At 27.3% G+C, this 57,671-nt stretch carries 42 protein-coding genes (1 of these 42 running past the window's edge); 18 read left to right on the top strand and 24 right to left on the bottom strand.

Going from position 1 to position 57,671, the window contains the following annotated elements:
* The 7 genes from V2E24_RS02345 to V2E24_RS02315 all read left to right on the top strand — a co-directional run.
* Positions 1 to 226 carry the end of a LemA family protein gene (locus tag V2E24_RS02345; RefSeq protein ID WP_330500821.1) on the top strand. It extends 437 nt beyond the left edge of the window, so only the last 226 of its 663 coding nucleotides appear in the window; its start codon lies beyond the left edge, outside the window; its stop codon occupies positions 224 to 226.
* Between the two features lie 50 nt (positions 227 to 276).
* Positions 277 to 1,326 carry a hypothetical protein gene (locus tag V2E24_RS02340; protein WP_330500820.1) on the top strand — a complete coding sequence of 350 codons (1,050 nt, stop codon included), beginning with the start codon at positions 277 to 279 and terminating at the stop codon, positions 1,324 to 1,326.
* Positions 1,327 to 1,490: 164 nt separating this feature from the next.
* Positions 1,491 to 2,450: a phosphate acetyltransferase gene (locus V2E24_RS02335; protein WP_330500819.1), complete on the top strand. Its 960-nt coding sequence runs from the start codon at positions 1,491 to 1,493 to the stop codon at positions 2,448 to 2,450.
* Between the two features lie 3 nt (positions 2,451 to 2,453).
* On the top strand, positions 2,454 to 3,644 hold the full coding sequence (locus V2E24_RS02330) for an acetate/propionate family kinase (protein WP_330500818.1): 1,191 nt from the start codon (positions 2,454 to 2,456) through the stop codon (positions 3,642 to 3,644).
* Positions 3,637 to 4,065 carry a pantetheine-phosphate adenylyltransferase gene (coaD, locus tag V2E24_RS02325; RefSeq protein ID WP_330500817.1) on the top strand — a complete coding sequence of 143 codons (429 nt, stop codon included), beginning with the start codon at positions 3,637 to 3,639 and terminating at the stop codon, positions 4,063 to 4,065. Before V2E24_RS02330 ends, coaD begins: the two co-directional genes overlap by 8 nt.
* A complete protein-coding gene (gene yihA / locus V2E24_RS02320) occupies positions 4,058 to 4,648 on the top strand; it encodes a ribosome biogenesis GTP-binding protein YihA/YsxC (protein WP_330500816.1) in 591 nt (196 codons plus the stop codon). Before coaD ends, yihA begins: the two co-directional genes overlap by 8 nt.
* Entirely contained in the window at positions 4,638 to 6,056 is a 1,419-nt protein-coding gene (locus V2E24_RS02315; protein WP_330500815.1) for an MAG1430 family protein, read from the top strand. The genes yihA and V2E24_RS02315 overlap by 11 nt, the downstream gene beginning before the upstream one ends.
* Positions 6,057 to 6,112: 56 nt before the next feature.
* On the opposite strand, the gene V2E24_RS02310 is transcribed toward V2E24_RS02315, so the two are convergent.
* The 9 genes from V2E24_RS02310 to proS all read right to left on the bottom strand — a co-directional run bounded on the left by V2E24_RS02310 (position 6,113) and on the right by proS (position 15,462).
* Entirely contained in the window at positions 6,113 to 8,356 is a 2,244-nt protein-coding gene (locus V2E24_RS02310) for a hypothetical protein (RefSeq protein WP_330500814.1), read from the bottom strand.
* Positions 8,357 to 8,512: 156 nt separating this feature from the next.
* Entirely contained in the window at positions 8,513 to 8,725 is a 213-nt protein-coding gene (rpmE, locus tag V2E24_RS02305; RefSeq protein WP_330500813.1) for a 50S ribosomal protein L31, read from the bottom strand.
* Between the two features lie 13 nt (positions 8,726 to 8,738).
* Positions 8,739 to 9,338, bottom strand: a complete 600-nt coding sequence (rpsD, locus tag V2E24_RS02300; protein WP_330500812.1) for a 30S ribosomal protein S4 — start codon at positions 9,336 to 9,338, stop codon at positions 8,739 to 8,741.
* Positions 9,339 to 9,584: 246 nt separating this feature from the next.
* Entirely contained in the window at positions 9,585 to 11,699 is a 2,115-nt protein-coding gene (locus tag V2E24_RS02295; RefSeq protein ID WP_330500811.1) for an ATP-dependent Clp protease ATP-binding subunit, read from the bottom strand.
* A gap of 138 nt (positions 11,700 to 11,837) precedes the next feature.
* Complete coding sequence (locus V2E24_RS02290) at positions 11,838 to 12,062, bottom strand: acyl carrier protein (protein WP_330500810.1); 225 nt, start codon at positions 12,060 to 12,062, stop codon at positions 11,838 to 11,840.
* 7 nt (positions 12,063 to 12,069) lie between these two features.
* Entirely contained in the window at positions 12,070 to 12,471 is a 402-nt protein-coding gene (locus tag V2E24_RS02285) for an MHO_1590 family protein (RefSeq protein ID WP_330500809.1), read from the bottom strand.
* Positions 12,446 to 13,567, bottom strand: a complete 1,122-nt coding sequence (locus V2E24_RS02280) for a hypothetical protein (protein WP_330500808.1) — start codon at positions 13,565 to 13,567, stop codon at positions 12,446 to 12,448. The genes V2E24_RS02285 and V2E24_RS02280 overlap by 26 nt, the downstream gene beginning before the upstream one ends.
* On the bottom strand, positions 13,536 to 13,907 hold the full coding sequence (locus V2E24_RS02275; RefSeq protein WP_330500807.1) for an MG284/MPN403 family protein: 372 nt from the start codon (positions 13,905 to 13,907) through the stop codon (positions 13,536 to 13,538). The genes V2E24_RS02280 and V2E24_RS02275 overlap by 32 nt, the downstream gene beginning before the upstream one ends.
* A 118-nt stretch (positions 13,908 to 14,025) precedes the next feature.
* Entirely contained in the window at positions 14,026 to 15,462 is a 1,437-nt protein-coding gene (proS, locus tag V2E24_RS02270) for a proline--tRNA ligase (protein WP_330500806.1), read from the bottom strand.
* A gap of 122 nt (positions 15,463 to 15,584) precedes the next feature.
* On the opposite strand from proS, the gene V2E24_RS02265 reads away from it, so the two are divergent.
* Positions 15,585 to 16,532, top strand: coding sequence for a hypothetical protein (locus tag V2E24_RS02265; RefSeq protein WP_330500805.1), 948 nt, complete (start codon positions 15,585 to 15,587; stop codon positions 16,530 to 16,532).
* Positions 16,533 to 16,835: 303 nt separating this feature from the next.
* On the opposite strand, the gene fusA is transcribed toward V2E24_RS02265, so the two are convergent.
* The 8 genes from fusA to V2E24_RS02225 all read right to left on the bottom strand — a co-directional run bounded on the left by fusA (position 16,836) and on the right by V2E24_RS02225 (position 26,734).
* On the bottom strand, positions 16,836 to 18,926 hold the full coding sequence (fusA, locus tag V2E24_RS02260) for an elongation factor G (RefSeq protein WP_330500804.1): 2,091 nt from the start codon (positions 18,924 to 18,926) through the stop codon (positions 16,836 to 16,838).
* Positions 18,927 to 18,948: 22 nt separating this feature from the next.
* Entirely contained in the window at positions 18,949 to 19,419 is a 471-nt protein-coding gene (rpsG, locus tag V2E24_RS02255; RefSeq protein WP_330500803.1) for a 30S ribosomal protein S7, read from the bottom strand.
* A 62-nt stretch (positions 19,420 to 19,481) separates the two neighbouring features.
* Complete coding sequence (gene rpsL, locus V2E24_RS02250; RefSeq protein ID WP_330500802.1) at positions 19,482 to 19,898, bottom strand: 30S ribosomal protein S12; 417 nt, start codon at positions 19,896 to 19,898, stop codon at positions 19,482 to 19,484.
* Between the two features lie 215 nt (positions 19,899 to 20,113).
* Complete coding sequence (locus tag V2E24_RS02245; protein WP_330500801.1) at positions 20,114 to 23,059, bottom strand: AAA family ATPase; 2,946 nt, start codon at positions 23,057 to 23,059, stop codon at positions 20,114 to 20,116.
* 21 nt (positions 23,060 to 23,080) lie between these two features.
* Positions 23,081 to 23,764, bottom strand: a complete 684-nt coding sequence (gene rnc / locus V2E24_RS02240) for a ribonuclease III (RefSeq protein ID WP_330500800.1) — start codon at positions 23,762 to 23,764, stop codon at positions 23,081 to 23,083.
* A complete protein-coding gene (gene plsX / locus V2E24_RS02235; RefSeq protein WP_330500799.1) occupies positions 23,751 to 24,749 on the bottom strand; it encodes a phosphate acyltransferase PlsX in 999 nt (332 codons plus the stop codon). Before plsX ends, rnc begins: the two co-directional genes overlap by 14 nt.
* A 22-nt stretch (positions 24,750 to 24,771) precedes the next feature.
* Complete coding sequence (locus tag V2E24_RS02230) at positions 24,772 to 26,418, bottom strand: DAK2 domain-containing protein (RefSeq protein WP_330500798.1); 1,647 nt, start codon at positions 26,416 to 26,418, stop codon at positions 24,772 to 24,774.
* The gene (locus tag V2E24_RS02225) at positions 26,411 to 26,734 is read right to left on the bottom strand and encodes a hypothetical protein (protein ID WP_330500797.1); all 324 of its coding nucleotides are present in this window, start codon (positions 26,732 to 26,734) and stop codon (positions 26,411 to 26,413) included. The genes V2E24_RS02230 and V2E24_RS02225 overlap by 8 nt, the downstream gene beginning before the upstream one ends.
* 114 nt (positions 26,735 to 26,848) lie before the next feature.
* Between V2E24_RS02225 and recO the strand changes: the two genes are divergently transcribed.
* The 4 genes from recO to V2E24_RS02205 all read left to right on the top strand — a co-directional run bounded on the left by recO (position 26,849) and on the right by V2E24_RS02205 (position 44,933).
* The gene (gene recO / locus V2E24_RS02220) at positions 26,849 to 27,565 is read left to right on the top strand and encodes a DNA repair protein RecO (RefSeq protein ID WP_330500796.1); all 717 of its coding nucleotides are present in this window, start codon (positions 26,849 to 26,851) and stop codon (positions 27,563 to 27,565) included.
* A 181-nt stretch (positions 27,566 to 27,746) separates the two neighbouring features.
* Entirely contained in the window at positions 27,747 to 36,083 is an 8,337-nt protein-coding gene (locus V2E24_RS02215; RefSeq protein ID WP_330500795.1) for a coiled-coil domain-containing protein, read from the top strand.
* 14 nt (positions 36,084 to 36,097) lie between these two features.
* The gene (locus V2E24_RS02210; protein WP_330500794.1) at positions 36,098 to 44,719 is read left to right on the top strand and encodes a hypothetical protein; all 8,622 of its coding nucleotides are present in this window, start codon (positions 36,098 to 36,100) and stop codon (positions 44,717 to 44,719) included.
* 7 nt (positions 44,720 to 44,726) lie between these two features.
* On the top strand, positions 44,727 to 44,933 hold the full coding sequence (locus V2E24_RS02205) for a hypothetical protein (protein ID WP_330500793.1): 207 nt from the start codon (positions 44,727 to 44,729) through the stop codon (positions 44,931 to 44,933).
* 75 nt (positions 44,934 to 45,008) lie between these two features.
* Here V2E24_RS02205 and rsmD read toward each other — a convergent pair whose 3' ends face one another.
* From rsmD to V2E24_RS02185, 4 genes are read right to left on the bottom strand one after another with little or no spacing between them, the layout of a single operon-like run.
* Positions 45,009 to 45,560: a 16S rRNA (guanine(966)-N(2))-methyltransferase RsmD gene (rsmD, locus tag V2E24_RS02200; RefSeq protein WP_330500792.1), complete on the bottom strand. Its 552-nt coding sequence runs from the start codon at positions 45,558 to 45,560 to the stop codon at positions 45,009 to 45,011.
* A 35-nt stretch (positions 45,561 to 45,595) separates the two neighbouring features.
* Positions 45,596 to 46,288, bottom strand: coding sequence for a ribonuclease HIII (locus V2E24_RS02195; protein ID WP_330500791.1), 693 nt, complete (start codon positions 46,286 to 46,288; stop codon positions 45,596 to 45,598).
* 6 nt (positions 46,289 to 46,294) lie between these two features.
* Entirely contained in the window at positions 46,295 to 47,194 is a 900-nt protein-coding gene (locus V2E24_RS02190) for a Cof-type HAD-IIB family hydrolase (protein ID WP_330500790.1), read from the bottom strand.
* An 8-nt stretch (positions 47,195 to 47,202) separates the two neighbouring features.
* A complete protein-coding gene (locus V2E24_RS02185; RefSeq protein WP_330500789.1) occupies positions 47,203 to 47,712 on the bottom strand; it encodes a YfcE family phosphodiesterase in 510 nt (169 codons plus the stop codon).
* 104 nt (positions 47,713 to 47,816) lie between these two features.
* Here V2E24_RS02185 and V2E24_RS02180 point away from each other — a divergent pair, with 104 nt between their 5' ends.
* The 4 genes from V2E24_RS02180 to ylqF are packed head-to-tail and all read left to right on the top strand — an operon-like array spanning position 47,817 to position 50,209.
* Entirely contained in the window at positions 47,817 to 48,347 is a 531-nt protein-coding gene (locus V2E24_RS02180) for a tRNA (cytidine(34)-2'-O)-methyltransferase (protein WP_330500788.1), read from the top strand.
* Positions 48,334 to 49,059 carry a TrmH family RNA methyltransferase gene (locus V2E24_RS02175; protein WP_330500787.1) on the top strand — a complete coding sequence of 242 codons (726 nt, stop codon included), beginning with the start codon at positions 48,334 to 48,336 and terminating at the stop codon, positions 49,057 to 49,059. Before V2E24_RS02180 ends, V2E24_RS02175 begins: the two co-directional genes overlap by 14 nt.
* A 3-nt stretch (positions 49,060 to 49,062) precedes the next feature.
* Positions 49,063 to 49,341 (top strand): hypothetical protein, encoded by a 279-nt coding sequence (locus V2E24_RS02170; RefSeq protein ID WP_330500786.1) that lies wholly within the window; start codon positions 49,063 to 49,065, stop codon positions 49,339 to 49,341.
* Positions 49,331 to 50,209 (top strand): ribosome biogenesis GTPase YlqF, encoded by an 879-nt coding sequence (ylqF, locus tag V2E24_RS02165; RefSeq protein WP_407940494.1) that lies wholly within the window; start codon positions 49,331 to 49,333, stop codon positions 50,207 to 50,209. The genes V2E24_RS02170 and ylqF overlap by 11 nt, the downstream gene beginning before the upstream one ends.
* 30 nt (positions 50,210 to 50,239) lie before the next feature.
* Here ylqF and V2E24_RS02160 read toward each other — a convergent pair whose 3' ends face one another.
* The 3 genes from V2E24_RS02160 to V2E24_RS02150 all read right to left on the bottom strand — a co-directional run bounded on the left by V2E24_RS02160 (position 50,240) and on the right by V2E24_RS02150 (position 52,612).
* Complete coding sequence (locus tag V2E24_RS02160; RefSeq protein ID WP_330500785.1) at positions 50,240 to 51,715, bottom strand: hypothetical protein; 1,476 nt, start codon at positions 51,713 to 51,715, stop codon at positions 50,240 to 50,242.
* A 64-nt stretch (positions 51,716 to 51,779) separates the two neighbouring features.
* Positions 51,780 to 52,418, bottom strand: a complete 639-nt coding sequence (locus tag V2E24_RS02155) for an HAD hydrolase family protein (protein ID WP_330500784.1) — start codon at positions 52,416 to 52,418, stop codon at positions 51,780 to 51,782.
* A gap of 2 nt (positions 52,419 to 52,420) precedes the next feature.
* On the bottom strand, positions 52,421 to 52,612 hold the full coding sequence (locus tag V2E24_RS02150; protein WP_330500783.1) for an HAD hydrolase family protein: 192 nt from the start codon (positions 52,610 to 52,612) through the stop codon (positions 52,421 to 52,423).
* Between the two features lie 172 nt (positions 52,613 to 52,784).
* Between V2E24_RS02150 and V2E24_RS02145 the strand changes: the two genes are divergently transcribed.
* On the top strand, positions 52,785 to 54,548 hold the full coding sequence (locus tag V2E24_RS02145; protein ID WP_330500782.1) for an ABC transporter ATP-binding protein: 1,764 nt from the start codon (positions 52,785 to 52,787) through the stop codon (positions 54,546 to 54,548).
* A 1-nt stretch (position 54,549) separates the two neighbouring features.
* On the top strand, positions 54,550 to 56,340 hold the full coding sequence (locus tag V2E24_RS02140) for an ABC transporter ATP-binding protein (RefSeq protein ID WP_330500781.1): 1,791 nt from the start codon (positions 54,550 to 54,552) through the stop codon (positions 56,338 to 56,340).
* The last annotated feature ends 1,331 nt before the right edge of the window (positions 56,341 to 57,671 follow it).

Here is a 57,671-nt window from a genome sequence, read left to right as displayed (position 1 = left end):
AAAAGCTGATAAAATGTTTATTGAATTATCAGAAGAATCAGCATACATCGAAAGAGAGATAGCTGCTTCAAGACGTTTATATAATAGAATTGTTAATGAATATAATTCTGATTTATTTGTGTTTCCTAAAAATGTAGTAGCTGCACAAAAAAACCTTGAGACAGCTGCTTTATATATAGCAAGCACAAAACAAAAAGAAGATGTTAAGTTATCAATGGATAACTAGAATAAGTTAGCAAAGTAAAAATAACTTTGCTTTTTTTATTTAGGAGAAAAATGAGAAAAGTTACAGATTATACAAAATTTGAAGTTTTTGAAAATAACGTAAGCAATGAAATATATGAAAGTATTCAAGCTGACGTATCATCGGCCATAAAATCACTAACACCGTTTCAGAAAAAGGCTAATTTGTTTCTTGTTATATCATCATTATTATTTTTTGTGCTTTTTGTAATTTCTTTTGTAGGTTTTTTAAACCAAAATATTTGAATACTTGGAGTTGTAGGGTCACTTTTTGTGGCAAATTTATTTTTTTTAATTACTTGTTTTTTTATTTCGAATAAAAATAAAAAAACTATCAATCAAAAAGTAGCTGATGGACAAAAAATACTTAATTACTATAAAAAAGCTTTTGAAGCTTTAGGTGAATTAGAATACTTAAATCAAGAAGAATTACAAAAAAATTATACTTATACATTTGATATGACAGCTTCATTTTTAATGGCTAACAAACCTTCTTCAGTTCCTTCTGACGCACGCATTCAAAGTATCAAAAAAACTCATTTTATTGGAGTTTACCAAAAATATCCATTGTTTGTTACAAATTGTACATATGTATGATATAGACATGTTAAAAATAATCGCGTAAAGTACGAAAAAAACTATACTGTAATGTATTTGGATACAACAACCTTAAAAGAAAGATCAAAAACAACATTTAGATTTTTTAGCGGTGGTTCGTCACTTTTTAAAAAAGATAATTACTCACTTACTGAAAATCCTGATTTTAATAAAATTTTTAGACCTCTAGCTGAAGATCCAGTTAAATTCAGAATGATAGCTACTCCTTTGTATATGGAGAACGCCTTAAAAAGAATAAAAGATAAAAATGGTTTTTTATACAATATTGACAAATTTCTTGTAACCCCAAATTCATGCTTAATCTTTGTCAATTCTAACGCTGGCGTTTTGGAATTAAATTATGCGACACCTTTTATTTACAATGAACAAAAAATCGTTAAAAAAATATACTCAGACATAATTTATGATTGCTACGCAATCTACTATCCACTTTCATTAATAACAATGAGTTCGTATCTAGATTAAAAAAACTAAGCTTAGGATAAAAAGCTTAGTTTTTTTAATGATAAACAATGAATATGCACATTTATAAATCTATTTTAATATATTAAAATATATTTATTTAGTTTGCAAAAGAATAATAATGTAAAATTTATAAGATTAAATTTTAAGTAAATCATGGAGGAAAAATGAAATTTACAGATAAAATTGTCAATCAAGTAAATGCAATTAATAAAACAAAAAAAATTGTTTTAATTGACGGTGACGATAAGAGAATGATTGAAGCGGCTAAAGAGTTAGCTAAATTTAAAAATATCGAATTAACTTTATTAGTTGAAGAAGACAAAAATTGTGAATGTGGATTAAATTTCGAAAATATATTTTCAGATAAAGAATTAATCGAAAAAATGGTTACAAAATATGTTGAATTACGTAAAGGTAAAGAGACAGAAGAACAAGCAAGAAGTGTTTTAAAAACTAGACCTTTTTATGCAATGATGTTACTAGCAATGGGTAAAGCTGATGGTGTTGTGGGTGGACTAAATTACCCAACAGCAGACATTTTAAGAGCTGCTTTTAAGGTTATAGGTCCTAAGCCAGGAATCAAGACAATTTCAAGTGTAATGATTATGCACAAAGATGAAGATACATTAATTTTTTCAGATATTAGTGTAAATCCAAAACCAAACAAAGAACAATTAAGTGATATTGGGATCAATGCAGCTACTTTCGCAGCACAAATGGGATTTGATCCTAGAGTGGCTTTTTTAAGTTTTTCAACTGACGGATCAGCTAAAACAGATGAATCAGTTATGGTTAGAGAAGCAACTGATTTATTCAATCAAAATTACAAAGCAACAAAAGCTATTGGTGAAATTCAATTAGATGCAGCACTTGATTTTGAAATTAGAAAAGCTAAATACAAAAGAGAATACTTCGAAGAAAAAGCAAATGTTTTAATTTTCCCAGATTTAGGAGCTGGTAATATTGGATACAAACTTGTGCAACGTTTAGGTGGTTATGGAGCTATTGGTCCTATTGTTGTAGGTGCAAAAATGCCTGTAAATGACCTTTCAAGAGGAAGTACAGTTGACGATGTTGTTAATACTGTTTTAATAACTGTTTTACAAAGTGAAGGAGAAAAATAAAAAATGACTCAAAAAGTTTTAGTTATAAATGCAGGTAGCAGTTCAATTAAACTAACATTATTTGAAAAAGAAACTTTAAAAGTTATAGCTAGCGGTTTAGCTGAGAGAATTACTCTACCAATGGGAAACTTGAGTATTAAATTTGATAAAAAATACGAAAAAGAATTACCTCTTCCAAATTTTGAAGTTGCTGTTGAAGAAGTTTTAAAAATGATGAAAGAATTAAAACTTGTTGAAAATGCAGATGAGATTTCAAATATTGGATTTAGAGTTGTTCAAGGTGGTCCATACTTTGATAAAGCAAGTAAAATTACAGAAAAAGAAATAGCATTAATTGATCAAGTTTCAATTTACGCTCCATTACATAATCCAGGAGCAATTGCAGCTATGAAAGCGTTTAAAAAAGCTATGCCTAACGCTAAATTAAGTGCAAACTTTGATACAGCATTTCACACAAGCATCAATCAAGTAAATCACACATATGCAATACCATATGAATTAACTCAAAAATATGGTGTTAAAAAATATGGTGCTCATGGAATTAGTCACCGTTATATAACTTTAAAATTACAAGAAATCCTTAAAAAAGATAAAGTTACATTTGTGAATTGTCACCTTGGTAATGGTGGTAGTTTATGTGCTGTTAAAGATTCTAAATCATTTGATACATCAATGGGATTAACTCCTCTTGCAGGTATTATGATGGGTACTAGAAGCGGTGATATCGATCCTTCTATTCACCAATTTTTAATGAAACAAATGGACATTAACATCGATGAATTCACAAACATCTTAAACAAAAAAAGTGGATTAATGGGTGTTTCAAATAATTTAAGTAGCGACATGCGTGACATTATCGACGCAAAAGAAAATGGAAATTTACAGGCTAAATTAGCCTTTGAATTATTTGCTAATAAAGTTGTTGATTATATCGCTATGTACGCTAATAAAATTGGTCCTAAAGTTGAAGCTATTGTATTTACTGCAGGAATCGGTGAAAATAGTCCAAAAATTAGAGAACAAATAATTAACAATATTAATTTTGCTAATGTTAAATTAGATTCAAATAAAAACTTCGGTCCAATTGGTGAATACGAACTAATTTCAACTGAAGATAGTGAAATTCCCGTTTATGTAATTAGAACTAATGAAGAGTTAGTCATAGCAAAAGATGCTATAAAATTATATGAATAAAAAAGCAATTTACCCTGGTTCTTTTGACCCTATGCACGAAGGCCATGTTCAGGTTTTAAAAAAAGCACTAAAACTTTTTGATCATGTTTATGTTGTTGTTTCTATAAATCCAGATAAAGACACGCAAACTAACTTAGAAAAAAGATTTGAACAAGTTAAAGAAAAAACAAAAGATATTCCTAATATTACAATTTTAAGAAACTCTAATCGCTTCATGGCTGATATCGCCAAAGACTTAAAAGTAAATTTTTTAATTAGAAGCGCTAGAAATATAAAAGATTTTAACTATGAATTAGAATTAGCTGCAGGAAACAAAACATTAAACCCTGACTTAGAAACTGTTTTGATAATACCAGATTATGATTACATTGAATTTTCATCAACACTATTAAGGCATAAGGAGAAATTAGAAAATGTATAAGTTTATCAAAAGTTCTACTTCAAGCGAAGATTGATATCAACACCCTAGTAACGAAATATGTTTCTGAGGAAGAAGTAATGTAGGTAAAAGCAGCTTAATTAACGCTTTAGTTAAAAATGATAAATTAGCCAGAGTAAGTAAAACACCTGGTAGAACTCAATTATTAAATTATTTTGGGAATGAAAAAGGTCATGTTTTTGTTGATCTACCTGGTTATGGATATGCAAAGTTATCTAAAAAACAGTTAGAAAAAATGTTTAAGATGATTGAGTTTTATTTACTTAATAACCCTAGACTTAGTGATATTGTATTATTAATAGATTCTAGAACAGGAATCACAAAAATAGATTGACAAATTTTAGAATTTCTTAAACAAATAAATTTACCTTTAACCATCGTTTACACAAAAATCGATAAGCTAAACCAAAAAGAAAAAGCGAAAATGATTAAACAATTTAAGATTGATTCACAAAATGTCCAAGCTTCTTATTTTATGGTAAGTTCAGAAAAAAATATAAACATTGATAATTTAAGAAATCATATTGATTCATTGTTTGAAAAAGAGGTTGAATATGAAAATTAGATTTAACAAAAAATTATTTTATTATTCTTCAGCATTAGTAGCTTCTGCAGCTTTTGTTACAGCTGCTGGAGTTAATTATTTCTTAAATGCGCCAAAACTGACAAAAAATGAACAATATAATGGTTCTTCAAATTCCTTAAAAGAATCTTCAATTATTGACTATAAAAACAATTTATCTTTAAGTGATTTTAAATTGCACTCAAATCCTGAGCAAATTGATATAAGTAACTATTTTGCAGGGGAATTTGTAAATTCGCTCGAACCTTTAATAAGAAATTTAATACCTTTTGATCAAGTAAGTAGTTATTGAAATTCGCAATTTATAGAAAAAAACATTGGTATCTCTGGTATAAAAAATAAAAAATTCATTCTTAAAACAGATAATTTAACCCCTCTTAACTTCTTTTTACCTAATTATGACATTGTTACAAACTCTTTTGCAAATGATATTGATGGAAAATTGCTAATAGAAGTTAAGTTAATAAGAAAATCTGATAATCCACAAAAAGAAGTAACTTTTTCAAATGTATACGAATTATCAGGTTTTAAAAAAGTTTCTGAAAATAAATATTTAAATTCTTCCACACTTGAAAAAATATCTTTTATTCCTCCTAAAGATATTTCTACTTACCAAAACTTTATTGAAAAATTTAATTCATTAGAAAATGATCAACAGCTTCTGCAAGAATTTGTTTCCTCATCATTTGCTTTTACCTTAACTAAAGATCCTTTAAAAACTCACAATAATAACGTTGACGTTGATTTTAAAAACGTTGAACTTAAATTTAAAGATAATAAATTTTATTTAAATTACCAACTTATGTCGAAAGTTTATTCAGCAACAAAAGACAATTTAAGATCTACAACCAATGTTAATCTCTACAAAGACGCTGATAATAAACCAAAAGTTTTTGAAGCTGAAATTGACATTGAGGCTTATTATACAGCTCTAAACGAATTTAATCAATTAGAATTTTCGACCAAAAAAGATAAAAACGAAATTTTAATTCCTACAGATCCTAAACAAGCTACGGCATGAGCAAACGAATATTTAGAAATTACTTCACCACAAAAAGAAGAATTTTTAAATAACTACCATCTTGTTTATGATGAAATAAATATTAACAAAGAAAAAGATCAAGTCACATTGAGTATAAATATTATTCCACACAATTTAAATCAGTTATTTAAGTGAGTCATTAAAAAAGAAGTCATCTTTAAATATAGCGATTTTCTTAACTATATAAAAGATAAAGAAAAAGAAAATGCTCACAACGAACAAAATCCAGGTATAAACGAAGACAACTCTGATGATTCGAACTTAAATGAACCAACTAACGAATCGACACAAAATGAAAAACAATCTTCAGATAATCCTGAGCAACCTCAAAATTCTAATCAACCTTAATATTAAAAGCCACTTTAGAATAAAAGTGGCTTTTTTGTTTAAATTAATCTAAATAATTAATTAAATTTAGTGTTTTGGTTTAGAAAATCAATTAATTTATGCGAATTGTCTTCTCTTAATATTTTGACTAAATTATTGGCTTGTTCATTAGATAACAAATCTAAGTTCATGATGAAATTAGCGAAATTTTTAAGTGTTTTGTAAGATTGATTTCGACTTAGATTATAAGTTAAATCAATTGATAAATCTTTTGTAAATTTGCGTGTTTTATAATCATATAAGTAAAAATCTATTGTGTTGTTTAAAGCATTAATATGTAACTTAAAGTCACTGATGTCGGAAGATATTTGTTTTAATTGTTTTAAAGTATTATCACTTAAGTTGTATTGATAGATATATTTGTTATCGTTTTTGTTTCCGATAAAGTAAATTTCGTTTAGGTAATTAATTGCTCTATTTTCTACAAAAATATTTTGTGTTGTTGATAAATTATTGAAAAGATCATAATCATTAATTTGTTTGTCTTGAATTGAAAAGCGTTTCATCATGTTTTGTTCAACAAAATAGACATGTCCTTGCCAGTACATCATAGCTGATATATTTACATTATTTGGGTCAACAATGTCATATAAATTATGTTTTTCATATATATCAACAATTTTTTTGATGAATGTTTGATTATATTGATTTTCGCTTATCATTGGATCTGAATTTTTATAAATACTTTGTAAAAACGGTCTATCTTCTTTAATTAAAGGTACTTTGTGAGCAAATAAAACACCTTTAATATTAGAAGAATCTAAACCTGAAGCAGTTGAACCTTTGGTATCAAAAAACACTCTGAACAAGTCTTTGTATCTACTTTCCATGTGAGTTGGATCTACATATGCAAACTCACCATTATTATTTTGGACCATTAATCAAGTGTGTTGTTCTCCTGTTTGAACAACAAATTTAATGTTTAATAGTGAAAACGCCATCGCTGACAAATCAACATATTCTTTACATACTGCTTCAAAGTTTTTTAAAGCCGTATGTAGATTAGTTTCTTGACCTTCGCTTTGATTATTCTCTAGTTCTATCTTATAAACTACATAATCTGTTATATACCTAGTAACAAGAAACACTTTTTCCTCTACAGACATATTTTTATCGATTAAAGAAATTATCTGTTTCATCAAATTAGAATAAGCTTTTTTAATGTCGTCATTAACAAAATTATTAGTTGTTACCCTTAATTCAGAAACAAAAGAATCAGGATTTTGAAACATCGATAACTCACCTTTGTTAGTTAAAGAAATATTAGGAATTAGATAATAATTATTTGTTACAAAATCTTGAAGTTTATCCACAAACTGACTATTTTCGCGCGAATTTAATTCATCTGTAACAAAATAAATAACTTTAGATTGGTTTTGTTGAGAAAGTTGTACAAGTATTTTCTCCATCAGCGAATTTAAATCTTGTTGTTGGGTTTCTCCAAAAGCGTAAATAATTAATGTCCCTTCCTGATTTAATGAAGAAATTATCTGTTTTAATAACTCTTTAAAATCTTGAATTAATAATTCAGAATTATTGATTAAATTCCCCAATTCTTTTCTTTTAGGATTAACGAAAAAAGTTTTTCAATCAATTCTTCTGGCAAAAGCGTTATCGTAACCTTTAAGTAATTCATTGGCTAGTTGTTTTAACTCTTGCAAAGAATTAAGCGAATCAATAAGAACAAATAAATTTTTTGTATTGTCGTATTCTCACTTTTGTTGATCTGTCACTATAATATCATCTGTTTTATTTTCGCTGTTATTTGTTGATTCTTCTGCTTCAGAATTATTAACGCTAGTTAATTCTAAGTTATCAGTATTTTCTTTTTGTGTAGTTATTTTTTGTTCATCTGTTTCTTTATTAGCGCTTACATTGTCTATAGGTTGATTTTGCTTATCATTATTTTCTGATGTGTTTTGATCTATATTTGTTTTATCTTGTGTTTCATTTTTTTCTAAGTTTGAAACTTCAACATTGCTAGGTGTGTTTACTTGTTCATTATTTTCTGGATTATTATCGTTATTTTTGGTTGTATCACTTATTGAGTTTGTTGATGATTGTGATGGCGATTGTTCTGAATCACTTTTGTGTTTTGATTCGCTAGAAGAGTCGTTTATAACAATATCGTTTTGATCTGATTCTGTATTAGGTGTTTTTGTTAATGAATTGTGAATGTTTGAGCAAGAACTCATAACCATTGGTAACATTGAAATAACACCTGAACTTATGATTATTAAGTGTTTTTTTAGTTTTTTCATTTTCCCTCATTTTTAATTAATAAGCATAATTATAGAACTATTATTAATAATTCAATCAAATACCATAAATTTAACATTATGGAACATTTTTTACACAAACCACTTCCAATAAAACAAAAACATCACTTTAAAAGTGATGTTTTTCTATCAATATAATTATTTAGATTGACTTTTTTGTAATCTTCTGTTGAATCTGTCGATTCTTCCTGTAGCTTTAACTTGAGCTCTGTTTCCTGTGTAAACAGGGTGACATCCTGAACAAACGTCTACTGTAAAGTGTTTTTTAGTTGAACCTAATTTGAAAGCTTTTTGACATGTTGAACATGAAACTTCAACTGTGAAATATTGTGGGTGTATATCTTTTTTCATATATTACTCCTTATTATTTAGCGTAGAACTCAACGATTAACGCATCTTTAATTTCTGTATGCACTTCGTTACGTTCTGGTAATCTATCGTATTTAACTGTGAAGTCTTTTCTTGTTAATCATGCAGCAGCTTCTTTGTTTTCAACAGCTTCTAAAACTTGTGGGTTTTTAAGAGATTTTTCTCTTAATGAAACTGTTTGTCCAACTTTAACAATCATTGAAGGAATATCAGCTTTTTTACCATCTAATAAAAAGTGTCCGTGGTTAACTAATTGACGAGCTTGTCTACGTGTAGCAGCAAATCCTGCTCTGTAAACTAAGTTATCTAAACGACTTTCTAATAATTGTAATAAGTTTGTCCCTGCAACACCTTTTAATTTAGAAGCTTTAACGTATGTTCTTCTTAATTGTTTTTCGTTAATTCCAAAAACGTGTTTAATTTTTTGTTTTTCGTATAAGTGTAATCCGTAATCACTTAATTTAACTCTTTTGTTACCGTGTTGCCCTGGAGCGTAAGTTCTTTTTCTACCTTTAGCAAACTCTTTACCTGTTTCTAAGATTGAGTAACCTAAACGACGTGATTTTTTGAACACTGGTCCTGTATATCTTGACATTTTTTCCTCTTTCTGCATAAAGGAAGCAAATTCCTCTTAGAGTGATTTTTTCTTAATGCTTTTGACATGCAGCTAGTCTACTAACAAATTCAAAAATTGAAAAACTCATTTTCTAAAATAATTTACCGCTGTTATTTATGCTTTTTAATTTTAAAGTATTCAAGAAAAAAAACAAGATTTTTTTAGCTAAAAAATTTAGTGTTTTTTAGTGAAAAAAACTCGCGCTAATACGAGTTTTTTAAATTTCTATTTAATAACGTATTCTCCATTTTTATAGGCTATTTTGTTTATTGTTTCTGGATTAAAGTTTTGTTTTAATATGTTAATAGCCAAAAAGTTTTCAACATGTTTTTGAATATATCTTTTTATTGGTCTTGCACCAAATTCAGGATCATAAGCTTCTGAAATAACTTGGTTAATTACACTTTTGTCAAATTCAATATTTAATTTAGATGTTTTTAAAACTCTCTGTCTTAATTTATCTAATTCTAAAGAAATAATTTTTTCTAAATTCTCTTTGTTTAATGGGTTAAAAGTAACAATTTCATCAATTCTATTTATAAATTCAGGCTTCATGAATTTCAATAAAATGTCTCTCAATTTATTTGTTGATATTTTATTTTTAGAGTCTATTATTTCCTTACTTCCTAAATTAGATGTCATAATTACAATTATATTTTTACAATTAATGAATTTACCTACGCTGTCAGTAATACCACCATTGTCTAATAACTGTAAGAAAACGTTTAAAACATCTGGATGAGCTTTTTCGATTTCGTCTAATAATAAAATTGTATATGGATTTTTTCTTATTCTTTCAGCTAATGAATTACCTTCATTGTAACCAACGTAACCCGGAGGAGCTCCAATTATTTTGGCTACAGTGTGTTTTTCCATATATTCAGACATATCTAAACGAATCATTTTTTTCTCGCTATCAAAGAGCTCATAAGCTAATTTTCTAGCTAATTCAGTTTTACCTACACCTGTTGGACCTAAAAATAAAAAGCTTGCTAATGGACGATTTGGATCGTTGATATTTGCTTTTGTTCTTATAATAGCCTTAGACACGACATCAACTGCGTGTTTTTGGCCAATAACTTCGTGATTCAAATTATCTTCCATTTTAAACAATTTATCTTTTTCACCTTCTAAAAGTTTATTAATAGGTATTTTTGTTCATTTAGAAACAATTTGAGCTATATCATCAGGTTTAACTGTATCTTTAACTAAGGAATCACTAGAATTATTAATCAATTCTTTTAGATCATTTAATTTTTTCTCAACTTTAGGCAAATCATTGTATTTTAAACGTGAAGCTTTTTCAAAATCCCCCTCGTTTTGCGCAAAAAGTATTTTATGATTTAAATTAGAAATTTCTTCGTTATAAACAGCTAATTGATGTAATCTTTCTTTTTCGCTTGATCATTGTTTTTCTAAAGCATCAATTAAATCTTTATTATTTTGAATTTTACTTCTTATTTGTTCTATTTGCTCTTTTGGCGCATTAGAAGATTTTAAAGCTGCTTTTTCCATTTCTAATTTAATTTTTTCTTGTTTAGCTTTTTCTAATTTTTCAGGTTGGAAATTTATTTCTGTTTTAATTGTTGCCGCTGCCTCATCAATTAAATCAATTGCCTTATCAGGTAAAAATCTGTCGCTAATATATCTGTTTGATAATTCTGCAGCTGATATTAAAGCGCTATCTTCAATTTTTACTTTGTGATATGTTTCTAATCTTTTTTTGATACCTCTTAAAATTGTAATTGTGTTTTCTACCGAAGGTTCAGAAACATCGATTTTTTGCATCCTTCTTTCTAAAGCTGGGTCTTTTTCGATATATTCTCTATATTCATCATAAGTAGTTGCACCAATTAAGTGTAATCCACCTCTAGCCATAAGAGGCTTAATAATATTGGCTGCATCCATCGCACCACCACCAGCTGCTCCTGTACCTATAAGCATGTGGATTTCGTCAATAAATGTTATTATTTCGCCGTTATTTTCTTCAATTTCTTTTAATACAGCTTTAAGTCTTTCTTCAAATTCTCCTTGATATTTTGCACCCGCTATTAAAGCTGGTAAATCAAGTTCAATTAACCTAACATTTTTTAAATTTTCAGGAACTTGATTTTCAACAATTTTTTGAGCTAAACCTTCAACAATTGCTGTTTTACCCACTCCAGGTTCCCCAACTAAAACAGGGTTATTTTTTGTTTTTCTGCTAAGAATTCTCACCATTCTACGAATTTCTTCATCTCTTCCAATTACTGGCTCTAATTTATTTTCGCGAGCCAATTTAGTAAGATCTCTACCGTATTTTTCAAGTGGTTTTTTGTTTTCTTCTCAACTTGCATTCATATCAACCTCCTTATTCTTGTTATAATTATACCACTTTTTTAGCAGTTAAACACTTTAATTGCTAAATTTTTAAGGATTAGAAAAACAGCTAAAATAGCTGTTTTATAGCGCTAAATATTAACTTTTGTTTTTTGTTAATTAATTTTTTATATATTTTTCAAAAAGTTCTACAACATTTTTAACAGTTTTTATGTCGTTAAATTCTTCATCTGGAATTTCAACATTAAACTTCTCTTCTGCTTCGATAACTAATTCTGCTAAATCAAAAGAATCTAACTTAAGTGAGCTTAAAGTATCATCTAAAGAAACTTTTTTCTTAGACATAGTTTCTAAACTTTTAATTATTACTTCTTGTATATTCATGGTTAAATTATAATGAATTAATAGAAATTTCGAAACTTTTTAACTCAGAGACATTTTCGTTTGTGTATTTCATATCAATAGTTATAAAATCAGGTTGATACTGATATGAAAACTCAATTTGACCTCCGCTTGCATTTATTCTTCTAATGATATCTTGTATTAGTGCCGATATGATATTCTCGTCAATTTCTTGGGTATTAAAATCATTGTTTTTTAAAAAATCTTGAAAATATCTTTCATCAACACTTGGGAATACACTTTTATTTTCTGTTAGTAATTGTGTTTCAGTTTTTGGGGGTGAATCGCTTTTTTGTCGCTTTTGATACATTTGCGTGTAGAGAAAATATAATCCACCTGCAGCAAGAGCACTTAAAAAGACAACACTAAAAATCATCAATATTTTCTTCATCTTTTTTGATGTACTTTTCAAAGGTTAAAATATCTAAATTTTCAGCTAATAAAAGGTCCTTAAAATCAGCAAATTTAATCAAATAATCATACTTATTTAATTTTTTAGGGTTTGTTAGTGTTTTTATTTTTATATTAAATTTTTTAAAATTTTCTCGGTGTTTTTTAACTAATAAGTTAAAAGTTATGGGTATTTTTTTGTTATCCAATATTAAGTTTAGAATCAAGGTTTTTTTGGTGTTAATAATATTTTTAAATTTGATCACATTGTTAATCACATCAAATTCTTTACCATTATAATCATTCGCTTTAATTTTGATTAATCTATGCAGACTCTTTAAATTATTTTTAATTAAACCAACATTGTTTTGATCAATTTCGCTAGCATAAACAAATTTTAAAGGGACATTTTTTTGAGAATCTTGCAAGATTAATTCATTATTGGTTGTTTGAGGAAAACCAAAATCGTAACGATTTTTTGGACTTAAATATTCAAATGTTTTTTTGGTTATCGAATAACCAAAAATTTCAGAAGTTTTTAATTGGTTAATATTTCTTAAATTTATGTTTATTTTGTAATATTGTGTGTTCAATTTAAATGATTCTTTAGTAAATCAAAAATCATAGCTTGCTGGGTATTTTAATTCCACAAAAGTGTTATCTGTTTGAATTTGTGGCGGGTCATTTATTAAATCTGACTTATATATAGTGGTTTTAGAAAACACATCATCGTAGTTAAATAAAGTTAATTCAATAGAATTTAAATGTTCAAAATCCAAATTTAAAACATCTTTATCTAATGCAAAAAATCCTTTGGATATTTTAGTGTGCTCAAAAATTATTTGGTCATTAATTTTGAGTGTCGCCTTAGGCCACAAAAGAGGAACATCTAAATTAAAATCAACATAAAAAGCTAAAATAACTTTATTGTCATCGTGATTTTTGATGAGTTGAATTTTTATGTCTTTAGAGCGTATTCACTCGCTTTTTTTATTAGAGTTATCAAAGTTTTGGTTTTTTATTTTAAACCGATATGGATTAAACTTGTAAACATGGTCTTCAAGATTATATACACGATTGAGGGAATTGACCAACAAAATATAAGTTTATAAATTCGTTTATCGCTTCTTTTTTTAATTTAAAAAAAGTGCTTCTAGAAAAATAATCTTGATACCAATTTTTACGGTTTTGATTTTTTTTAATAAAAATGTTTTGTAAGATTCATGAATGTTTTGAATCTAATTGAGACATGACTTTATCAAGCATCTCTTTATTTGTTGCAAAATGTTCTGTATATTTGCACATTTCAGCAGATAATCCAATGCTCAATGTTTTTTGAAAATCCATAATGTTATTAAGCCTATTTTGATTGTTATAGATCTTAAAAATTTCTTTAATCATTTTACATTTTAGCGCATATGTTTTATCTGTACTCATTATCCTCCCACTTTAATTCTATTTCATTATTTGCTTATAAACAAGAGCTTAATAAAAAATTAAGCGATTGTATCGCTTAATTTTCAAAAAATATTTTAAAAAAAATAATCTTTTTTAATTAGTAAGATTTAGCAAAAATTACGTATCTGTTTGTTTCGTTTCTACATTCGTCCACAATACATTTAGCACGTTTAGGTGGTTTGTTTAGTTTAGAAGGGATACATCTAGTTGTAGCCCCTGTTTCTGCTTTAATTTTTTCTTCAGCATAATCTAAACAACAAAATGGAGTTATAACAAATTTACCATTAGCTATCTCTTTTTTGAATTCTTCGTAATCTTCGACTCAAACAGTATTTTTTTCTAGTCTTTCATTTGCTTGGTTATATAAATTGTCATGAATATCATCAAGAAGTTTTTTAATTAATTTAACAGCTTCAGTATATTTAACACTAATTTTTTCAAGTGTATCTCTTCTTACAAGAGTTACCAAATCATTTTCAAGATCTCTAGGACCAATTTCGATTCTTAATGGAACACCTTGAATTTCACTGTTTGAAGCTTTAAATCCTGGTGTTTTGTCACTATTATCCACTCTAAATCTGAATTTTTTAGAAATATTTTTTTGAATATATTCGCTAACTTCCTTAACTTTTGGAGATTTATCAGCAAACAGCTCTAAAATATCGACCTGAACAGGTGCCACACGAGGTGGAATAATAATTCCTCTATTGTCTCCGTGAGTCATAATGATTGCACCTATTAATCTTGTTGATACACCTCATGATGTTTGGTAAACATATGTTTGTTCATTATTTGAATCTTTAAATGTTATTTCGTAAGGACGAGAAAAGTTTTGCGCTAGATAGTGACTGGTTCCCGCTTGTAAAGCTCTACCATCTTTCATCATCGCTTCGATTGTGTATGTTGAACATGCTCCAGCAAATTTTTCATAAGGTGTTTTTTTACCTACAACAACAGGTATAGCTAAATATTTTTTTAGAAACTTAGCATATGTTCTAATCATTTCTTTTGTTAATTTTCTAGCTTCTGTTGCTTCTGCGTGACAAGTATGCCCTTCTTGTCATAAAAATTCTCTACTTCTTAAAAAAGGATTTGTTGTTTTTTCTCATCTTACAACGTTTGCCCATTGGTTGTAAATGATTGGTAAGTCCTTGTAAGAAACTATTGATTTTTTAAATAAATCAGCAAATAAAACTTCAGAAGTAGGTCTAATAAATAATTTTTCAGAAAGATCTCTATTACCTACTCTTGTTACTGTTGCTAATTCTGGATTAAAACCGTTAACATGTTCCTTTTCGATATTGAATAATGATTCAGGAATTAATAATGGTAAATAAACGTTTTGAATACCTTTAGTTTGGAAAATTTCATTTAAATTTTTTTGAATATTTTCTCAAATTCCATATGAATTTGGTTTAAAAATTAATGTTCCTTTTGCTGGTCCATAACCAATTAAATTACCTTGTTTAACTACGTCTGTATATCACTTTGCAAAATCTTGTTCTAATGGTGTAATTTTATCTAATACTTTCATGTTTGAAATTATACAACATTGTTAAAAAATGTGAAAAATATGGTAAATTCTCATTAAAATTGCAATAAAGTCTAAAAAATAAGGTGTTAAACTATATTACCAAAGTGTGATATAATAAGCACATGAAATGATTAAATAAAAAAACACTTTTATTTAGTGCATGTTTAAGTCCTTTAGTTTTGTCTTCTGTGGCCTTAAGTTGCACTAAAACTACACAAAGCTCACAAGACAACACAAAAGAGAGTGCATTAGTAGTAAATACTAATAAACAGTTAAAAGAAAAATTAAATGAATTAAAAACTAAATTTTTAGACTTTTCGGTTTATCAATCACAAAATAAAAATGCCAACACATATGGTGTAACATATGCTTTAGAATATTTCTGAGGAACCAATATAAATGGTTCAACTACAGCAAAAGAAAGTTTACACGGTTTATATCAACAGCTAAATGCAAATTTAAATGATCAAGAAAAGAGCCAAATTTCACTATTTAATAAAACTATTTTTAATAATCTCTTAAGCGTTTATAAGCACAACATTGAAATTTTAAAAGATTGAAATTATGATTCTTTAAAGGATTTTAGTGATTTAATTTATACTGATAAACCGGTTTTTAACGAACAGTGACAAGAGCAAATTAACAAGCTAAACGCTGATTTAGATAAATTAGTTTTTAATCTACAAGAATATAACAAAGAAAAAAGTGAATTCAATGAAGAAGAACATGATCATGATCACGATCATGAGCACGAAGATAATAATATAATTTCTGACGAAAAAGGTCATCAACACGCACTATTTAATATTTTTGGAGATTTTTACAATGTTAATAATTTATTTGCCAAAAATTTCCAAAATGCCTATGAAACAACTTTAAAAGTTTTTGAAACATTTGAAAACAAAGATCAAAAAATTGAGATACTACAAAATATTTTTAAATATTTTAACACTTATAATTCCGAATATAACGCAAAAATAGAAATGTTAATTGTTGAAGAATTAAATCCATTATTAAAACAGATAAAAGATTTAATTCAAACAATAAAAAAAGATAAAAATATTAACTAATTAAATATTAAAAAGCTTATTTTAGCATTTTATTAGTTTCCAAGTTGTTATGTAATTTTAAAAAATCTTTATAAATTTAAAATCAAAGTACCTTCTATTGTTCAGGGCTTTGATTTTTTAATTAACTTTTTTGTTTATCCAGAGAATTTTGCATAATCTTTAACTATGATGATTAGGCATTACATAACAACTTGGAAACTTTCTAAATTGACAAAATATAAACTAATAACATATTAAAACAGCGACTTTGGCTATTTTCTAATAATTAAAAAATGACTCATTTAATGAGCCATTTTTAAATTATTAATCTTCGTCTTTTGATTGAATGTTTCTACGTTTAATGATTTCGTCAGCAATGTTTTTAGGTGTTTTTTCGTAGTGATCAAATTGCATTTGATATGTTCCACGACCACTTGTCATACTACGTAAATCTGTTGAGTAACCGAACATTTCAGATAAAGGAACAGCAGCTCTAACGATTGTAGCTCCGTCGTTTCTTTGTTCTTGATCATTTACAAGACCTCTACGACGTGATAAGTCACCAATAACATCTCCGATGTAATCACTAGGTACAACAACAGCAACGTCCATAATAGGTTCTAATAAAACAGTTCCAATTGCATCTTTAGCTTTTGTTAAAGCTTTAGAAGCGGCTATTTTGTAAGCCATTTCAGAAGAATCGACGTCGTGGTATGATCCATCAAATAATGTAGCTTTAACGTCAATCATTGGGTAACCTGCTAAAATACCAGCAGCCATTTTTTCTTCAAGACCTTTTTGAATTGGTTTGATGTATTCTTTAGGAATTTTTCCACCAACAATTTTATCAACGAATTCAAATCCACCATCTGGGTTAGGTTCAAATTTAATTCATACGTGTCCGTATTGCCCTTTTCCTCCAGATTGTTTAATGTGTTTTCCTTCCACTTCAGCTTCTTTTGTGATTGTTTCACGGTATGAAACTTGTGGAGCTCCAACTTTAGCTTGAACACCAAATTCACGTTTTAAACGATCAACAATAATGTCTAAGTGTAATTCACCCATTCCGGCAATAATTGTTTGACCTGTTTCTTCATCTGTGTAAGTTCTAAATGTAGGATCCTCAGCAGCTAATTTTTGTAACCCTAATGATAATTTTTCAGTTGCTGCTTTTGATTCTGGTTCTAAAGCTTGAGAAATAACTGGTTCTGGGAAAACCATTTTTTCTAAAACGATTTTTGGTGATTTTTCAGAAATTAATGTATCTCCTGTTGTTGTTGATTTTAATCCAACAGCAGCAGCAATATCACCAGCACGACACTCATCAATTTCCACACGGTTGTTTGCGTGCATTTGTAAAATACGTCCGATACGTTCTTTTTGGTCTTTAGTTGAGTTATATACATAACTACCTTTTTCTAAAATACCACGGTAAACACGGAAGAATGTTAATGTTCCAACATAAGGGTCAGTCATAACTTTAAATGCTAAAGCAGCAAAGTCCCCTTCATCTGTTGCACAAACATCAACAACTTCATCACCTAAGTGAGCTTTAATTGGTGGAATATCTAAAGGTGATGGTAAGTAGTCGATAACAGCATCGATCATCTTTTTAACACCTTTATTTTTAAATGATGTTCCACAAACTACTGGGAAGAATTGTGAAGTTAATGTTGCTTTACGGATAGCTTCTTTAAACATTTCTATTGAAACTTCTTCACCATCTAATAATAACATCATTAATTCTTCATCAAAGTTTGCGACAGCTTCTAATAATTCTTGACGTTTGATTTCAACAACGTCAACTAAATCAGCAGGAATTTCTACTTCGAATTCTTCTTCTGCTGCTTCACCATTATATGTGTAAGCTTTTCTTGTAACTAAATCTACTAATCCTTTGAAATCAGATTCTTGTCCGATAGGTCATTGGATAGCAACTGCATTTCCACCTAAACGTGTTTTAACAGATTCAACTGATTTAGCAAAGTCAGCTCCAGCTTTATCCATTTTGTTAACGTAAACAATACGTGGAACTTTATAGTTTGTTGCTTGTCTTCAAACTGTTTCAGTTTGAGGCTCAACTCCTGATTGAGCATCTAAAACTGCCACAGCACCATCTAAAACACGAAGTGAACGTTCAACTTCAACTGTAAAGTCAACGTGTCCTGGTGTATCGATAATGTTAATTCTGAAACCTTTTCAGAAAGCTGTTGTAGCAGCTGATGTAATTGTGATTCCACGTTCTTGTTCTTGAGCCATTCAGTCCATTTGACTAGCTCCATCGTGTGTTTCACCAATTTTGTGAATTTTTCCTGTGTGGAATAAAATTCTTTCTGTAGTTGTTGTTTTTCCTGCATCAATGTGGGCCATAATACCAATGTTACGGTATTGTTTTAATTCAAATTCTCTAGCCATAATTATTTATAAATAGATAAGATTATCATCTAAAGTGAGCGAAGGCACGGTTAGCTTCAGCCATTTTGTGTGTGTCTTCACGTTTTTTGATAGCTCCACCAGTTTTGTTTGATGCATCGATAATTTCGTTAGCTAAACGAACGTCCATTGTTTTTTCGTTTCTTAAACGTGAGTATTGAACTAATCATCTTAATGATAAAGTTTGTTTTCTACGTGGAGAAACTTCAGTAGGAACTTGGTAGTTTGTTCCCCCGATTCTTCTTGTTCTGATTTCTAATTGAGGTGTGATGTTTTCAACAGCTTGTAAGAAAACTTCCATTGGGTCTTTTTCAGTTTTTTGTTTAACGATTTCAAAAGCTGAATAAAGAATATCTTGGGCAACAGATTTTTTACCATCAAGCATAATTTGGTTGATTAATTTTGTAACTAATACTGAGTTAAAAACTGGATCAGCAAGTACTTCTCTTATAGGCGCACTTTTCTTTCTTGACATAAATGTCTCCTTTCATTTTTTTTAATTTGACTTTATTTAATTATTTTTAAAATAAATTGCTATTAAGCAGCTTTAGGTTTTTTTGCTCCGTATAAGCTACGACCTTGTTTACGGTTGTTAACTCCAGCAGCATCTTGTGTTCCACGAACGATGTGGTATCTAACCCCAGGTAAGTCTTTAACACGACCTCCACGAATTAAAACAACAGAGTGTTCTTGTAAGTTGTGTTTTTCTCCAGGGATGTAAGCTGTAACTTCCATTCCGTTTGATAATTTAACACGAGCGTATTTACGTAACGCTGAGTTAGGTTTTTTAGGCTTCATTGTAGCAACACGAGTACATACTCCACGTTTGAATGGAGAAGCCATTTTTTTAGCTTTTTTAATTAATGAGTTGTAGCTTAAACTTAATGCAGGCGCATTTTGTTTTTTAATTTTTGAGCTACGTCCATTTGTAACTAACTGATTAATTGTTGGCATTTTTTCCTTTCCTTTCGTTTATTTTTGTTGGTGGCTCATTTATTATAAAATTAGCTTAATTATTATATAACAACTTTGCCGAGTGTATCGCATTTTATAATATTTTTTAACGCCTGTTTTATAGATATTTTAGTTATTTTAAGGCAAATAAAATAAATAAAAAAATATCAACTTAAAATATAAAGATGATATTTTTTGTAAAAATAAAATTGATATTATTGAGTGTTTTTAGAGTTTGAAATCATTTTTTTGGCTTCTTCAATATCTAAGCTAAAAAAGCTAGTTACACCTCTTTTTTGCATTGTAGCACCAAGAAGTTTATCCATTCTTGACATAGTTCCGTGTCTGTGAGTTATAACTAAAAATTGTGTTTTTGGCTTTAATTGTTGTAAATATTCTGCGTATCTAACAACATTAGCTTCATCTAAAGCTGCTTCCACTTCGTCTAAAACACATAAAGGAAGCGGTCTTGCTTTCAAAATACCAAACAATAAACTAATGGCAATTAAGCTTTTTTCTCCACCTGAAAATAATTTTAGGTTTTTAACTGTTTTACCTGGTGGTTGAGCTTGAATTCCAATTCCGCTATTTAAAATATCGTTTTTGTTTTCAAAATAAATTAAAGCACTTCCCCCACCAAACATACTTTGAAATACATTATTAAATTCAATATTAACATCGTGAACTATATTGCTTAAACGAGTAATAATTATTTTATCCATTTCGGCAATAGCGGATTCGATTGTATCTTTAGCTTCACTTAATTCATCACGATTTTCTTTTAAGAGATTATATCTTTGTTCTATTTCTTTAAGTTGCTCAATACTATCTAAATTAACATTTCCTAATTTGTCTATTTCGTTTCTTAAAGTTTCGACTTTTTCCTTAGCTAAAGAAACTTCGATATCTAATTTATAATTTTGCACAGCGTTATCAAGTGTTATTTTGTAGTGATTAAATAAACGTTGTTCATAATTAGAAATACTGATATTGTTTTTTTGGAATCTTAAAACATCATCGTTATATTCTTTATTTAAAGTGTTTAAAGAAGATTCTAGATTATTTTTTTGTAACTGTAAACTAGTTATATCCGCCACAGCTTGATCATACATTGATGTCTTGATATTAATTTGAGTTGACAATTCTCTATGTTCTGAATTCAATATTTCTAACTCTTCAAAACCATCATCAGCCTTTGCATCAATTTTTATTTCATCTGCACTAAGACTTTTAAGTTTTAATTCATTTTCAATATATTGGTTTTTTAAATCTTTGTTTCTTTGTGTTATTAAAGAACGCTCATTTTCTTTTGCGCTGATGTCTAAAAATAAACTTTGACGTTGTGTTTTACTTCTTTGAATTTCTGTATTTAACTGATTTAAGACTGCGTTTAATTGTGGTATTAAGGATTCGATTTCTTTGATTTCATTATCTAAATTAAGAATAGATGTGCCAGAATCATCATAATTTTGACCACCCTGTAAAATTCCACCGCTTCTTATTAAATCACCTTCCAAAGTCACAATTGTGTATCTGTTATCTAAAATCTTAGAAATAACATTTGCGTTTTTAATGTTGTCCACAACTAAAATATTACCTAAAAGATAGTCTTTTAAAATGTTAAATTGTGCGCTTGTTTTAACTAAATAATTAGCTGTATTAATAAAACCTTTTTGAGTTTGAACTGCTAAAAGATGATCTTCTCTAATTAATCTAGGACTAATATTTTCTAAAGGAATAAAAGTTGCTCTTCCATTATTATTTAATTTTAATCATTCAATCAATTCAACCGCTTGTGAACTTTTTTCTGTAACAACATTTTGCAGCGTTGCCCCTAAGATAACTTCGATAGATTTAGCATATTGTGAATCAACACTAATTAAATCCGCAACTATTCCTTTAACACCTTTGAAAAACGAAATATTCTTTAAAATGGCTTTTGGGCCTTTATTTAAGTTAGATTTTTCGTTTTTTTGCTTAAGCAAATATGATAATTTAGCCTCAATTTGAATTCTTTTGTTATTGTATTGATTCAAATTATTTTCGCTTTTATTTATTTGTTGATTTAAGGTATTTGTAGCTGAATTGAGTTCTTCTATTTTCTCATTAATTTTACTTATTTGGTTATCATTAAAGTTAATTTGGAATTTTAATTCTTCTAATTTATTTTTAAAAGCAGATAATTGTTCAGAAATATCGACTTTAATTTCTCCAGATAAAATTAAATCTTGTTTATTTTTAATTTTTGCTTGAATTATCTTTAAATCATTAATTCTTTGTTCAACACCTTTTAATTTACCAGCAGATCTAGAAATGAATTTTTCTAATTCGCTTCTGTAGTTTATTTTTTCATTTATTTGGTGTTCTAATGTTTTTATACGTGTAAAATAGTCATTTTTAGTTTCTTCAACTTCAGATATTTTTGTTTCTAATGTAGAAAATTCACTTTTAAGCGCTGTTAATTCGTGCGCTATTAACGCCACTTCAATTTGTTTTAAAACTTCTGACTTTTGTAAATATAATTTTGCTTTTTCAGCTTGTTTTCTTAATGGCAACACTTGCTTTTCAAGTTCAACGACTTTTGTATCTAAAATATTTAAATTTTCTGATACTTTTTCTAATTTACGCTCTGATTCTATTTTTTTGAATTTGTATTTAGAAACTCCTGCCGCTTCCTCAAAAATAGCCTTTCTTTCTAAGTCGCTAGACTCAGCAATTTCGCTAACTGTACCTTGGGAAATGATAGCTAAACTAGATTTACCAATACCTGTTTCCATCGCCAAAGCTTTAATTTCTTTCATTCTTGAAGGTAAGCCATTTATATAATAAGAACTTCCCTTATCTCTAGTTACTTCACGGGTTATCGAAACATAATCCTCATCATAACTAGACAATTTTTCACGATTATCAAAAGTTAATGTTACTGAAGCTTTATTCATTTCGGGTGTTGTTTTACTTCCGGCAAAAATAACGTCATTTACGTTATCACCCCTTAATTCTTTATAACTTTGTTCTCCTAAAACTCACTTGATGGCGTCATTTATGTTACTTTTACCTGAACCATTTGGTCCAATAATTCCAGCAACACCACCATCAAATTTTAAAGTAATAGGATCAGCAAAAGATTTAAAACCGTGAGCTTCCACTTTAATTAATTTCATTATTCTCCTAAAATTAAAAAACTAAATATTTAATTTTTTTAGCGCATCAATAGCTGCGTTAGTTTCGGCTTGTTTTTTAGTTTTACCTTTTCCTTGACCATAAATTTTCTTTTCGTGTATCGCTTTTGCGCTAAAGGTATTTTCATCAACAAAAGTAACTTCATAAGTAATATTTTGACGACTGAAAGTTTGAAAATATTCTTGTAGTTGTGATTTGGGATCTTTGTTGTTTTTGTTGTGAATATGATCAATTAAATCAAAAACAGTGTGACTAAAAAAATCTCTAACTGCATCAATGCCTAAATCCAAATAAATAGCACCACTTATAGCCTCAAACAAATCAGCCTGTACTTTAGGTGATTTTTTAGCATCGCTAGCAATTTGACCACTTTTAGCTTTCATCAAAAGCGGTAGTCCAAGGCTTTGAGATAAATCACTTAAGGTTTCTGTTCTTACTGCGTTGCTTCTTAAATAAGTCATTCTTCCTTGATCTAAGTTTGAATATTTTTTGTATATGTATTCACTTGAAAGAAACTGCAGAATTGAATCTCCTAAAAATTCTACACGCTCGTAAGTGTTAGATGTTTTTTTGTTTGCGCTCATTGATGTGTGAGTTAAAGCCATAATGTAATATTCAATATTTTTGTATTTTATTGAATTGTAATGAAAAAATTCTTGTAAATTTTTAGCTCTAGTTAATTTCATTGCTTGCCTCATTTACTTTAGTCATAATATCTTTTTCTAAAGCTAACTTAATTTGATTTAAAGCACCTAAAAAAGATAGGTAATCACTTGAACCGTGTGCCTTCATAGCTAAACCATTTACACCTATAACATAGGCACTTCCGACATTTCTATAGTCTAAAGTTTCCGAAACATCTCTAAAAGCACCCTTAATAAATAAATAACCTATTTTTCTTATTAATTTGGCAGAAATCTTTTCTTTAATGATATCCTTAAAGCTTAAAATCGCTCCTTCTATAGATTTTAAAAGGATATTACCGCCATAACCATCAATTATTGCTACATCACAAATATATCTTAATAAATCACGAGGTTCAACAAAACCTATATAGTTAATGTTTGGTAATTCTTTGAATTCTAAGTTTGCCTCTTTTGTTACTTCGTTCCCTTTATATTCTTCAGTACCTATATTAACTAAAGCAATTTTAGGTTGATCAATGTTTAAAATGATTTTGGCGTATTCATTTGATATTAAAGCTCATTCTTTTAAAAATTCTTTTTTAACTTCTAAATTTGCCCCAACATCTAATAATAAAAACTTTTTGCCCTTAATCGTAGGGAAAATAGGCATAAAAGCTGGACGCGAAACATTATCCAATCTTTTTAAAACAAAATTACACAAAGCTAAATAACTAGCGCTATCTCCACTACTTAAAACAGCGTCAGCCTCTTTATTTTTGACCATTGTTATTGCACTTTTCATTGAAGAATCCACTTTAATGGCTGCTTTTATATTTTCATCACTTTTAACTGTATTAGGATTATTTAAAATCATAATTTGACTAATTTGTTCTTCGGGTAAATATTTTTTGATTTCTTGTTCATCACCCACAAGTGTTATTTTAAAATTCTTATTCTTTTGTAAAAAATAAATAGCTGCTTTGACAGCAGCTTTTACCCCATTATCATTCCCGTTTACATCAAATGCTAAATGATATTGTTTCATTATCTCTCCGTTCACTATCAAATTATTCAACACCGATTAAAAAGTGATAGTTTGGTTGATTTCCGTTAAAAATTTCTACTTCGATATCGTAATTATTTTGCACTCAGCTTAAAATTTCATTTGCGTCTGTTTCGCTTGCTGAATCACCATAATAAAGTGATAACAATTCTTTTGATGGATTGTCATCTAAAATAATTGAAATAACTTCTTTAGTCGCATCAATAAAGGTTTTTTGTGAAGTAACAATTTTATTGTTTAATATTCCGATGAATTCATCTTTTTTAATATCTACATTATTAATTTTAGTTGTTCTAACAGCTTGAGTAATTTCTGCGCTGATTACGTCTAAAATAGCTTCGTTCATAATTTCTGCATTTTCTTCAGCGCTTGTTTCTTTATTAAAGTTTAAAATTGCATTTAAACCTTGAATCTGTGTTTTGGTTGGAATAATAATTACATTTTTGTCAGTAATAACTTGTGCAGCTTGTTGCGACACTAATAAGATGTTAGAGTTATTAGGTAATATAAAAACTGTTTCTGCATTAACATTATTAATTGCTGTTATTAAGTCTTGCGCACTAGGATTTTGTGTCTGACCACTTTCGACGATGTAATCGCACTCAAATTCTTTCATTCTTTCAATAATACCACTACCTAAATTACATGAAATTATTCCGCAAGGATTTTTCTTTTCATTTTCATTTTTTTGTGATTTTAGCTCTTGGGCCGCCGCTTTTGAATTGTTCGCCTGAAGTGTCATGTTTTCAGACTTAATCTTCATAAATTCACCAAATTTTTGTGCAAAATTTAAAAAGGTCCCTGGTTTAATTGTGTGCCCGTGAACTTTTAAAATATTTTTGTCTTGCACTATAACTAAGCTAGTTGCTAATTTTTCAGCACCTAATTGAAATTTATTCTGATTAAATTTTTCTGGAGTTGATAAATCAACTATAAACTCTGTACAATAACCAAATTCACCTTCAAAAACTTCATCTTGAGCAACGAATTTATCAATTGAAGCTAAATTATCATTTGAGATCGCAATTGGTTTATCTTCAAAATAACTTAAAATACCTTCAAAGATTAAAAATAATCCTTCACCTCCACTATCTGTAACACCTACTTCTCTAAGTGTTTTAAGTTTATTAGGTGTGTTATCACAACTTATACGAGCAAATTCGACTACTTTTTGAAAGAATTGCTTAGCATCTACGGTAGAATTACTTTTTAAAAATTTATTAATTTCTTCACTTGTTTCTCTAATAACAGTTAAAATTGTTCCTTCAATAGGATTTAAAACTGCGCTATAGGCTTTTTTAGACGCTTCATAAAAACACTGTCCCAAATCAGAAACATTTAATTTATCTTTTTGGTTTACTCCATTGGCAAAACCTCTAAAGATTTGACTTAAAATAACTCCTGAATTTCCTCTAGCACCAAAAAGCATATTTCTTGCGACGTTGTCACAAACAAAATCAACGTTTTTTTCTTGATTTGAACTTAAAAAATCAATTGCCGCCTCAATAGTTGAGGCCATATTAGTTCCTGTATCTCCATCAGGAACAGGAAAAACGTTTAAAGCATCGATACGGTTTTTTTGATTTATTAAATTGTTAGCACCCGAAATTAATGCCTTCGATCAAATAATTCCATCAATTTCCCTATTCATAAATTACTCCCTTGATGTAAACGCTTAAACTAAAATGTTTAACATTAATTTTCTTAAGGTTAAACATTAAGTATTTATGAATATCATTAATTAAATTTTTAGCATTTACTCCATGTATGATTGAAATAGTGCACTTTAAAGAGAATCCATTATTATCTCGTTCAACGATTAATGCATCTAACATTTGTTGGTCTGTATTAACTTCAACAGATGATTCTTTTTCTGAATAATCCACAAAACAAGGATGCACCTTGGCAACACCAGGGGCCATTGTTAAAGAAGATAAAAAAATTTTTTTGATATCCATTAAGTCCATACCAAAACCTCTACACTATTTTAAAATGATTTATTATAATTAATAAAATACAATATATTAAAATGAATAATATTTATTATTTTACACGATTTTTGTCATTTTTTAGGAGCAATTGTGTCTCAAAATTCCACAATTTTAACACAAGCGATTTTACTTGATGTTTTCGAATATAAGCAAAATGAATTTATCGTCTCTTTTTTAGATAAAAAGGGAGTTTTTTCACTTTTTGCTCAAGGTTTAAACAAAAACGACTCTAAGAACAAATATAACTGCATTATAGGTTCATTAGTAAATGTAGAGTATTTTAAATATCAAGGAAAATTAACGAATTTAAGTGGAAAAATGAAAAAAGTTAAGGCTTTAAACTTCTTCGAAACTGACACAATTGAACAAAAAAAACATTTAATAAATTTACAAAATATTCTTAAAAAATTTTCTTGAGAAAATGACTTAATTGACATTTATGATAAGCTTATCAAAGTATGAAACGCCGAAAAATTTGACTACATTTACACAATTATTTTGCTGGAATTTTTGAAAAAATCCGGTTTTAATTTAAACATTAATTCGTGTGTTTTTTGTAATTCTCACTTTGTTTGTTCATTTAGTTTTGAAGCTGGAGGATTCGTTTGCAAAGAACATCTAAGTAAAATTTCCGCCTTTAAAAATAACAATATTTACTTTGAATGTTTTTGAAATTATCTTAATGGACATATATATTATGTTAATAATACAGATGATTCTAAAAACATTATTTTTTTAAAAAGATTATTTATTTTTTACAAAAATAATGGATTTTATATTAGTTTTCCTTATAAAATACTTACCTAAAGCGCACATAAAAGTGCGTTTTTTTATCCTATTTTACAGATATATTGCGTTTTTGGAATTTTACGAATTATGAAAAAACAGCTTTTCAATTTCTTTTTAATATTAAAACAAGTTGTATCATTTACACATGTATTTATTTATATAGTAATTAATATTAATTACTTATAAAAAAGGAGGAAAAATGGATAGAAAAACTAAAAAAATAGCAGCAATTGGAATTGTTAGTACATCAATTCTAGCTGCCGGTTTAGGAACTTTTATTACTTTCTTAAACACAAATACTACTAAAAAAGTATCTATTCCTGATAATACAATTTACGAAAAATTAAATTTATCAAATCAAAAATTAAGTGAAATTTCTGAAAAAATAAATGATATAGATCAACAATTTAAGCAAGAAGCATTTAATTTAAATCAATATGCTCAAAGCATTTTACAAACACAAAATGATGTGCAAAATGCTTATGAATTAGACAGAAATATTAATTTTTTAATTTCAAAAATATCACTTTTAGATAAATTAAAAAGTTCGGATTCACAAAAGCAAGAAGAAATTCAACGGTTTTTAGATCAAATTAAAGACCCCGAATATATCTTGCAGGCAAAAGAATTATCTAAAAATTCAAGAGTAAATCTTGCTAATAATCCTACATTTGAGAATCTACAAAAATTTATCGCCGATATTCAACCTGTTTTAGATAAATCTAATGATTTATATTCAAACATTTATACAAAAATTTGAAACATTAAACAATCAATATCTAAAAATTTAAGTATTTATTCTAAAAGTGGATATTCTTTAGATGCTTTGGCCATAGTTAATAATATGTACGAATCACTCGAAAAATCAACAACTATATCTAGGGACAACTTAGATGTTTTTGATTCTGTGCTTAATAAATTATTAAATAATTTATCTTCTGAAATTGAACAAAACATCTATAAACAAAACCAAAAAGTTAAAGATCAAATAATTTTAAGCTTAGAGAAAATAAAAAAAGTTGTTGAAAATATACCTGTAGCTAAGGATAATTCAGATGTATCTTTTGCTATTAAGACCATTAACAATTTAACAAATGAAGTTAATGCAACAAACAATTTAGAAAAATTGAATATTTTAAAAGATTATGTTTTATTAGTAACTAATGACTTTGCTTTAATCAATGAACCTATTAGTAAATTTGAAGAAAAGTTTAATACCAAGATAAGTGAAATTCAAAATTTAAAAGTTGATGATACTTTGAAAAATAAAGTTAATGAATTTTTAAATAACGTTAAATTTGAAGATTTTAAAAACGATCCTTTAAATTCGTTGCTTTTAGTTTCTAATTTACAAACCAATTTAATTTATGCTAATAATTTTGTTCAACAACTAAATAACTCATTAGAACAAAACTTCATTTCCAAAAATGAATTAGATGAATTTAAAAATAAATTAAACGAGATTGATTTATCTTTTGATTTAAGCTATATCCAAAAAGTGGAAAAATTAGAAAACGATTTTCAAACATTATTAAAATTTGCAAAACAAATATTAACTGCTTTAGATATTTTAAAAATGCAGCTAAGCGATCATAAATCTGATTTTTCAAGTGATTTCACAAATCAATACAAAAAAATACTTGAACAAATTAATGCCAATAATTCAAACTCTTATTCTGAATTATTAGTATTGATGAAGCAATCATCAAATGAATTTATCGCGGTATTAAAACAAGAATTAGCAAAAGATATTCAAGTGGCTCAACAATTTATTGATAATCCTAAAACACAAAAAAATACTAAAGGTTTTTTAACTTTATTAAACGAGTCTTCAAAAAAATATTTAGTAGATTTTTATGATCCTACTAGAGTTGAATTACTTGATAAAGTTAAACAATATAATTTTGCTTTAGCTCAAGCTAAATCAGATATTCAAAAAAATCTATTTTTCGAAAAATCAGATTCAATAATAAATAAAATAAATGAATTGTTTTCTGATGTTGATGAAAATACTAAAAACAACATTACTCAAAAAGTTAAAAATCTCGAAGCAGTTTTTAAAGCTGTGGCCGAAGATCCTCAAATAAATTATTCACAAAAAGAAAATAAATTTGATGAATTAAACTCTAAATTAGACACTATTGATTCTAATCTTGAATCTTTAGCTAATTTAGCTAAAACAGTAAAAGATGCTAAAGATTTTTTAAATACTTTTGATAATGATCCTGAGTCTTCTAATGTGTTTTCAGATGCTATAAATACTATAGAAAATTTAATTAATCAAGCTAATAATCAATTAAACAATCCTGATATTAACAATAATATTGATTCTACAAATCAAAATTTAAGTGAGTTGGTTCAAGAAACCAAAAAAGAAAAAGCTAAATATGACGCTTCAAATATTTATAGAATAGCAACAAGAAATAATATTTGAAATTTTGCTAACTTACTAGAAGGTAATAAAACTTCAAACGTTTTACAAGATGTTATCCAAAAACAACTTGATGATTTAAATTATATTGTCGAAAACTATAAATTAGATAATCAAACCAGAGATGAGGCCAAGGCTAAAATGGAAATTATTAATGATCAAATTCCTTTTTTAGCTAATTTAGAAAGTAATCGGCAAATTTTGACCCAAACATTAAATAATGTTTTAGCTCAAAAGTACGGAGATTTTACTCCTGAAAAAGAAATAAACAACGCAAGCGCACTTTTAGAAGAAACTTTAAATTGATATTCTTCTATTAACGCAAATAACTTTCCAACAAACGAAAAAATTAGTGAATTAGAAGCTAAATTAGTTGATGCCAAGGAAAAATTAGAATACGCAAATTATGTAGCTCTTTTAAATCTAGAACAACAAAAGTATAATAATTTTTCACTAGATAATTTCCCTAATTCTTCTCCTTATAAAGATACTAAAGATGCTTACGAAAATTTAAATAATCTAAAAGAAGAACTTTTAAGTGCTAACCCAAAATCAACAATTGAGCAAATAAAGGATTTAATTCAAAAATTTACTAAAGAAATCCCTTTAGCACAACAAATTAAAAACAATTTAGAAAAACTTCAACAAATAGAAGGTACTGCTGATTCTGATAACGCTTATGAGAAACTTAAAGATGTTATTTTAAATAATTTGATAGATCCAAGCGATAGTGTTGGCCAAATCCAAAATAAAATAACAAATTTAGCAAAAGAATTAAGTAATACTGATTTAAGAATAGAAGATCAAAAATTATTAAACATTCTTGAGCAAGTCTTTAGTACACAAGATCAACAAAAAGCTATTTTTGAAGATATATTAGATAAAAATAACGAAAAAATAAATGAATTCAAAGAAACTTTAGCAAAAGATGATAACAGCGTGTCGTCTCTTTTAGTTTTAAAATCTGAAATTTTAGAACAAATAAAGAACGCCAAAAATCAAAAAGATTCTGTTCAACAACTTTTTGATAATACAAAAGAAAAAATTGAAAGTTCATTTGAAAAACTTTATAAACAAGCTACTTTATCTGAAATTGAGCCTACCCCTAATTTAGATAAATTAAGTGAACAATACAACAACATTTCTGATTTAAATTCAACAAATCAAAAAGATCTTGAGGATATTTTATTTAATATTTCGCTAGCATATAAAAAAGATTTATTTGATAATGAAGCACAAAAAGCAAAACAATCATCTCAAAATAACTTACAAATACAGCCGTTAGACTTATCTAGTGAATTAAACGACAATATTCAAAAAGTAATTGAAGATATAACAGCCAAAACTAACCAAACCGACAGTGTTATAGATGTTAACGAATATGTAAACGAAGTGATTCAATTAAATAAATTAGCTCAAAAACAAAGACAGATGCTTGAAAGAATTAATACATATTCAGATGATCTTATTATTGTTGAAAAACTCACAAATGCCCTAAAAGAAAATAAACCTACTAATGAAAGTAACTCTTCTGACATAGAACAACTTTCTAAGAATCTTGATCAAGTTTGAAAAGATGTTAGTGACCTACAAAAATATAAAGATCAAGAAATGAAAGTAATTCAAAGATATTTAGATAGTATCGACGATACCTTTTCTAACTCTCCACAAGCTGCAGAAGAAATTAAGGCAGAAGTAGAAAAATTAAAAGACAAATTAAATAACGCTGATTCCAAAAATAAAGTTGATGAAATAGATTTAGAATTACAATCAATTATTAACAACGAATCACAAATAAAGGCACTTATCAATCAAATTAATGAAGCTAACGCAGGAATTGAAAGAGTCGAAACTTCTACAACCCCTGTAAGTGAAGCACAGCAAAATATTATCGACGAAATAAACAAAAAAATAAATGAGGCTAGTCAATTATTTACAAACACTGACTACAACACAATAGTTTCTAAAAAAGATGAAATTCAAAGTTTACTTGATAAATTAGAAACAGTTACTAGAGTAGACGCTATTTTAGAAAATGTTTTAGATAATTTAAGGCCTATTAACTACATTTTAGGAAATGGTGGTTTAATTCCACAAGAGCATAAGCAAAGATTTATTGATTTTGTTGAAAAACAAAGATTAATTTTACAAGGTAAAAATCCTAGTGATTTACAACAACCTAAAATTATTCCAACTAACGAATCATTAATTCTTGTGCAACTTTTACTCGAAAGATCTAAAACACTAATAGCAAGTCAAATGACAAGCTTACAAAAAATTGAAGAAATTCAAGCTCAAACTATATCTGATTCAGATATTTTAGAAAATGGTGAACCTGTATCATTTAATTTTGAAGCTGACGCTAAAAATTTAGCCGATATTGTAATGCTTTCGGTGCCAAATGTCGATTCAACATCTGAAGAAATTCTAAGTTTAAGTGAGAAATTACACGAAGATTTTCAAAAACAATTGTTAATTTACACAACAAGAAAAGATGATATTAATAAATGAATTCAAATTTATAAAGAAGTAGACACTGACTTATCGCAAGAAAATAACAATTCTGACGAAAATTCAAAATATTATCTTTTATCTCAAAACTACAAAAAATACTTTGCTCTTCAAAAGAATTTAATAACTGACTCTAACTATTCTATAAATCTAGATCCACAAAATATGTACTTTTTTGACGATTCTACAAATGTCTTAGAAAAATTGAATAAGGCTTTAAATAACGTAATTGTTGCTAAAAATTCTATAGATACACAAAAACAATTAGCTGACATTATTAGTGTCGCTAAACAAAAAAATCAAGAATACGCACAAATGATTCAAACAGCTAAATCCGAAGATAATGATCGAAGAAATATATATGTAGAAAATGATCAATTTGAAAGTCAAAATAACACATTAAATAGCATTATTGAAAACGCGCAAAAATACTTGTTAATAAATTCATCTGAAAATGTGGATTCGGACACTTTAAGTTCTTTAGCTCAAATCATTGAACAAACTAACTTAACACAAGTGTCAATAAATAAAACTAATTTGTTTTATCAATGAGCACTAGAACGTCAAAAAATCATAAAAATAAGTTTAGATAATGATTATCAAAATACCAACATTTTCGAAAATTCTGTTATAAGTGGGACTGCTTACTTGAGTGAAAACGAAAAAAATCAATTGCTTGCGATATTGGATCAAGCAATTGAAAATTTAGTCGACTCAAATCAATCTATTGAACAAAATCTTAATAAATTTATAACTTCAAATGGTGTATTTAGCGTCAAAACTACAATTAACAGAAGTTTAGAGTTGCATAACGCGATTACAAAAGCTAAAACATGAATACCTGATCAAAATTATCTTGATACAGAAGATGAAGAAGTTAGAGAATTATTTAACAAGCTAAAAGAATTTACACAAACTGCAATTGATGATAACACCTCAATAGACTTAACTACAAACTTAAAAATCGATAATACTAAATTAACAGATATTTACAACATCAATGTAACAATACAAAACATTATCGATGATAAATTTAAGCAAGTAAGTAAAACATTAGCTGACGCAATTCTTCTAAAACAATATATTGACACTAATTACCCTGAATCAAAATACCCACAAGGCTCTACACCTGTTGTGGAGAATTTCCAAAAACTTGCTATTGATAACATTAGACTAGATTCATTAAATTCTCTTGAAGCTGTTAAAAATATTCAAAATAGCTTATCTGTGGCTAAACAAAAAATCAAAGAACAAAAAACTAGTTTAATTAAATGAGAAACTAGAAAGTTAATTTACGCTTTTAATAAATTAAAACCTTATGCACTTTATTACCAAAACAGCAACAACACAATTGAAAACGCCAAATTTAACGAAATAAAAAGAATAACTGGTGTTAGCGACGAAACCATTGCCAAAAATAATGAATTAATAGCAAATTCAGAAATAAGCGATGCAATAAACAACCTTGATAACATATCTGAAGAAACATTGCAAAGTTACCAAACTTACATTGCTACAACATTAAAAAACAATGCAAATAATTTATTATTAGCTTACAAATCGCTAATAGATCAAACTCAACCAAGGTTGCAAAACTTAAAATTCCAACTTAATGACTTTAAAGATTCCTTAACTTCTAACGACAATAGTTCAAGCTTAATTTATTTAATTAACAAAATGCCTGAGAATTCTGTTATAAAAAGCAATATCGATTCTTTTGTTAATACATTTAGTGATTTTACTCAAGAATTAAGCTTCCAAGAAAATGAAGAAAATATTAATTTTAACGACTCACAAGTTATTAATCAGTTAGAAACTCAAAACCAACAAGAAAAAGATAAATATGTTGAGTTTATAGATAAAGTTTATTTAAATATAAACAATTTGGTCGCTTTGGTTTACGGTAGCGAACAAGATGCTAATAATTCATTAAAACAAGTATCGACTCAATATATTACAAATCGTTCTGAATATCAAAAGCTTACAAAAACAGTTTCAAAAAGTACATCAAGCGATCCACAAGTTAACTTTGTTTTAAGAGATTTTATTGATGATTACCAAGTTTTAAACGAAAATAATAATCAATCAACTTCACAAGAAGGTCAAGCTGTGAAACAGCGCGCAAACCAAATGTTGGATGATGCTAAACAAAATTACAATATATATTCAATGTTGCAAAATTCTATTAGATTGTATAAATCAGCTGTAACAATGAAAGAATGAGTAACTAATCTATCAAACAGATTATTATTATTCAACTATCTTTACACAAAAACAACTGATCAAAATTTAAACGTTTACGAAAATGTAATCGCTTTAGATACAAGTCAAACAGAAAAATTCGTTGAAAAAGTTAATGCTCTTTCAGAAACATCTAAAACTCAATTTGTTAAAAATGATGTTCAATATGATCAAGTTTTATTAAACAATCAAAACGAAATTCTTGATCTATTTAAAACGTTTAGTATTTTAAAACAGCAAGATTCGCAACAATTATTTAATTTAGATAACGTTAAAGTTTACTTATATAAAAAAGCGACTGACTCTAAATATATTGAGACATTTTTCCAAACTGACACATCAATTAAAAAAGCAAAATTGAATTTAAGATTCGAATATATTAGACCAGGTGATATTGATCCAGTTTTTGCTGACGTAGAAAATTTCTCTCTTGAATTTCCTGATATTTTCGTAACATTTAAAACTAAAGATGAAGCAAAAATAACTAAAGAATTTTTTGAGTCTCAAGAAACAATGAAAACAAAAGTTATTTTTAATAACACCGATGCTGGATTTAACGCATTTACAACTATCCCTAATATGCTTGTTGCATACAATAAATACACATTTGGTCACTTAAACGCATTAAATCAAACTTACTTTATTGAAGATGTTTCTAAAAATATTGATGATCCTGATCAAGGATTTTCAACATCTAAAGAATTTAAAATTAAGCTTAAATTTAAAGATGATGCAGTGATAAACTTTGGCGGTCAAGCTTATATTCCAATTAGAGATTCTTCAAATAACCCTATAAATAAAATATATTGAATGCCAATGCAATCTTCTAGTGATGGGTTTTCAACATTAAATTACAAAATAATAATCAATCTTTTTGTGCCAATGCAAAAGCAAAATGTTTCTCCTACAAATGAGCAAGAGTGAAAAAACAGATACGCATTATTTAACTACCAATTAATCTTAAGTAACAGTGTTAATACAACTAAAATAAATGATCCTCAACCAATTGTTGTAAACAGCAATCGCGAAACTTATTCACAAGATGAACAAGGAATTGTTCTTCAAATAAGAGGGGTTAATACAGGAAATGAAACCTACGAAACCATCAAAAAACTTAAAGAGTTGCCACAAAACTCCAATAAAGAAGAGTGACAAATTTTTACAGAATGAGTAGCTACAGCCAGCACAGATCAAGCTGATAGATTTTTATGAACATGAGGAAGTCCATTAATGACTGATAGCCCTATAGCTAAAGATGTAAATTCTAATACATCAAGTGGAACTGTATATTATGACATTTCAAAACTAAAAGAACAAATAGAAGTGTTTGACATTAAATTTAAACTACACTAACAAGAAGGACAATTATGAAAAAAACGACAAAAATCTTAATAGGTGCAACATCGGCCACAGCAGTAATTGGAGCCAGTCTTTTTGGTGCTGTTATTGGTGTTCACGATAAAAATCAAACAAAATTAAACATTGAACAAAACTTTAATCAAACACTTGAAATAGTTAAAAATACAAGCAAAAATTTTGCTTTATCACAAGAAAACAAAAACAAAGCCCTTCTATTGTTCCAAAACACTAAAGATCAATGAGAAAAAAACAAAGATTATAAAATAGCGCAACAATTATCACTTGATTACTTAGAAATAATTAATGACTCAATATTAAAAAACAATCCTTCACTTTCATATAATGATTTGCTGATTTTAAAAAATTTACTTGTAAATTTAAAAACATACATTAACGAATCTTCTCTTAAAAAAGAATTCGAAGATGTTAACAACACTAATATTGATCTGTTTATAAAAAATTACTCTAACTCAAACGCTGAATACACTAATGAATTTTTAACTAATTACTATAATTCCGCTAAAAATCTTATTAATGAATTAAATACATATTTAGATCCTATTTTTGAATTAATTGAATCTACCAATAATGTTGCTAGTGAACTTGAGATACCTTGAATAATCAATTTAGCTCAAAAGCTTTCAAATTCACTAAAAAATTCTGTTTTACAAAACGAATTCTCTTATAATCAAGTGGATTTAGTCAAAAATGAATTGATATTACTTAAGTCAAATTTAACTTCTAATAAAGAAGAATTTATCAAAAAATGAAACGATATTCAAACTAAAGTAAATAAAATCAAAACTTCAACAGACAGCTTTGTGCAAGGTCCTTTAAAAAATTATTTAAGTTCTTTTGCAAAAGAATTTGACTTTAAAATTGACAACATTACATCAATCAACGAATATAAAAATTTAATTAATCAAATTGATGCTGTATATTCAAGTGTATTTAATCAAAACGAGACAATCGAAGAAATTCAAACTAATGCATCATCATTTGTCAAATTAAATCAATATTATTATGATTTATCACATGGACTAAAATCTTTATTTGAAAAATTAATTAACTCTATTAATAACCCTAACACCAAAGCGCAAGCTGCTTTAGATTATTCTCAATTGTTAATTTCGACTTTTTCACTAAAAGATCTTTTATCAACCAAAGAAAGTATATTGTCTAGTTTGGATGATCAAAATTTAAACGAAAGTGAAAAATTACACTACTCTAAAAAATTAAATGATTTTCTAGAAGTTGATCCTAATTTATCTTTAATCGATAATATCAACAAGCAAAATACTGAACTTAATCAACTTTTAGATGAAATTGAGCAAAGAATTAATTCTGCAAAATTACTTAAAAATATTGCTTTTATTCCCTCTCAAATAATAAATTCATCATTTGCTAATGAGCAAGTAAAACTACCTTTAGAAGTGTTAAACACACAAATAAACGAATTTATAAACCAAGCTAATTCGCAAAATTTTATAGACTTTTTTACATTTAATCAACGTGTTTATGATTTTAATGATCAAATTCAAAAAATTTCTAAAAAACACTTGAAAGACTTGTTTAAGTTATTAGACCAATCTATTTATTCGCTTTCAAAAATACCTACATATGAACAAGAAAATGAACAATTAATAGAAGATTATAAGAAATTCAATTTAACTAATAAGGTTTTTGCTAAAGCTCTTAACCCCATTTCTTCTATTGAGTTATATGAGTTAATTACTGCTTATTATTCAAAAATTAAGTTTATTAACTTGATTTTAAGCTACCAAAATGCGCTAAATTCTTATAAAGATGCAACAACAATACTAAATAACAACTTTAATAAATTTAATGAAGTTAATTACCAATATACACCGGTTGAACAATCACAAATTGACTCAATAAATGCAATTAAAGAGCAGATTGAAAATATTAAAGCCGATCAAAATAAAGATGATGATCAAAAGATAAAAGAAATTAATGATTTAAATAATTCCCTTTTAAATATTATTAATAATTCAAAAACAATTTCTGATATAAGTCAAACCACAAATAACATTGACGAAATTATCGATAAAACAGACGAAAGCGCTTTAAGTGAAAAAGTTAAGGATTTATTAGATCAAACAAAAGAAAAAGAAAAAGAAGTTGAAGAATTAATCAAAGATCCTAACGTTTCTTCAGAACAATTAAACAGCGCTTTAGATCAGTTAAATAATTTAAAAGATCAAATAAAACAAGAAGTTGAAAACCAAAATATTGATGAATTTTTAAATAGAGTTTTAGAACAAATTAATAAATATTACCCTCTAGAAAATACACCTAAAAATGAATATGAATTAAGATTAAGAGAATATTGAGACTTTTTAAAACAAAGTTTAGGTAAAAGTGATTTAACTGAAGCTGAAAAAATTCAAATAAAAAACCTTGCTCAACAATTATTTTCTGCTGTTGCTATTTACAAACAAATTGACGAAAGTGAAAAGAAATTATCAAAAGACATTGACGAAGTTCAAAAACTTCCTTACGCTGATTCTAATGTTCAAACAGTAAAAGATTTGGCAAATCAAGCTATAGAGCACACTCATGAATTAATCAATTCTTCATCACAACCTACATTGAATAATTTACCTTCTCTTGAAGCGCTTGAAAAAGCTAAAAGCGAATTACAAGTTATTGATTCTAATATACAAAGCGCTTACTACAAAGACAAAATTACAATTATTAATAACCAAATACAAGAAAATATTCCTAATTTGGGTGAAAATTCAATTGCCCAAGATTTAAAAAATATCATTAATAATATTGATGTTTATGCTAAAGCTAAATTAAATAACTCTGCACCCGCAATTTTAAAAGAAGGTTCTAATATAATCGAAAAAGATAAGGATTTAGTTGATTTATTAATTCAAGCATCTAATATTCAAAAAGATAATTTAGATTTAGAGAATCAAAATTTTGTTAGAAATTTTATTAATGCAATCAATAATAATTTCCCAAATAACTCAGATTCTGTATCTGATTTACAAAATAAAATAAATGATTCTCAAAAAGAAATTGAAAAATTCAATTATTCAAAAGAATTATTTGAAACTAAAAACGAATTAGATAACATTTTAAATGCCGATGCTTCAAAAGTTAGATTTCAAGAAATTGGTTTTGAAATTGAAAATATCAAAACACAAATCAATACAATTTTGGACTCAAATGCCTTTAGCGCTAGCGAAATTCAAAACAAAATTAATGAAACTAATAATTCAATAAACGAATTAAAACAACAAAAGCAACAAATTGAAAATGACTTTAATGAATCCGTTGCTCAAACACAAAGAATTTTTGATGAATTCAGTTCTAAAAAGGATCCAAATATCGAATATTCAAATTTTGATAAATTATTCGAAGAATTCCAAGACTTAAAAAATTCAGACGCTGCTACAAAAGATAAAATTGATGAAATTAAAAATAAAATAGCTTTAGAATTTGAAAAAGACAAAGCAATTAATAACAATCAAAAACTTAACGATTTAATTCAAAACTTTAGTGAAGAGGCTAATGCTGATCTTCAAAATCCGCTAATAGCTGCCGCTTCATTTGTCAAACAAATGAATGAAGAATTACAAAATAATTCATTTTTAACTTTAGATGAAGCTAAAGATATTAACGAAAAAATCACAAAATTTACAAAGTTGTTAAATGATCAAAAATTAGTCGCTGACAAAATTAAAGACTTAAAGCAAGATCAAGAACAAAATCAAAGTGATATTGAAGTATTGCAAAACGCAATAAGAGACTCAATTGCTGACGCAGCTAATAATTACACCGATTTAGAACAAAGAGACGATAAACTTTTAGAAACTTACAATTCAGTTGTGGATCTAGAAACTAAAAAACAAAATAACCGTCAAACATTGGAAAACATTAAACAAAAAGTTGATCAATTTAGTCAAAACCCAAACAAAGATCCAGTGTTTATCAAAGATATAAATGCTCTTATTGATGAACTTACACAAGAAAATAATGAGGCAACTGTTGAAAATATTCAACAAGTTTTTGAAAAAATCAATAACTTAACAAAAAATATTGACGCTATTAATGAACTCGCTGATGAAGCAAAAGTAGCTCAAGATTACTCAAAAGAAGTTGATTCAACACAATCATCAGCCACAAACAAGTTCAAAACAGAATTAGACAATAAAATTAAACAAGCGCAAAATGTTTATATAACAGGTGATGCTACAAATGAACAAATTTCACAAATCAAAGAAGAAATTGAGTCACTTAAACAAAAACTTCAAACCGCTGAACAAATAGCTAATATTGTTAAAGAAGCAAAAGATAAATTGAAAGATATTCAGTTTTATCAAATTGGATCTCAAATTGGTATTAAATATCAACAACAAATGGATAAATACTTAGATTGAATTCAAGCTCAAGCTAACAATATAACAGATGATCAGGTTTATGCTACAAACTTATTAAATTTAGCTAAAAACGCTAAGTTACTTGTTGAACAACTTTCTGAAACTTCATTGGTAATTAAACCATGAAACGATCAACCTAATTTTAACGGTGAAACAATTGATGCTCAGACATTGATCAATGATATGTGAGTTTCTGTACCAAAAGTACCTCCATTAACAAATCAAAACGCTGATTCGTTATTGGCAGAAAATGAACTTGTAATTAGTAATAAAAAGATATTAAATAATCAAACAAGTCAACAAAAAATAATCAATCAAAAAAGAAATCAAAACAATAACCAAATAACCCAATTAAAAGATTGATTAACTAATAATCCTGTAAACATTGATGATTCATCCGATTCCCAAACAACAGGATTGATCCAAAATACATACCCAAATCTTTTTATTTCGGTACAAAATATAATTTCGTCTTTAGAAAACGAAAACAACACAAGTTTACAAATTAAATATTTAGAAAAAGTATCTTCAAAAATTGATTTTGTAAATAACATCAAACAAGACTTTTTAAGGTTAGCTTCTGTTGTAAAATCAGCAAATGACGATTCTCAAAAACTCAGTACAGCTAATCCAAAGATTTTGAGAATTCAATCAAATTTAAATAATCAAATTAATTTAGCAAACAACTTATATCAAGACGCAAATACAAATGCCGAAATTATTGAGCAACAAATTCAAAAAGTTATTTTCTTCCAAACACAAATGAATCTTTCAATTGAAGCAGATAATTTCCAAACAACACTTAATCAAAGTATCTTAAGCACGCCTGAAAAAAGAGCAATTAACAGTATTTTAAATAACTTTTGAAGTGAATTTGATTCTGAAAATAATCAGACAAATGATTTCAAAACTATTAAAATTAAGTATTTTGGTGATTCACCAAATAAAGATCAAGGGCTTTTATATGAGTTATTAAACACTTCAACACAATTAAGAAAAATGATTAACTATGCCGAAGCTAACTACACAAATGAAGCAGCAGGTTACAATAGCTTTATTGATTCGCCAACAGATACAAACAATTACAAAAAAATTCTAGACGGAATTCAAAACGCAATATCAGTTAATAAAAACTCTGCTAAGACACCACAAGACAAAGAAAATGAATTTCAAAATTTAAGAACTCTTGTGCAAGCTCTTATCAATTCTAAATTTGATGATATATCTATAGTTAAAACTCAAGCACAAAAGATTGTTGATGTTATTTCTAATCCATCAAATAATTTATCAACTCAATACAACCAGCAAAAATTAGAATCATTCAAAAATAATGCTATCGATGTTTTAGATGATTCAAGTTTTGTCGGTAAAAATACTTTTGATTTTGATAATCCTGATTTAATTAAAAATATTAATGAAGCTTTATATAAATCAATCACACTTCAAAGAAGTACATTAAGTGATATTTTCAATTTAAAAGTTTCAGAATTACAAACCACAAACTCTCAATTGCAAAATTACAAAACTTTATTTATTCCAGTTGTTGCCGAAATTAACTCATCTTCACCTTTAAATATAAATATAAAAACTAAATATCAAGAACTTTCTAATAGGTTAGATACTGTTTTAGGTTTACCTATTGTTAATGACTCTTTTGATGTAGATAACTTTTCTGGCTTAAATACAGAGCAATCCGCTTCATTCCAAGATGATATTTTAGATTCAATAGCAACTAATATTACTAAAAACAATATAGCTATTAATAACTTTCTAATTGAACTAAATAATGACTTTGTTAAGTATATGTCACAAAATCCAGAAAATTTAGGAATATTGGTTTCTTATAATAATTCATTATCTCCTTTATTTGTAGCTAACGAAGAAGACAAGAATTTAACCTTTTTCCAAAAATACGGATTAATTGATTCATACAACTTTTATGTAAATAACGGAATAAGAACTTTAATAAGTCAATTAACTTCAAATATTGTTACAATAGATTTTCCTACATCTGATTCATCTATAAATAAAAGCGCAACTAACACCACACAAGCTGCTGTAGTAGCTCCTTTAGCTTCGCAAATTAACCAAACAGCCTTGCTTATAAGTGAATTCATAAAAATTTCTAACACAGAAATAAACAAAATAATTGCTCAAAAATCATCTTTAAATAATATCTTTAATGAAATTTTTGATTTATCTGAATTAAATAAGAATACAGCTAAAAACATTGTTATAAATGAGTTAAATAATATGTATTCTAATTCACAAAATACAGGTGTTTATAATTTAGCTAACATTGAAGCAAAAAATATACCAAACACAAATGAACAAATACTATCAAATTCAGGTGTTAATACATATAACAGCGCCTTAAGTAAATTTAAAACATTTGTCGAATGACCTTATAAGAAAGAACAAACAGACAAATTAATTTCATTTATAGACCAAAATATTAATTTAACTCAAGAGCAATTACAACAATACAGACTCAACAACAATATCAAAGCTTATCAAGTCATAACACCTAAAAATGGTGTTACTAGAGAGAAATTCGTTGTTCTTTTCAACTCATTAGTTAAAGAAATAACACCTAAAAAAACAGACTCAAGCCAAGAGGCTTCTGCCGTTGATTTAAGTTTTGATATTACAACAAATAAAGCTATATTAGAGTTATTTGATGAGTTTGCTTTTACTGAAAAAGATCCACTTTTTGTTTCACCATACAACATGTTTAATGTTAAAACTTCTATTGTTTATAACTCCCAAACAGGTAGATGATTCCAAAGTGAAAATATAACAACACAAGACCCTATATCTAAAGACTTAACATTTAAAATTAGATATAAATATACTCCTTCAAATTTATCTAATTTCAGTAACTTCCCAGAATTAGTGGTTGAAAAAGATGTAACAATTAATTTCCCAACTCTTGACACAATTCAATTACCAGATGGATCAAGTTCAATTTTCTTCAAATTAGATGAACAAGGACAAAATTACGTATTTGGTCACAATACTCAAACATCAGTTTTAAATGTAATTGAGGCTGGATGATACAATAGAGATGAATTAGAGGCTCTTTATCAAGAAGACGGAACAATCGAAGCAAGCAAACTAAATGAACTTAGACAATCTATTTCTGCTAAGGCTTATAATAAATTTAAAGAAGTTGTACTTGATGGACAAAATGAAAAAATAATTAGCTCCGATGAAGCAAATTATTATAAATTTAAATTTAGTACACAATCTACATATACATTTGATGATTATATAGGTGGTGCATTTAAAAATGACACTCAACAAATCAAGATTATTGCTGATGATGCTTCTCAACAGATTATGTTCTTAGAAATTGTTGGTGGTGAGCCTATAGGATCACCTGGTATATCGTTTGGAAACTCCACAAGAAAATTCAATTCTGTAACAATAGATAAGGATCATCAAATAGCGGGAGTTAAATATGTAAGAGACGGTGAAACAGGTTCTTCAGATCCAAATCTAAGTTCACAAATATATATCGAACTTTTAAATCCGCTTCCGCCTACTCCATATGGTGACGGTGATCAAACAAACAATTATTCACAAGTTTTCTATAATAGATTTTTATCAATGCCTTTAGCTAACGTTAATTTAATATCATTTAAATTTGATATTATTACACCAAATCAAAAAACTAATGACTCATTACAATTAATGATGTATCTATCTAACTACGAAAACCTTGTTGTGTCAAAAAATAGATCTTTAAGCGATCCTCAATATAATTCGCCTGCACAAAAGAAAGATTTAGATTTATTAATAAAAACATTATCATTCACTGATACTACATTAATTGACAATAGTACCGCAGATGATTACGCAAGAGCTTGAACACCAGCTAATTTTGCTAAATACCTTGTAAATAATTCTGATTTAGTATTTTCTACAAACAGAGATCAAGGGAAATACTTAATTGCGTATTCAGATTTTAGTCCTTGAGACGCCAACAAAGCTTCAATTCAAAAATACAATCAATCTTCACAAATAGGTTACAATAAAATTTATCCGTTCTACACTAAATCTCAAACCAAAGACAATCCTGCACTTTATTATAATGATCCAGGTCAACTAAATTCAGATTCAAACACAGCTAATTTAAATAATAATGACTTTATTAAAGCAACAATTTTTAACTCAGGAATTATTAATTTCTTCTTTAAAACCAGAAAGTAGGTAAAAAATGAATAACGATCAAAAACCTAAAAAACTTGACAAAAAGAAAATCGGGATAATACTTTTAATTATTTTATTGGTTGTATTATTTATTTTAATTTGCCTTGAAATTGCTGTAATTTCTGATTATTATATATATAAAGACACACCTTACGATGGTTTATTATTAACATTTGCGCAAAGACAAAATGGAGTTTTTGGCATTTGAAAATAAATTAGTGCGATAAATAATTTATTAACTTATTTAAAATAAAAACGTGATTTACTAATAAAGTGTAAATCACGTTTTTTATATGTCAATATGGCTAACAAATAAAATTGTTGTTATCCCATAAACTTTTGACTTTTGTACCATTAAATTAGACGGAAAAATTATTTTTTCTGGAGCATTAGTTTCAATTATTATCTTACCTAAATTTTTTAAAAATTTGTTCTGTTCAATTAATTTTAAACATTCATTAATCTGTTCAACATTTAAATAAGGAGCATCCATAAAAATAAAATCAAATGTTTTACCTTTATTTTTCTCTAAAAACATTTGTGCGCTTTCGCGATAAATTTCTATGTTATGACATTTTAATTTTTGGGCATTATTACTTATAACCTCATAAGCTTCTTCATCTATGTCCACAGCTATTGCTTTCATGGCTCCTCTACTTAAAGCCTCAAAACATCAAGCTCCGCTTCCGGCAAATAAATCTAGAATTAAAGCATCATCCAATTCAAATTGAATACTTGAAAAAATTGCTTCTCTTACTTTGTCTGTGGTGGCTCTTGTGTTATCTTTTCTAGGCTGATCAAGCAATAGTGATCTGTATTTTCCCGCAATTATTCTTAACATATTTTAATTATAAAAAAATAAGCTGAATATTCAGCTTATATTTTGAATGATTTTTTGCACACCTCATAAAGTTGTTTCTCTCCATGAATAGACGCAAATTCTTTAACTTTTTCTTTAACTTGTGCACTTGCACCTAAAGGAAAATTAAAATTATATTTTTGGGATATTTTATCCATGTAATCCAACAAAAAATCACGAGCTAAAATGCTTGCGCACGCTACAGCTAAAAAATAATTTTCAGCTTTATTAATAAAATATTGGTCATTTTTATACTCTTTTAGTTGTGCTCAGTTATCATTAAATATTTTTTGATGATAACGTTTAATAGAATTTAATGTTGTATATTGGTCAATTACAATTACTAATTCAAAGTTAATTCTATTTTCTAAATCATTAATACACTTTGTATGTAAAAAGAATTTTAACTCGTTGGCGTTATATTTGTCGTTTGCTGTTAAATTATTATAACCTTTTGCGCTTAAATGATTCAACGAAAATCAAACATGTTCTTTAATTGTTTTGGCTAATTCTCTAATTTTTTTGTCTGATAATTTTTTTGAATCTTTAATCCCGATTTGATTTAAAACTTGTATGCTTACAGGTGGAATATAAACAGCGCAAGCAACTAAAGGTGCAAAATAATCGCCCACACCAACTTCATCCACACCAATAATTTTGTGTTTATATAAGTTTCGGTAATTTGACTTGTCTATTTCGAAGAAATTCATTATTTATTAACTTTCTTGTTTATCTCTTTTTATTTTTTTGAGTAAACTTTTTTCGATTTCGCTTTTTGGGTCATCTAAAAATTTATTGATGTATCAACCAACACCACCTTCTTTGTTTGTTTTGGCGATTTTGATAGTTGCATATTTAGAAACTTCTTTTGATGCATTCCCCATTGCCACAGCTACATTAGCTACTTTAAACATTGGCACATCATTAAAGCCATCACCAATTGCGACTGTATTGTGAGTTTTAACGTCATAATAACGCATAAGCACACTTAAAACTTTCCCTTTGTTTACGGCTACATTAGTCATATCAAAAACAGGTGTAAGACCTTCACCTTTAGATCAATATGAAAATTCAGCTAAGTCACCAAAACGACTTTTTAGGTATCTTCTTAGTTCTTCAGGTTCAGTTTCGGGTGTAACATCAAAAATAATTCCTGTTGGTTTCATTGGAATTTTATGAAAATCTAAACCGACTTTAAATTTAGTTGATTTATCAAAACCAAAAACCTTCTCTAAATCAGCATCTCGGTGTTGTAATTGAACTCAACCAGGACCTTCCATTGCCATGTTTGTAACATGTTTAGCTACATTAGGATCTCCTAATATATATAAACCTTCATTTAGTTCTAAATATTTAACGTGAGGGATAAAATCATCATCATATGGGTGATGAATATGCGCTCCATTATAATTGGCAACAATGGTATCTAATTTTAGATCATCATAAATAGCTTTAGTACTTTTTCAAGGTCTTCCTGTAACTATACAAACTATGTGCCCTTCATCTCTGGCTCTTTGAATTGCTTGTAAAGTTTTATCATGAATTGAACCTGTAGCTGAACTACTTAATGTTGTTCCGTCCAAATCAATCGCAAATAAAAATTTTTCTTTTTCCATGTTTCTCCTTATAAAAATAAGTCTTTAAAGATAATGTTTATTATTTTTTTATCTTGTATTTTAATTAAAGCATATGAACCTCTGTTAATTACATCCCTAGGTCTGGAAACACTTCCGGGATTAACAAAGCATATATTGTCTTTTTCAAATGATTCTCTAATATGTGAGTGACCAAACAAAACCAAATCAGGTTTTTCAATATTATAATTAGCCAATTGTCTAAGTAAATCATCACTTTTTATTTCGAATAAATGTCCGTGTGTAGCAAAAATCTTTATCCCTTGGATGTCAAAAAACAAATATGGCTTTAAAATAGAATAAAAATCACAATTTCCTGCAACTGCATAAGTATAATTTTTATTTATTCACTCATCACTAAGTTCGCTATCACCTAAATTAATTGCATAGTCATAATTTTCTTTTGTTAGCACTTGCTTAGCTAATGTTGAATTTTTGTGAATATCAGATGTAACTAAAACGGTAATATAACTAGGTTTATTAATTTGTTTTGTACTCATTTGTATCTATAATTTTAACATTATTCATTATAAAATAGAGATATATGGAATATAATTCCACAACTTTTGTAATAATATTGCATAAAATAATCTATAATTTAAAAATGTTAAATATTGTATTATATCAACCTGAAATTTGCCCAAATACAGGCAATATTATTAGAACTTGTTTTGCTCTAGGTGCTAAGTTACACATAATCAAACCCATTGGTTTTGATTTGCATCCAAAATTCTTGCGCAGATACGGAGCAGGAAGAATGCTTTCGGACATTGAACATGAAGTTCACGCCTCTTATCAAGATTTTTATAATAAATATAAAGATAAAAATATTTTTTATATTACTAGATATGGACTTAAAACTTATGATCAAGTTGATTACAAACAAACATTAGATAAAAATCAAGAAATTTGGTTAATGTTTGGACGTGAATCAACCGGTATCGATAAGCAAATTCTTTCGCAAAATATTGATAATTGTTTAAGAATACCTATGGTTTCGGCTATGCGTTCAATTAATTTAGCTAATTGTGTATGTATTGTTGGATTTGAAGTTATGCGTCAATTAGATTGGCGAGACTTAAGTTTATATGAAGTTCAAAAAGGTAAAGAGTTTCTTTTAAATGATAATAACTAGTAAAGATAATAAGATAGTAAAAAATCTCCACAAATTAAAGAGTAAAAAATATCGTAATTTGCAAAGATGTTTTTTAGTTGAAGGCGAACATTTAGTAAATGAGGCTAAAAAAGTTAATCTGTTAATGTCCACTTTTGAATTTGTTGATAATGAAAATGATAGAAAATTTGAAAATTCAATACTCATTAGTAAAAAAATTCTTGAGTATTTAACTGATACACAAACCCCTCAAAGTGTAATTGGTTTATGTTCTTATCCTCAAAATAAAAAGAAAATAAATAGAGTTTTATATTTGAACAAATTGCAAGATCCAGGAAATATCGGAACACTAATGCGTTTAGCCTTAGCGTTTGATTTTGACACAGTTGTTGTGCAAAATTTTGATGTGTATAACCCAAAAGTAATAAGAAGTTCTCAAGGCGCTATTTTTAGTCTTAATGTAATTTTGGAAAATGATGATTATAAAAATTTAATCGAGCTTAAAAACAATAATTTTGATATCTATGCGACTATTTTAGACCAAAATGCGCAAACTTTAAATCAAATAAGCTTCTCAGATAAAATAGTTCTTGTCTTAGGCAATGAAGGAAATGGCATTAGCCAATTCATAAAAGATATGTGCGATTATAAAATTTATATACCTATTTCTTTTGAAAGTTTAAATGTCGCTTGTGCTGGTGCGATTATAATGAATAAAATAAGGAATGGATAAGTGATGAGTTTCGAAAATATAGATAAAAAAGTTACTAAGATAATTGCTAGTGATTTTTCTTTGCAACTTAATGGATACAACAAAGATGAAGTAAATATGGTTTTAAAACAAATCCAAACATACATAGAATTAATGCGTCAATCATACCAAGAATTACAAGATGATAATTTAGATAAGTTTCATAAAATATCGCAATTGCAAAAAGTTATAGAAGGCAAAGATTTTGAAATTAAAAAATACACGGATCTATTAAAAGAGTGTCAGGATAAAAATGAGTATTAAAGAAGAAAAAGATTTTATACAAGAACAAAAACAAGAATTCAAAAATTATATCGGTTGATTCCCTGGTCACATGGCCAAAGCTACTAAAGAAATTAAGCAAATGGCTACCTTGTGTGACGTATTTATAGTTGTTTTGGACGCTAGATGCCCAATTAGTAGCTACAATGAAGATTTTGACTTAATTTCACCAAACAAACCAAGATTATTTGTTATTACCAAAAGTGATTTAATGGACGCCTCTAAAAAAGAAAGAATAAACAAAAGGTTTGGTAGTTCAAATATATTATGATTAGATTTAAGAAAAGCTAAATCCAGAAATTTAATTTTAAATAAATTAAAGTCTTTAATGAAAGATAAAATACAAAAAAACCGTGAAAAAGGGATCATAAACACTAAAATAAAATCATTTGTTTTAGGGGTTCCTAATGCCGGAAAAAGTACTTTAATAAATTTAATGGCTCAAAATTCAAAATTAAAAGTCGCTGATTATCCAGGTGTAACTAGAAATGTTCAATGAGTAAATGTTGATAATACTTACTTATTTTTAGATACACCGGGAATATTATTACCTAAATTCGATGATCAAGAAGTTGCTGTAAAATTAGCAACAATCGGTTCGATCAAGACTGATATTTTTCCGCTGTTTTTTATGGCTAAAAATATTTATTTATTGATATCTAAATATTATCCAGATAAGATTGAACAACTTGGTACACTAGCGTGTGAAGACGAAGTCCAAGCTTATAATCAGTTAGTGACTTTAGCCATAAACAAAAACTTTAAAATTAACAATAAACCAGACTTGAATAAAGTGTGTGCTTGGTTTATAAATTGAGCGAAAAAACTAACTGGGGTTACATATGATTAAAAAAATTACAGCAGTCGCTGTAATTTTTTACTAATTAAATGAAGCAATATTTGATAATAAAGCATCTAATAACTTATCTTTATTTTCTTTGGATACTTTTGAAAGATCAAAATAATTTGCTTCTTCAAATTTATTAATTTGTTTTTCAAAAATAGTTTTAACACCTTCTTTTACAATTGGGTTATCTAGTTCTAAATTAGAAATAACTTTTGTTGTAGATGTAACGATATTCTGAATTTCTTCAGGGATTTGGGTTACCTCTTGTGATCCTGTAATTTTTGAAATAACTTCTGGAAGTACTTTTTCTAAATTCTTTTTAGTTTTGTCATCACTTTGGTTATTTTCAATTGTTGATTGTTCAATTCACTTAATAGCTTCATTAACATCGTTATTTTGAACAACATAAGCTTCATCTGAATTTGTGTTGTATTCTACTTTAGACTCTGTAGAAGTTGTGCTTTGTGAATTATCAGAGTTGTTTTCAGGATTTTGTGTATCGGTATTTGTTGGTTTGTTTTGATTGTTAATTTCTTGTTGATTTTGTTCTTGTTTTTCTTCTTGAATTTTAGAATTAGGTTTTTTACCTGAATCTAATTGAATGTTGTCCGCAATTATAGATCCAATTAATTCAGAAGCTGTTTCAGAAAGAATTTCATTTTTTAAAATTGAGTTGATTAAATTAGCTGTTTCTTTGGCAGTTTCATCATCAACCTCTCCGCTTGTGAATTGCTTAGATATAGTATTTAAATTAAATTTTTCTGAGTCAGTTAATGAATTAATATTTTCAAGAACAGGAATTAACTCCGAAATTAACCCTGCTCAGCTTCTTCCCTGACCAAATGTAACTATTTTTGTTTGTAATTTTTGAGAATTATTAGTTTTTACATTTTCTCTATTTGATAGTATCGAAACTGCATTAGTGGTTAAAACAATACCCGGCATAGCAAGAGCAGCCATACCTAAACCACTAATTATTCTTGTTACAAAACCACGTTTTCTGGAACTTCTTTTTTTAAATGACGAAATAATGAAAACAATAAGATATATCACTTCTTCGGTGATAAAAACAAAAATAAAAATAAATCAATATAATAAAGCAATAGTATAAGAAACGAATTTGTTTGATAAATCTTGAATAGAGCTTTGACTTTTATCTATATACTCTTGCGGTATGTTGGAATCCTTAAGTGTTTGAATTAAATACGAATCCATTTTAGAAGAAATAAACGAAGTTGAAGAACTTAAAACAAAGGACAATATAACTGAGAATATAACGCTCATTAACAAAGCAGTTCCCATAAATACTAATCCTCTGTATCTCCTTACAAAACCTATTCCAAAAAAGATAATTAACGTTACCGCTCATATTATTAACATAAATAGAACGAAGTTTTTTGATACTCATGAGTTATCCATTCTATTTAAAATCTCTAATAAATCTTTCATTGGCGATTGTGCAGAATTTTGAAGATCCTCGGAAAAATTTGTTGATATTTGACTTGTCATGCTTAAATTATAATTCTTTATTATTTATGCAAAATAATTTATAAAAAAAACCATATTTTAAAAATTATTTTAAATTATGGTTTTTTCAGTCTATTTTTTTATCTATAAATTTAACCAATCCTTGTTGCCCACAGCTGTATTCGCTTATAAAATCGGCTATATTTTTTAGCTCTTGTACCGAATTTTTTAAAGCGCATAAATAGCCAATTTGACCTTTTGTTGAAGCATCATTCATACTGTCTCCTATATGAATAGCTTTTTTAGGATCAATATTTGAAATTAAACAAAATTCTTTGTTTCCACTTCCTTTATTAACATTTTTAGATGTTATTTCGATAAAAGAATTTTTAAAGCCGCTTAAATCAATTTGTAAATACTCGCCAAATAATTTATTCCATTGCTGATGAATTTTTGCAATTTTTTTAGGATTATTGTGTCATAATAAAATTTTAAAAGTGTTATTGATATCAATATCTTTTTCTTTGTAATATGTTATTTTAGTAAAAAATTTAGCTTTGTGTTTTAAAATTCATGAATTGCAAAATGTTTGTTCTAATTCGTTTGTATTAAACATTGATAAAACTTTTGTTTGCTTTATTAATTCCAATATTTTTGTAACTAAAAATGGGTCAATTTTGTGTGATTTAACTAACTTGTGATCTTTATAAATCATAGAACCGTTAGCTAAAACGTAATTATTCAACTTTAGAGACTCGATAATTTCTCTTGTCTCGGGTTCATTCCTCTGCCGGTGGAAATAACAACTGGTATTTGTTTATTTAGTGTTTGTAAGTATTTTTTAGTAAATTCAGAAGCTTGGTGAATTTTACCTTTAGATTCATCCAAAGTTGTCCCATCTAGATCAATGAATATCGCGTCCACTTTAATTTTTTCCATATTTATTATTATATTATAAATAATATAATAATACGCTTAAGATAATCAATTTTGTCATTTTTATGTAAATTTTTACACTATTTTTTAAAAAAGCTTTTTTATTAGTTATATTCATTTCATGATTGGGCAACATTTTTTATTTAACTTATTTAATAGTTATATAATAATGTTTATGTATAAGTTAATTAAATTTTTACCTAATACCATTAAAATTAAGGTCTTTTTGGCGTTTTTCACATCGATATGACCTGCTTTTTTTTCGTTATTAATACCTTCGTTTATTAAACAATTTATAACATTAAGCACTGGAACTAAACAAGAATTTATTCAAATATTAGTTTGAAATGTTAAGCCTTCTATTGCGCAAATTGATTTTTTAGTAATTTGCGTTATATCTTGTGCTTTGTTGATGCTTATTTTTGATTTTTTATCATTCAGATTGACAGCTTACGCAATTCAGCAATCAACCTATTACATGCGTAAAATACTGTTTGACAAAATTCTAAATTTAAGTAAACAAGATATCGATAAATTAGAATATGCTACGATAATAACTCGTTTTGGGAACGATATAAATAAAGCTGCAGATGGGGGAATTTTTGTTTTGTGCAAGCCTTTTTCCAATGCTTTTTTTAGTATTATTTGAGGATTAGTTTTTTCTTTATTAATTAGCCCTTTATATAGTATTTCGATGTTGATAATGGTACCATTGTTGTTTTTAGGTAGTTTCTTTGCAATTAAAAAACTTTTTCCTTTCTACAGAAAAGAAAACGTCGCCATCGATAAAATAAATAATTCTTCCAAAGAAGACATTAACGGAATAAACCTAATAAAAACATACAATTTAGAACAAAAACAAAAAGAGAAATTTATTCAAAAAAACACTGATTTATTTAGTATTGGTTTAAAAGCAGATAGAATCAACACAGTCGCCTGAAGGTTTATTGATTTTGCAATTGATTTAGGTAATTTGTCTGTTTATATTATTTTTGGTTTAATAGCTTATCAATTTAGTTCAGAAAATATATCATTGCAAGTGGGTAATGTTTATCAATTTATTTCGTATTTAGCAATAATAGCTGGAGGTATTTTTACATTTAGTTTCAATATAAATTTCCTTTTTAGGGCTAGCGCAAGTGCTAAAAGATTATTTGAAATTTTTGAATTAAAACCTTCTATCACTTTAATAAAAAATAATAATTATGTTGAAAATACCACAATTAAATTCGAAAATGTTTATTATCAGTATCCTTCTAGTAATAAAGCGACACTAAAAAATATATCTTTTGAAATTAAACCAAACACTTTAGTGGGTATAGTGGGTAGAACAGGAAGTGGTAAGAGTACAATTGTTAATCTTTTACTTCGTGAAATCCAACCTCAAAGCGGTAACATATATATAGGAAATAAAAACATAGAAACTATTGATACTCAAAATTATTATCAAAATGTCAGTGCTGTTTTTCAAAATTCAATGATAATTAGCGGAACTATCGAGTCTAACGTTAAATTTGCTAACCCCTATATGCAAACACAAGAATTAGAAGAAATTTCGCGATTAGCCTGCGCTGATTTTATAGATGAATATCAGTTAAAATATCAACAATTAATAGGTCAAAAAGGTATAAATCTTAGTGGCGGTCAAAAACAACGTTTGGCAATTGTTCAAGCTCTGGTTAAAAATCCAAAAATTTTAATCATGGATGATACAACTAGCGCATTAGATAATAAAACTGATAAACAATTAAGAAAAAATGTTATAAATTCTTATTCTCAAACAACAAAAATAATCATTGCCCAAAGAATTAGTTCAATTAAAGACGCTGATCAAATAATCGTTTTAAATGATGGTCAAATTGATGCTATTGGTACACATTCGCAGCTTTTAAAAGAGTCAAAAACTTATTTTGATATTTATAAATCACAAACGGAGTAATATGAATAAAAATAAACATTTAGAAATGAACATGATTAAACAAGTTCTTAAATATTTAGTTGTTACTAAAATATTTTGGTTTTATGTGATTCTTTTAATAATAATAAACGCCGCTTTTGTGAATTTCTTTAGTTGGTTTGTTGGTTTTATATTCGATAAATTTATGAATCCTCAAACATTTAATTCTTTTAATTTGACTACATATTTATTATTTATTTTAATCTTGATGATAGCATATATCACATCAAAGTTTTTTATTGGGCTTCAAGGTTGAATCGTATCTAAACCTTTAAATAATTTGCCTTATCAGCTACGTGATAGTATTTATTCTAAAATAATGGATATGCCTATGAGTTTTTTTGAAACTAGTAAAACAGGTGATTTAATATCTATAATTACTAACGATACACTTAATTTAACTCAGTCAATATCTCAATTTATTTTCAATTTTATTAGTATAATTTTTCAATTTTTAATAGCTGCAATTTTAATGTTTCTATACGCTCCTATTTTAGCTTCGATAGCAATTGTTATAATTCCATTAAGTTCTGTTCTATTCTTTTATTTAATTTCAAAAAGCAAAAAACACTATCATAAAATTCAACAAAATTTAGGTGAACTAAATTCATACATAGAAGAAATTATTGTAGCTCTTCCTCTTATTAGAATTCATCAGCAACAAAAACAGATTAATAAAAATTTTGATAATATTAATAAACAACAACTTAAATCCCAATTAAAGGCTAGTATTTACAGTCATATTGCTTGACCTACATACGCTTTTATTAGACTTGTTAATCAATTAGTTATTGTATCAATAGGTTCTTACTTTTATCTAAATAATATTCCTAGTTACGGAATAACTCCATTAAATTTTGGAGTCATAACATCATTTACATTATATATAGCAACAATAACAGATCAAATTAAAAATGTAATGAATATCTCAACAAATATTCAAAAAGCTTTTTCTAGCTGAAATAGGATAGAAAAATTAATAAACTACCCGTTAAAATCAAACATAAACAGCGGCGAAAAGATAGATAAATTAAACGGAAATATAATTTTTAAAAACGTGACTTTTTCATATCCCAATTCTAGTGATGTTACAGTTTTAAAAAATATTAATTTTATAATTGAAGAAAATTCTTCACTGGCTTTGGTGGGTCATACAGGATGCGGAAAAAGTACAATAACAAAGCTTTTATCACAAATTTACTTACCTACTAAAGGTGAAGTATTAATTAATGATAAATCATCTAAAAATATAAACGAACGAAGTTGAAGATCTAATATAGCGATGATTAATCAAGATATATTTCTTTTTGAAGATACTATTATGAATAATCTTAAAATAGTGAATTCAGACATTAGCGAAGAAGAGATTGTTCAAATATGTAAATTAACACATGTTCATGATTTTATAATTAATATGGATAAAGGTTACCAAACAATTATAAAAAACAATGGTTCGAATATTTCGCAAGGACAAAAGCAATTGTTATCAATAACAAGAGCCCTTATTTCAAAGAGATCAATAGTAATAATGGATGAAGCTACCTCTAGCATAGATACAATTACTGAAAAATACATTGAAAATGCAATTAATATTTTAATGAAGAAAACAACTTTAATTATTGTTGCACACAGGTTGAATACAGTCAAAAACGCTAAACAAATTATTGTTTTAGATCATGGGAAAATAGTAGAAAAAGGTAATCACAAACAATTAATGGACATTGATAACGGCATTTATAAACAACTATATTTGAGTGGTTTTGATAATTCTTAAAAAATCAATAATATAGATATTTATAATGCAAACAAAACATTAACTTTGATCATTACTGAGTTTTAAATTTTAAAAACCTAAAAAACGAAATAGTTAATTTTAATCTATTTCGTTTTTTTCTTAAGTTTCCAAGTTCAGAAAAGCAAAAATACGAAAGATACTACCAATAAGTTTTATTCGTCATTTTTACTAAATTAATTACAAACATTAACTTAAAATTTCATTTAAAAGAAAATAACAGTTCATTTTACATCAAACTTTACAAAAGATTATAGTTTTTGATTTAACTTCGTTATTTATTATCATTGCATTAGTTAATGCTAGATTTATTATTTTCATCAGTTTGTCATTTGTTATTTTGTAGATAATATCATTGCTTCAAAAAATAAATTAATTTTGTAAACACAGCGTTTTAAAAACATAATTTGTTTTTTAGTTTAGTTAGCATTTAATAATAATTTAAAGGTTTATTTTCTTCTATTTGTAATTACTTGTGGTAGATTTAAATTACTGCACTTTATTTTAATTCAGTTTTTCATGTTTCATAAACATAAATTCACCATTAATCACCCTTCTTTTATTTTTATAACTTAATTTAGATCTGTTTGAATAATTTTTCGTATATTTTTTATTTTTGTTCAACTAAAATTTTTGCTTTTAATTATTCATATCATAATTCTCAGTTACCGAATTAAGTCTTTTCTCATATTCCTCCGGAATTAAAAATACACATCGGTAATCGATGTGTATGCAATTTTTCCTTAATCTTTAGAAAAGTCATTTCAGAAACACTAAAGGTTGTAGAAATAGTTATTGATAAAAAAATAAGCCAAAATTACATTATTAATAAAGATAACAAAAAATTAATCAACGATCTCTTTTCTTTAAAAGATTTAGTAAAATACCAAATATAAAAAACCAACGCTAACTTAAAGTCAACGTTAGTTTAAAATTACATAACAACTTGGAAACTCGGGAGATTTACTAATCTTTATCAACATTAATATTTTGGATGTTTTTTGGTGAATTTCCTTTCGCTACTTTTGATTAAGCCATTTATTAGTAATTAATTTCTTTTAGCTTTTTTCAAAAATGTTGCGAAAACCTGATTTCTTTTTTAAAGCGTTATGTATAATTTTGACCAATAATTATGCAAAAATATTTTATACACTAATAAATAAACTGTTAATAAATATTTTCTTTTATTGTTTTTAATGTGATATCTATGTATTATATTTTCAATAAACATTAAAAAATAAAAAAAAGCCGCTGTGGCTTAAATTCTTTGAAAACTGAATAGTAATTTAATTCACTAAAATGAGTTGAATATA

Origin of the sequence: Mycoplasmopsis ciconiae (assembly GCF_036350065.1) — a bacterium.
GTDB lineage: Bacteria > Bacillota_I > Bacilli_A > Mycoplasmatales > Metamycoplasmataceae > Mycoplasmopsis > Mycoplasmopsis ciconiae.
Note: the sequence above shows the minus strand (reverse complement) of the source record. Positions and strands in the feature narration are given on the sequence as shown.